A 55364-nucleotide genomic window follows, 5' to 3' on the forward strand; every position below is an offset into this window, starting at 1 on the left:
ACTTGAACGGGTTAATTGGAAATCAGAGACAAGCTGCCTGAGTATAATTACTCACTACAAAAGTGACATACTCCCGATCGCACCTTCCTAGCGTGGTTGCATGAAATTACCAATGTAACCGCCGGCAGTTGCATCTAATGTGGCGCGTCGATCTCCCATAATAAACCGTTTATTTGCCAGAAAGTCCGAGAGGATTTGGAAATCAGCGCCGATAATCTGACTGATTTCTTCATGACTATAACAACCGATGTCCTACATTTTCCTTCTATATTTTTACGGCAGATCGCAGCTTAGTCACCCTCACCGTTTTTGACAATTGGGAACAGTTGAACCGCTCTTTTTAGGCTCAGACAGCTTGACTTCCCATCCATTTGAATTCCACCAATTAACTCGCTGATTCGGCTGAATCCAGAAGTTTAGTTTCGCGATTTTGCCATCCTCAAATCTGAGTGTGGGAAAGGTAGGATAACTGGTATCATCGGTTTCGCGATAAGTGCGTCCCATGTAATTTATGCAGGTCGTTAATCCCTCAGCAATTCCCAATTCTTCCACTCCAGTTCCCTTCAATTTCGCATCATCGTAGCTGAAAGAACCGTTGAATGAATTGCCGGCTAACCTACCTTTGGTAACAGTGACGGTGAAATCGTAGGTGACGGGAACTGCGTAGGCTTGGGTTGCAGTTATAACTGTGCTCAGAAGAGTCGTGGCCATAGCCACCGATAGTTTTGAAATTGCTTGCACACTCGTATCCCGAAAAAAAACAAGACTATTAATTTCGCTTTCAATCATCGGGAAACTCCTTAACTACGCTTCTATCGTAAGTGATTTACCGGATATGATATCATAAGTAATGAGTTAAATGCGATCGCAGCAGACTGCCAAGGCAACAAAACTTACCACCTATAGTTAATAATGTATACTTTTTTGGTACTGCAAACCCCCACAGAAAACGCTCGTCTTTAATCGCCCAGAATTAACTGAGTAGATTTAACCACATTCATTCCCGCCGCAGCAAATCTTTGAAAAGCTGCATCTGCTTGTTCCGTAAAATCAACAACACCCCGAACAACCACAGGCGAAGTGCAATCTTCCAGCAAATAAACCTTCTTTGCCAAATTCGGATCTCGCCCTAAAATTTCAGTCAGCAAATCATCAATCGTCCAAGCCACGCAGTGACTTTTCGCTTGTCCCGCAATAATTACCGCATCAAAACCTAGCAACTTATCAATAAAAGAAGCATTTTTTTGAGCAATAGAACTGCCATCCGGCCCGTCTAATACTTCCGGCCGCAAAACCGAATAGTTTTCAGTTAAGGGATTGCCGCCTTTAATCTCAAAAAGTGCTTGGCTGTTGCGGGCGATGCTGTGAAAAAATATTGCTTCTTCCACCGCGGAAACCAGGGCGTGTCCGACGCCGCCCAGCATTGAGTGATAGGGCCAAATTGTCAGGGGATATTTGCCCTCGTCGCTGAGTTTCTGCACGTAGTGGAGTGCGTGTTTTTGCAGTGCCGAATAGTTACCGTTGGCGATGCTGTGGGCGACGGCGGGATTGACTTTCCAGATGCCTTGCTGCACGTCTTCTAAAGTAATTGATGTGGCGGCTGGGAGGGGGTGTTCGCCTGCTTCATTTATCCAAAAGATTGGATGAAAAATTTGCATGGCGGTGTGGGTGTCCATTGTCGGCGCAATGGTTGTAATTGCATTTAAATTGCTGTAGATAAATTCGCACAGCCGCAGGTTGTCATCGACAGCACCGCTACCGGAACGCCCGCCCACAAATAGTTCAAATTCGGGCAAGCAAAAGGTATTTTGGGCGTCGATTATCAGCAAACAAATGCGATTTTTGTCGTTGGCGGCGGGCTGGATGCTGTATTTTTTCGCCCATTCTTTAGCTTCAGCGGCGCGTTCTTGGTAGGGAACTCGCCAGAGTTGGCCTACTTTTTTGGTGTCGAAATAGTCGGGGGTTGGGAGTTGGGTTTTTGCTGTCATGGCTGATTTATTTTGGGGTGAGTTATCGGATTTGAGAGTTTAGATTTTAGATTTGAGATTGAAGAGTAGTATAATGCTGAGAGCTATTTGCGGGTGAGTCATGCCAATCAAACAAATTCAAGATTTTGCTAGGGTAAGTTTTAAACGAATATTATTGCTTTTTTCCCTCGCAACTTTATTTGGTATCTTAATTCTAGCAACTAGGTCTTTTTATGTTCAAGAATTTTTAAGAAATGTCTTAATACAGATCGAGCATTTAGGTGCTTGGGGCCCAGTAGCTTTTATTGTCACCTACAACCTAGCTACTGTACTATTTATACCGGGTTCGGTGCTGACTCTGGGAGGCGGGGTGATTTTTGGTCTGTGGTGGGGCTCGGTTTACGTGTTTGTCGCGGCAAGTTTAGGTGCTACGTTTGCTTTTCTGATCGGGCGATACTTGTCGCGCGATCGCATGATAAAATCTATGCAAGCTTATCCCAAGTTTAAAGCTCTCGATCGCGCAGTTTCTAAACAAGGATTTAAAATAGTCTTTTTGACCCGCCTCTGTCCTTTATTTCCTTTCAATTTATTGAATTACGCTCTGGGAATTACTCAGGTTTCTTTAAAAGATTACGTGTTAGGTTCCTCTGGCATGATACCGGGAACTGTTATGTACGTTTACTCAGGCTCTTTGGTGGGAAATATTGCTGCGATATGTACGGTAAATCAGCCTGCAAATCCGCAATCAGAAGCTGCAAGATGGTTGATTAATGTCATCAGTTTTACGGCGGCTGTAGCGGTCACTTTCTCGCTCTCTCGTATTGCTCGCAAGGCTTTAGATGAAATTATTTAATTAGGAGAAATTGCTAATGTCGCAATCAAAAGTCGATCGCGTAACAGTCCCCCCGATGGACGAACACAACCAAAAATTAGTCTCCTATTTGCATCCGCCAGATTGGGTAAATCCGCAGCCCGCTAGCAGTTATAATTTAGTAGTAATTGGCGCCGGGCCCGCCGGATTAATTGTGGCTGCGGGTGCCGCAGGTTTGGGCGCGAAAGTTGCTTTAATTGAAAAACATTTAATGGGCGGCGACTGTTTGAATGTCGGTTGCGTGCCGTCAAAAGCTTTAATTCGATCGTCGCGCACTGTCGGCGATATCTGGAATGCCAGTAAGTTTGGCGTTCATGTTTCTGACAGTGTAGAAGTAGATTTTGCTGCTGTGATGGAACGGATGCGCCGCATCAGGGCGGGAATCAGCGATGTTGATTCTGTTCAACGCTACCAGCACAAATTAGGAGTGGATGTTTTCTTAGGTTCAGGTCGTTTTACTAGCAATTCTACCATAGAAGTTGCAGGTCAAACTCTCCGCTTTAAAAAAGCAGTAATTGCTACAGGTGCCAGGGCGCTACAACCGCAAATTCCCGGTTTACAAGAAGCTGGATATCTGACAAATGAAACTGTGTTTAACCTGACAGAAAGACCTCAGCGTTTGGCAGTAATTGGCGCAGGGCCGATCGGCTGCGAATTGGCTCAAGCCTTTCGGCGACTGGGTTCGGAAGTTTTATTGCTGCACAAAAATGCTCAGATTTTAGACAAAGAAGATGCGGATGCTGCTAAAATCGTGCAGCAGGCTTTTGTACGCGAAGAAATTAAACTAATACTAGAATCCCACATAGAGCGCGTTGAGAAAACAAATGCAGGCAAAGTAATTTATTATAAATCTCAAGATAAGGAAGCATCGGTAACAGTAGATGAAATTATTGTGAGTACAGGGCGATCGCCCAACGTGGAAGGATTGAATTTGGAGGCGGTCGGCGTTGAATACGATACACAAACTGGCGTATTTGTCAACGACAACTTGCAAACTACTAATCCCCGCATTTATGCTGCCGGCGATATTTGCATGAAACATAAATTTACTCACGCTGCTGATTTTGCCGCGAGGATGGTGATTCAAAACACTCTATTTTTCGGGCGCAAAAAGCTCAGCGCTTTGACGATACCTTGGTGTACTTATACTGACCCGGAAATTGCGCGCGTCGGAATCGGCGAACACGAGGCTCAGGAAAAAGGAATTGATGTCGATACATTTTTAATTCCTTTCAGTCAAGTCGATCGGGCAATTATTGACGGTGAAGACGAGGGCTTTGTGAAAATTTACGTCAAGAAAGGCAGCGATAAAATATTAGGTGCAACTATTGTAGCGCGACACGCTGGAGATACGATCGGCGAAATTACTTTAGCAATGGTTAACAATATTGGTTTGGGAAAGATTGCTAGCACAATTCACCCGTATCCCACGCAAGCTGACGCGATTCGGAAAGCCGGGGATGCTTACAATCGCACTCGTTTGACTCCGCTTGTCAAGAATTTGTTTAATAAATGGCTGGCTTGGACGCGATAGATTGAACTGTATCGAATCAACCTTATTTCGTCTCACCCGCCCCTACAGAATGTGCTGTCATCACCAGATAAAATTGGTGTAAAACAATGAACCGTAGGGGTGTGTTCACCAACCATCTATAGTGAACATGAATAATCTCGTCTCGCCCGCCCCCACCCGATCGCAAATACAAATCTACCCTTAATTTATTGGATAAATCTTGATGTAAAATCGGGCTGGCGGGTCTATCAGATTGTTTGATTCGTGTTCGAGATTTCGGCGAACCCGTCCCTAGGCGGATTGCGGTTTTCGACATTCCCATTTACGTTTTTGTACATTGATTGACTAATCAATTAAATGCAATCTATCCTCATAACCCCGCATTATCTTCTGTAAGATGTGCCTTAACCTTTCAAAGTCAGCATCTTCTAAGGAGAAAGTAATTGCAACCTCATCATATTCTGGAATAGTTATTGTATCGGAACCGAAACGAACAGTAAATTGATTGCGACTAAGAGTAACCCAATCGACACCTACATCTTCTGCCCAATCTCCATCGTCCAGCTCTGCATAGATATTTTTTCTGTTAGGAAGAGGAACCATCTCTTCTTCACACTCTTCTTCTCGTGTCAGGAGGAAATAATGTTCGCCCCCTTCCGCTTCAGAAAAACCCACATACAAATTGGCTTCAATAGCATCAAAGCTAGGAGCGAAAAATTCATGTTTCATAAAACATTCTACCTTTCAGTATCCCTTGCTGAAACGTTAAAAAATCGTTGAACCAAAGAGTCCGTCAGGAGCGATCGCATTCATCAATTTGTAGGGCTTTCCGAAACCTAGCCTACCCCCCGATGCACAGAGGTTTCCGAAACGAAATCGGGAGTGTTGCCATTACTATTATCTGGTTCTCCTACATCCATACTTTTGGGGATAGCAGCAAGTTGGATACCCTCTTTGTAGAACCGTTCCCGAATCATGCGGATCGCGTCTGAATGGACTGTCCAAAAATCCTCTTTTTTCACCCACCCATCGGCCTTCACACTGATGTAATAATCTTCAATGCTCCACACTTGAGTGCTGGGGGCTGGAACTGCTAAAACTTTGGGATGCGATTTGAGAATTTCTACGAGCAATTGCTCCACTTTACCCAAGTCTTCGTCAAAGCCAATCCGCAAGGAGTGTGTAAATTTGCGAGTTTGAGCGTGACTCAGGTTTTCGATAGTGTCGCCCCAAACCGTGTTGTTGGGAACGTTAAACATCTGACCGTCAAGGCCTTTGATTTTCGTGTTAGCTAAGGTGATGGACTCTACCCATCCCCAAAGTTCGCCGAGTTTGATTTCGTCACCGACATCAAAGGGCTTGTAGGCCATAATCATCAAGCCGCTGGCAATGTTACCCAGGTTGCTTTGCAGGGCGAAGGCCAAAATGAAACTCAAACCCCCAACCAGGGCTAAAACTGGACCGAGGCTGACTTCCAGCGCTGTCAGAGCCACTAGAAACCCGACTACAACCCCGCCGCGCTTGACAAGCATCACGATAAATTGGCGCATGATTCTCGATGTGCCGCCGAATAGCTGCATCAGTCGGTAGAGGATCGCGCCGAGGATTTGAGAGACAATGATGGAGACAATCACAATCCCGACGAACTTCCCTGTATTGCCCACCCAGCGCAGGCCACCTTCTTCAGCTTTTGCCCAAGCCAGAAGCCGCACGCCCAAACCTTGGGTATCTTTGGTATCTACGTCGATACTCATAACTGCTTGAGTGTACTGGCGGTAGGGCTTGGGATCGCCACCTTTTTTCTCCAGTTCTTCTAAGATGGCGTTAAAGCGATCGTCGATCGCCGTTAGCTGCGACTGGAGTTCGGTAACAGTGACTACGAGTTGGTTCTTTGCTGCAGAATCCGCATCGGTACTCTTTTGCAAATTTTCGGTCGTTGTTTTGAGTTCCTGTTGTTTTTGTTGGAGGTTCTGTTGGTTGTTGACGACTCCCGGCTCCCCAGCAACTTTCTCTTCCCCGTGGTTTTTAATTTCGGTGTTTGCAACGGCGGCTGTGGCGTTGTCTCGCTCTTGGGACGATTGGTCTGTTGCAGTACCCCCAATATCTTTGAGCTGTTGTTTGAGGGCTTCGTGTGCTTTTTCGAGCTGCTGGGTGGCTTGCTCGTATTCCGGTGAATCGGGCTTTGCACCTTTTTGAGCTTCTTGGGCGGACTCGAACGCTTTGATGGCTGCTTCTAGTTTTTCGATCGTTTTGGTCGCCTCGGAAGAAGCTAGAGATCCCGCAACGGCCTTATCTCGATCGGCCTTTACTCGATCGAGAGTTTGTTTGGCTGTTTCTAGATCGCCCGTTTTTTTAGCTTTTTCCAGCGTCTTATTGGATGTCTCGTCTTGTTTTAATTCGGCTTTGGTTGTTTTCGATTGCTCGACTGCTGACTGGGCTTTTTTGAGGCTTTCTTTGGCTTCTTCTACCTTTTTCGTTCCTTCTAGATATTGCGGCGAACCAGGGGCAGCACCTTTTTGAGCTTGCTCCGCTGCTTCGAGGGCTTTTTTGGCTTTTTCTAGGGCATCAGTGCCTTCTTGTTGTTGGCTGATGGCTTGATTCTGGCGCTTGATGGTAACTTCAGCTTCGCTGATTTCGTGGGCTTTTTGTTGGAGTACAAGCATCCACGCTGCTGTCTCGTCTCGGAGTTCTTCGAGAGTGAGCGGCTTCAGGAGGAGTTTGAGTTCATCGACGGGAATATTAATATCTTTGGTAGTTGTTGCTGCTTTGGGGTCTGCTGGTTTCTCTGGTTGAACTTGTTCCACCTTTGGAGTGTTGGCATCTTTAGCGGGCTCTTGTTCTTGCTCCTGCGATCGCACTGGAGTCGTCCATACCACGGCAACACAAACGACTGCTGTCAGGATAATTGCTCGAATTTTATAACGTGACATTTGCTATATTCTCCCGATTTTGATATCTAACAAGTTCATTCCAGAACTAGGTTTTTAAATAGAATAATGGAGGAACAGTAGAGACAAGTAATCTATAAGTTGCTCCTCTATTGAACTTGGAAGTAACAGAAATTTTATAAATTCTGTTACTTCCATTAATATCAACTCTGGGCGATCGCCACTTATGCTCCAACTGGGGAGGCAGTAGCAGATACGACGTTCAGGTTAGCAACTAACCCATAGGTTGATATGTACTCTTCTAACTCTGCTAAATCAACACTGCCATTTTTATCGGAGTCAAGAGTATTAAAAAGATAATCAGTGATGTAACTTCTGACTTCTTCAGAGCTACGTTCGCCGGTTGTCATATCTTCGATGAGCCCTAACAACTCCATAATCTCAGTTCGTTCTAGCGACTTACTTCCATCCGTATCCAATTGCAGGAACAGCTTTTTGATATCTGCTGTTGCCACTCTCGAAGAACGCAGTGTTTCTCTCAGTATGTCATTGCCAAATGAATTCATGAACAATATCTGTTCGATGAGTGGTATGCAGAAGAACCCCAGCGCTGCCCAAAAAATTGCATATTTTACGGCTTCTGGATTTGCAGTTGCGCTAACTCCGATAAAAAGAGCCGCCCAAAGGAAAAAGTTGGGATTCACAAGCAGGATATAAGCATCCCGAGCTTCTGCCTTGCTTAGCTTGCCCTTTGTCACTATTGAGGTTAATGTAGCTACTGCGCGCATCGAGACAAATACCAAAGTTGCAATTGCCAATTGTTGCAGACAAGCTAGCGATCGCGCTGTATCCGTTGAGGAAAATATATCGCTGAGGAATGTTGCCGGAGTAAACTGAAACCCGGTTGCCAAAGCCATGAATGCGACAGCCAGCACTCCGATAAATTTCCAGTTTTTACTGTGGTGGTTTGATTCTACAGGAGATTTGTCCCGCCAAAACTGGGCGATCGCACCCGGTATTGCCAGACCTAGAATTAGAATGACACCGAAAAAGATCAGGCTGTCAACGTTAATGGGTAAATTGGCAACCTTCAATGTAGCCAGAAGCGCCAGTGGAGCAACGATTGATAGGGTTCTTGACAAGAGAGCCGACGGATAAAGATTGCCGCCCCAAAGCACGGATAAAACTGGGGAAGTCAGGGCTGGTGGAACCATCCAAAACAGCACCCACAAAACTTTGTACAAATCAGCTTCGCTCTGATACAAAAGTCCAGAAAATATTAAGAATAGCCCAACTACCCATCGCACTGCCATCCACCCGTAAACTAGATACTTCACAGTAGAGGTTACTTTGCGTTTACTCGCGGCAAAGTCGATGTCCAGGTAAGTATAAAACGTTGAGGCCGCAAGACACGCAACGACGATCGCTCGAAATAGCGCTGACGGAATCCCTCCTGCTGCGCCGCTGATTGCCCCTACCAAACTTCCCAGCAAAAAGGCGGCGGCATAGATCAAAATCGCCCACATAATTGAAAGATCGTTGATCTCTTTACGCAGGGAAGCAGCACCGCCCGATTCCTTGTCCCGAAACTTGACGAGATCCACACCGCTGAGAGCTTTACCGTTGGGGAGTTTCAGGTGTTTATAAGCTGTCGGCGGTAGACCGCTTAAATAAAGTGCTAGAGGCTCCAACACATATTGGTGGCACACTACTAGAACTGTTTCACCGCGTTCTAAGTGCGGTACAATTTTGTCTTCGTAGAAACGGGCAGCGCGAGAATAAACTTGGGCAATCTTTTCGCCAGCCGGGGGTGCTTCGTTATGTGAATGCAACATTTCCTCGAATCCTTCGTAGCCTAGGGCTAGACGCAGCAAATTTAGGTTGCGCCCCGCAAAAATGCCAAAGGATTTTTCGCTAATTCGATGGTCTATCTCAACGGGGGTATCGGGGAACTTTAGTGCCTGACTTTCAGCAAGGGCGATTTCACAGGTTTGCCTAGCGCGTCTCATGTGGGAGACATATACTGCGTCAAACTTTGTACCTTTTTTCTTCAGGTCAACACCTGCACGGCGCGCCTGCAACCTGCCAAATGATGTGAGGTCAACATCCAGAACTCCGGCAAAAATGTTGCGTTCGTTACTGGTACTTTCACCGTGCCGAATAAAGTAGACACGTCCTAGCTCTTCTGCATTGAATTCTTTTGGTGAATCGGCAGAAGTAGCTGTGGTTACATCGTGGGATTTACCTGTAACTTCGATCGATCCATTGTCGCTACTTTCTACCGGATCATCTAAGTTTCTAGTGTTCATGATTTACTTTCACTACGCCTTAAACATGATTTAGATTGTCTAACGTTGAACTTTCAGACTTTCAACTCAAACGAGTTAACGACCAAAAGCACTCTACCACGCAACCACGGTCATAGACCGTGCCGGTCATAATACTTTGCACGATCGAAGACCGTGCTTTTTGTCCAGCCAAATTTCTGGTAAAATCACCCGAAGTAAAAAAAATCCAAGTAGTCCACTTTCTCGCGGTTTACCAGAAAAAAGAGAGCTATGCTAAAGATTAAATGTACTCGGGTTGATATCAAAGTTTTTCATGATTACAATAGTGCGGGCTGTTTTGAATTCCTAGTCTGAAACCCGTGATTTTCGGTTGAGCGATCGTCGTGCGATCGTTAGCGCCACCCTCCTAATGTTGACCCTGCATCCCTTCTTCTACAGCGGGTTATCAAAAACTGTCGGATGTGTTGCGAGCGGCGATTTCCTGAAAGCCCATCCCCGCGTGCGACTGAATACTATATCTTTTCTCGTACTCACCACACTTAAATTTGATAGAAAGCTTGTAAAAGTTTGTCAAAAAAAAGTGTTTCTCCTCGAAGTATTACGCAGATTTTTTGGGGTTTACAACAGCAAAATCCGACTCGATCGCGACCAATCCTAGGACTCATAAACAAGATTTAGTTTCTCTTGTGACTTTAAAGTTTGAGAGATTTAACTCAGAGCGGTTAACGACAAAAAACACTTTGCTGCGAAAGCACTTTCTTTGACCGTGCTGATTATAGTCTGACTTTAACCCTCGGAGTGTAGCAATACTAACTAATTGATGCAGGACTTACGCACAACTGACAATATGAAGAACACCCAAATCTTCAAAGGATCTGAGACAAAATTTAAGATAAAAAAAGCCCAGCTCGCTCTTTCCCTCGCAAACCAAAAGATTCTTGAGATGGACAGCAGCTTAAGAGCGAGTTTAGGGGATCGATCGCCCATCTAACCAATAACTTTTGTGAAAAACCCGCCCGACACTTCGATAAATATCAATTTTGCACCTGCATGAGAGCCAAAAAGATTATGCTAGAATCCATCAATACGTAGTCGTAGGTTGGGCACAGGCCGAGAAGAGCAATCTTCTTGCAGTCTAGGGGAGGTTGTAGGTCAGCCACCATTTGGGTCTTCCCAGTTGAAAGCCATCCTGCAACGGCAGCCTAGAATCTGCAACCGCTTTTCCAGTGCGGCAGAGCGGTTGGGAGTGTCACGCTAGAATAAGCAGTACGAGTAGGGACACGGCAATGCCCTGTCCCTACGAGAACACAAACGCTCGTTGTGCGAGCGTGACCTCGAAACGGGCACATAGCAGCAGGTGATGGGAATAAATCATGTTTGAACGCTTCACAGAAAAAGCAATAAAAGTAATCATGTTGGCCCAGGAAGAAGCTCGCCGCCTGGGTCACAACTTCGTAGGGACAGAACAGATCCTCCTGGGTCTGATCGGTGAAGGAACCGGGGTGGCAGCTAAAGTCCTCAAATCAATGGGTGTAAATCTCAAAGACGCTCGGATTGAGGTCGAAAAAATCATCGGCCGCGGTTCCGGCTTCGTAGCAGTCGAAATTCCGTTCACTCCCCGCGCCAAGCGGGTTCTAGAACTATCCCTAGAAGAAGCTCGCCAACTCGGACACAATTATATAGGTACCGAACACCTGCTGCTGGGCCTGATCCGCGAAGGTGAAGGAGTAGCGGCCAGAGTCTTAGAAAACCTGGGAGTAGACTTGTCGAAAGTCCGCACCCAAGTCATTCGGATGCTGGGAGAAACCGCAGAAGTCGCAGCCACTGGCGGAGGTGCCCGCACCAAAACCCCAACCCTCGATGAATTCGGTGCCAACCTCACTCAAATGGCGGTCGATGGCAAACTAGACCCAGTAGTCGGACGCCAAAAAGAAATCGAACGGGTAATTCAAATCCTCGGTCGCCGCACCAAAAATAACCCGGTGCTCATCGGCGAACCCGGAGTTGGTAAAACGGCGATCGCCGAAGGTCTGGCCCAGCGCATCGCTAACAACGACATCCCAGATATCCTCGAAGAAAAGCGCGTCGTCACTCTCGACATCGGCCTGCTCGTCGCCGGTACCAAATACCGGGGCGAATTTGAAGAGCGCCTCAAAAAAATCATGGACGAAATCCGCACAGCGGGTAACGTGATTTTGGTGATTGACGAAGTGCACACTTTGATCGGTGCAGGTGCGGCTGAAGGCGCGATCGACGCAGCGAACATCCTCAAGCCAGCCTTGGCAAGAGGCGAGCTCCAGTGTATCGGCGCTACCACCCTTGACGAGTACCGCAAGCACATCGAGCGCGACGCAGCCTTAGAGCGGCGCTTCCAGCCCGTCATGGTCGGCGAACCTACCGTTGACGAGACGATCGAGATTCTCTTCGGCTTGCGGGAACGCTACGAACAGCACCACAAGCTGAAAATTTTGGACACGGCCCTGGAAGCTGCAGCCAAACTCTCACACCGTTACATCTCCGATCGCTTCCTCCCAGACAAAGCAATTGACTTGGTAGACGAAGCTGGTTCGAGAGTTCGCCTGATCAACTCCCAACTGCCCCCCGCAGCCAAAGAACTTGACAAAGAACTGCGCCAAGTCCTCAAAGATAAAGACGAAGCGGTGCGTTCTCAAGACTTTGACAAAGCCGGCGAATTGCGCGATCGGGAAATGACGATCAAAGCCGAAATTCGCGCTATTTCCCAAGCCAAAAAAACCGACTCGGCCCGCACCGGCGAAACCGACCCATCGCCAGTAGTCACCGAAGAAGACATTGCTCAAATCGTGGCAAGCTGGACGGGCGTCCCGGTCAACAAACTGACCGAATCCGAATCCGAAAAGCTGATGCACATGGAAGATACCTTGCACCAGCGCTTGATCGGTCAGGAAGAAGCAGTGAAAGCCGTTTCCCGCGCCATCCGCCGCGCTCGCGTCGGCTTGAAAAATCCCAATCGCCCGATCGCCAGTTTCATCTTCTCCGGGCCCACCGGCGTCGGCAAAACCGAACTCACCAAAGCCCTAGCCGGCTACTTCTTCGGTTCAGAAGACGCGATGATTCGGCTGGATATGTCGGAGTACATGGAACGGCACACCGTCTCCAAACTCATCGGTTCCCCTCCGGGCTACGTCGGCTACAACGAAGGCGGCCAACTCACAGAAGCAGTCCGCCGCCGTCCTTACACCGTCGTGCTGTTCGACGAAATCGAAAAAGCCCACCCCGATGTCTTCAATATGCTCCTGCAAATATTGGAAGACGGCCGCTTAACAGATGCCAAAGGTCGCACCGTGGACTTCAAAAACACGCTGCTGATTATGACCTCAAACATCGGTTCTAAGGTGATTGAAAAAGGCGGCGGCGGCCTCGGCTTCGAGTTCACTGAAAACCAAACCGATGCCAATTACAACCGCATTCGCTCCTTGGTTAACGAAGAACTCAAAAACTACTTCCGCCCCGAATTCCTCAACCGACTTGACGAAATTATCGTCTTCCGCCAGTTGAACCGGGAAGAAGTCAAGGAAATCGCCGTCATTATGCTCAAAGAAGTCTTCGGCCGCTTGACAGAACAGGGCATCACCCTGGAAGTGACCGAAAAATTCAAAGAACGGCTGGTAGAAGAAGGCTACAACCCCAGCTACGGAGCCAGACCCCTGCGCCGCGCCATCATGCGGTTGTTGGAAGACAGTTTGGCTGAGGAAATCCTTTCTGGCCGCATCAAAGACGGCGACACCGCTGTTGTGGATGTGGGCGAGGACGGAATTGTTAAGGTGCTGCAAGGTCAAAAGCGGGAATTGCTGCCCCAAGGCGCTGAGTAAGATTGAGTAAGTGCGATCGCAAGTAAAGTTGGGAAACAACCAATCTCGCAGTCGCAAACAACTCAAAATCCTCACATAAAAAAGGTAGAGAATTTAAATTCTCTGCCTTTTTTATGAGTTAATATCAAGAGGAGACTTATTGCATAAATCTTTGATTGATAGGGAAACCGCAGATGCAACGCAGATGCCTTTCAAGATAGTTTGCAAAGGCATGTACTTCAAGTCTAGTAATTAACAGCGACATACTTCAACGGTAAGCTGTACTGCATTTAAATTGTATATTTTGGGCGGGTTCGCGTGGCCAGCCCGCTCATGGTTTGATTATTTCTTGAGATGCAATTTAAATGCTGATGAGCTTAATCAGATAATTAGTGGCAACTATATAGCGAGGACTTTCATGACATCTGAAAAAAATAATTTGGGTACAAAAGTAGCAGAAAATCCGCCGGAAACCTGGTGGCAGAAAGCGTGGAAGTCGCAGCGAGAAAATCTTCAGATAGTGATTATTGCTTTGAGTTTAGCAATAGTGATTCGAGCGTTGGTCGCCGAACCGCGCTACATACCCTCAGATTCTATGGTACCAACTCTGCACGTGGGCGATCGCGTCGTAGTCGAAAAAATCTCTTACTACCTCGAACCTCCAAAAACTGGCGACATCGTAGTATTTGCCCCTCCCGAAAAGTTGCAAGAACAAGGCTTTACCCAAGACCAAGCATTCATCAAGCGGATAATTGGCTTACCGGGTCAAACCGTCGCTGTTAAAAAAGGTTTAGTTTATCTCAACGACAAACCCATCGTTGAAAAATATATTGCCGAACCTCCTAAATACCAGTGGGGGCCTTATCGCGTCCCAGAAAATGAATACTTTGTGATGGGAGACAACCGCAACAACAGCAACGACTCCAGCAGGTGGGGATTTTTACCTAAGCAAAATATCATCGGCCGCGCTGTAGTGCGGTTTTGGCCTCTAGAACGCATCGGGGAAGTTTGAAGTCAGTTGACTGTTGACTGTTGACAGTTGACTGTTGACAGTTGACAGTTGACTGTTGTCATCGCAAGCCCGATGCCCGATGCCCGATGCCTCTCCTGTACGGAAATTTCTACTTATTCTTGCGCCTTAAGGGGTAGGGACTTCCCCCGGCAACTGATAAAATAGTACAAAAAGCAGTGGGATTTCTCGCCTCGATCGAAATTAGTTAAATATTAAAAAATTAGGAAAGCTATGGGATTTTTTGATTCAGAAATTGTTCAGCAAGAAGCCAAGCTGTTGTTTGAAGACTATCAATCTCTCATCAAACTAGGCGGCAATTACGGCAAATTCGATCGCGAAGGCAAGAAAATGTTCATCGCTCAGATGGAATCAATGATGGAGCGCTACCGTATTTTTATGAAGCGCTTCGAGCTGTCTGAGGACTTCATGGCTCAGATGACTGTTGAGCAGTTAAAAACACAGCTCAATCAATTTGGCATCACGCCCCAGCAGATGTTTGAGCAAATGAACTCAACGCTGGAGCGGATGAAATCTGAGCTGGAAAAACAATCCTAGTGAGCAGAAGGAAGAAGGAAGAAGGAAGAAGGAAGAAGGAAGAAGGAAGAAAAAGAAAGTATTCCCAATGCCCAATGCCCAATGCCCAATGCCCAATGCCCAATGCCCAATGCCCAATGCCCAATGCCCAATGCCCAATGACTGAATAGTTAAGGCCGCTCAAAAGATGAAGCTGGTTTGAAACTTTCTGCGGGAACGCCTTCCAAAGCTTGGCTCATAAAATCACGCCAAACAGGGGCGACAATAGTACCACCTGTAGCACCGTAGCTCATCGGTCTGTAATTGTCGTTGCCCATCCAAACAGCTACCGACAACTGCGGCACGTAACCCACAAACCAGATATCCCGTTCTGAGGAAGTTGTACCAGTTTTCCCAGCAGCCGGTCGCCCAAGTTGAGCCGCCCTTGCCGTTCCGTTGTTAATTACCCCTTGCAGGGCGCTGTTGACAGATGCCGCCGCCCAGGAATTGAGAACTAATTTGGGTTTGGGCGTATTGTCGAGCAAGACGTTGCCGCTGCTGTCAGTGACTTGCACGATAAACGTGGTGTCAGAATGCCAGCCGTTGTTGGCGAAGGTAGCAAAGGCTCCGGCCATTTCTAAAGGAGTGAGGTCAACGGCACCCAACGGCAAAGAAATCACCGGTTCCATAGGACTTCTGATGCCTAGCACCCGGCAAATCTCAATCACTTTATTCAATCCGACTTCTTGTCCCAGCTTGACGGCGGGAACGTTAAGAGATGATTCCAAAGCTCTGCGGATGCTGACGGCACCGGAGAAGCCGCCGCCGTAGTTTTGAGGGTAGTAGTAGCCGTCGCCGTCGCGGTAGCCGACAGGGGAGTCGTAGACAACTGAATCCGGGGTGTATTTGCCGCTAGCAAAGGCAGCGTAGTAGACAAAAGGCTTAAAAGAAGATCCGGGCTGGCGGCGTGCTTGAATGGCGCGGTTGAACTGACTCTTTTCGTAATCGACGCCGCCCACCATTGCTTTGACGAAGTGGGTGCGGGGATCGACGGCGGCTAGGGCAATTTGACCTTCATCGCGATCGTAAAACAGCCCTTGGTAGTAAAGCCGATTGTGCCACGCTTTGACGGTCTCTTCGGCTATGCGCTGCATTTTGAGGTCGATCGTGGTTTGAACGCGCATTCCTCCCTTAACCACGGCATCTCGCCCGAAACGCCTAGTCAGTTCCTGGACTACGGCTTGTGTTACGTAAGGAACTTGAGAGCCGCCAAAAGAGGTAATTTTGCCTAGCTTAATTTTTTCCTGGCGGGCAGCAGTCTCTTGGGCCGGCGTAATCCATTTGAGTTCCTTCATGCGGCCTAAAACGATTATTTGCCGCTCTTTTGCCAACTTGTAATTGACGAAAGGACTGTATTCTTCGGGGGCAGAAATTAAGCCGGCCAGCATCGCTGCTTCTGAAAGAGTCAAATTACTTGCTGACTTGTTGAAATAGCTTCGAGAGGCTGTCTCTACGCCGTACAAGTTGTGACCTAAGTAGATTTGATTCAGGTATAGTTGCAGAATTTGGTCTTTGTTGAGAATTTGCTCCAAGCGGATAGACATTACCGCTTCAGCTACCTTGCGACTAAATTTTGACTGGGGAGAAAGAAACAGGTTCTTGACTAGCTGCATAGTCATAGTCGATCCGCCTTCAACGGTTCTACCTTTCTCTAGGTTGACTATGAGAGCTCGGGCTATCCCGCCGGGGTTGATGCCTTTGTGGGTAAAGAAGTTGCTATCTTCGATCGCCAGAACGGCTCGTTTCAGGTTCGGGGAGATTTGGTCAAGGGGTACGACATCCCGGTTGGCTTCGTCGTGGATGCTGGCTAGGGGCCTGCCGTTGATGTCGTAAATGTGGGTAGTTTCTGTAGGAGAGTAGGTTTGCAAGATCCGAACATCTGGCAAATTGCGGAAGCTGATCGCTAAGCCAACCAGTCCGCCAGCGACTACGGAACTGGCAAGCATTGTCATGCTGAGTATGGTTCCGGCGGTCACTTTACTGACTGACTGAACAAACTCGAATACGGGGGCTGAGTTTTCCGTGTTTTTGCGGACTGCGTTGGTTGACACGTGGATTTCACTTCCTCACTCGATTTGGGGTTTAAGACTTTTAATTTTAGATGCGAACCCTAGAGACAGTCAGTCGATTTTAGATTTTAGATTTTAGATTTTAGATTTATTCCACAGATGAATCTGGGAGTTTGAACAAGAGTCTAAAATTTGGGGATCTCCACGACTGTTGTCGGGGGCTGGTATCCGTTTTTGGGCGGGGTCAGCTAATGAAAGCCGGTCAGCTTTGGGATTATAGTAGCTTGATAGTTATGTTTTTATGCGTCAACCAGTGAGTGTAACTAATTCTGCTGCACTTTGGCAAAATATGATGGACGATCGCTCCCCGATGATAACTCCTAACCTTTCAGCGCTTTACCGCGGCGTCAGCGAGATTTTTCCAGATCGACCTGATTCTAGCAACCCTGACGAAAATTTAGCCCAACTGCTGGCAAAAGTCGATCGACCGTTGCGCGTCAAACTCGGAATTGACCCCACAGGGAGTGACATTCACTTGGGACACAGCATTTGCGTCCGCAAGCTGCGAGCATTTCAGGATGCCGGTCACACAGCCGTACTGCTCATCGGAGATTTTACCGCAAGAATTGGCGATCCGACTGGAAAATCCGAGATGCGCAGCCAGTTGACGGCCGAACAAGTGGCGGAAAATGCCAAGACTTATTTAGACCAAGTGCGTCCGATTTTAGATTTTGACACCCCCGGGCGTTTGGAAATTCGCTATAACTCCGAGTGGTTGTCGAAATTAGATTTGGCGAAGATTTTGGAACTGCTGGGGACGATGACGGTGCAGCAGATGCTCGCTAAAGAGGGATTTGATAACAGGATGCAGCAGGAGAATGCGATTTATCTGCATGAGTTTCTGTATCCACTAATGCAGGGTTACGATTCGGTGGCTTTGGAAGCGGATGTGGAGTTGGGGGGAACCGACCAAAAGTTTAATATTGCGGTGGGGAGAGATTTGCAGCGGCATTTTGGGATGAAGCCGCAGTTTGGTTTGCTGATGCCGATTTTGATCGGGACTGACGGCGCACAGAAGATGTCGAAGTCTTTGGGCAATTATGTGGGTTTGTCGGAAGACCCGCTGAGTATGTATTCTAAGTTGGAGAAAATTGCTGATAGTTCGATCGCCCAGTATTTTGAACTATTGACAGATTTGCCGCTTGATGAATTGCCAGAAAATCCGCGAGAAAAACAGAAACTTTTGGCTGTGGATGTGGTGCGCCAGTATCGCGGTTCGGAAGCGGCCGATCGCGCACAACAAGATGCAATTGCGCTGGTTAAAGGTGCTGCGGGACAAGCTGATGCTGTGGCGGAGTTTTCTTTGGCAAACGTCCAGTTTCCGGCTAAGTTGTTTTATATTCTGAGTGCTAGCGGGCTTTGTAAAAGCAGCGGTGATGCGCGGAAGTTGATGCAGGGCGGCGGGGTGAAGTTGGAGGGCGATCGGGTTTCTGATGTTAACCTTAGTTTTGAATTACCTGCTGATTTATGCGGTAAGGTTTTGCAGGTTGGGAAGAATAAGTTTGTGCGATTGGTGTCTTGAATCTCTTTTTTAACCGCAGATCAATACTGAAGATGAACGCTGATGAACGCTGATAATCGAATTATTGTTGCTTTGGATGTTTCGAGTCAAGAAGAGGCGATCGCACTTCTTGACAAACTCCCGCAAGTATCTTTCTGGAAAGTGGGTTTGGAACTGTTTGTGAGTTCCGGGCCGGGGATTTTGGAAATTTTAAAACAGCGGGAAAAGCGGATTTTTCTCGATTTGAAGTTTCACGATATCCCGAATACTGTGGCTGGTGCTTGTCGTGCTGCTGCTAAGTACAATGTGGATTTATTGACTATCCATTCTACTTGTGGTAAAGATGCTTTGAAAGCGGCACAGTTGGCTTTGACTGAAGGGGCGGCGGCTGTGGATAAACCGAGTCCTAAATTAATTGCAATTACTCTGTTGACGAGTTTGAATTCGCGACAGTTGGCTTTTGAGTTGAAAATACCTTTGGAGTTGCCCGAATTTGCTTTGCACATGGCATTGTTGGCTAAGGAAACGGGTTTAGCTGGTGCTGTTTGTTCTCCGCAAGAAGTGGAACAGTTAAGAATGAGTTGCGGGGATGATTTTTTGTTGGTTTGTCCCGGTGTGCGTCCGAAATGGGCCGATGGAGGCGATCAAAGGCGATCGATGACTCCGAAGGCTGCTTTGAAAGCTGGTGCGGATTATCTGGTGATTGGGCGGCCGATTACTGCTGCGTCCGATCCAGTGGCGGCTTTTGCCCGTATTTGTGAAGAGATTGAATAACAATATAAAGGTTTTTTAAACCGCAGGTAAATACAGATGAACACAGATAAAATTTCATCAGCGTTCATCTGTGTTTATCTGCTGATATCTGCGGTTGGAACTCCGACTATTGCGGTTAATTTGGTGACCAATCATCCTCACAGTATAAATGCCAGTCGGTATGGTTTGTTAGTGCGATCGCCCTGTCCCGCTGATTTAGAAACTTTGGTCGATCGCCTGTTGCAAGATTTGCCGAGTTATGCTAATCGCGTAATTGTGCGATCGCACTTTTCTCCTAACACTAACACACCGCCCGGTTACGCGCTGCCTCAAATAATTTTAGCGGGCCGCCCGGAGTTTGAACCGTTACCTTTAAATTTTGAAGATGCGCTTCCTGAAAATGCCAGTCAAGTTTTTATTACTACTTTGGAACGGCAGTATCGCGGGGGAGAACGAGTCGAAATTCAGCAATATCATTGGTTATTTTTCACTAAAATGGAGAATGGCTGGGAGTTGGCAAAAATCGTTTCTCGGTTTGGTACTGCGGCGGATGTTCGTCCTTTATTAGGTCAAGATAGTGAAAGCGAAATTGCTGAGGCTATTCGTTTGTGGTTGCGCGATTGTCAGGCAAAAAATAAGTTGTCTCGCAACTAAATTGTATTTTTTGGGCGGGCGAGACGCCCACCCCACATGAAATAATTTTTATTGTGGAACAGGCAAGATGCCTGTTACTGACAGAAAATAATTTTATTGTGGAACAGGCATCTTGCGGTTGGTTGTTGGGTGGGGTCTAATTAACAGTCTGGATTGGAGCGGCTTCATGTCTTTTGTTAGTTCTAACCCTTGGGTTGGAGTGCCGATGGTTGTAGGACTTATACCTGTGTCATTACTTGTACCTCTTTTTTTAATAACACCTTTTTTTATAATATCTAGTATAATGTCCGCTGTTAATAAATCACGAGGTGGAAATAGATAAGTTGGAAATTCCGAAGATGTTTGACCTTCTAAATTAGGAAATACTCAATTCTAAATCAAAGGATAACCCGTCAAAAGTACATTGTGACCTAAGAATTTATCTTCATGGTACTCAGTATTTCAGCGTTTCCTTGACTCCGAGTTTGCTTGGCTCAAAGATAGAGACCATTCGACAGAATTTATGGAATACTGTGTAATACTCTTCCCCACGATCAAGATCGTGCCAAAATCTTTGGTTGTGCATTGCTTCTCTTGCATAATAGCCAAATGTGTACAGTGCAATTTCCTTTTTCATTATACCAGACATAATCATAAAGTAAATCTCTTCCAAAAAGCAGATAAATACCTCTTTTTCCTGTTTTGTGACTGATATGCTGCTAGAGCTATCATCCAAAAGCTCACAGACTTTCTGGATAGACTCGTTCTCATCGAATCTTTTGCTCATCTCATGAAACTTCTCATATCTATGTATCCTATTGAGTTCTACGAACTCAAGAAGGCCTTTCACAAAACCTAGGAGTCCTATTAGTCCACCAATAGCTTCAATAAAGTTTTTCATGATTATATATCAAGTGGGAAGAGATGATAATTATTCCCTATTATACTGATGCTCGGCAAAAAAGTCATGGTGGAGTTCACCATTATTTATACTCATCGCAAAAATGACACGCTCCCCATCTTGCGGGCGGGCGAGACGCCCACCCCACATGAAATAATTTTTATTGTGGAACAGGCATCTTGCCTGTTCCTGACAGAGGTATCAGAAAATCCACGAATTTTCGGTTGAGGGATTTACCGTGGGGGGCGGGTTTACGAGATTATCTGTTTTAGGCAATTATTGTTCGTGAAACCCGCCCATACAAAGCACAAACAAAAAAATATTAGAGTTGCTATTTTAATTCATCCAATTTAGCCTTGATAGCTTGCATATCTTGCCACATATACCATTTCGGAGTTTCCGGTTCGCGGGAAGGGTTTCGCAGCAAGTACGACGGGTGAAAAATCGGCATACACAAACGATTTTCCCATTCAATCCATTGACCTCGGATTTTACTAATGGGCCGCTTGTCGCTTAGCAAACCTTTCAGGGCTGTTGCACCGGTTAATAAAATAATTTTCGGGTCTAAGATGCGAATTTGTTCGAGCAAGTAAGGTTTGCAAGCTTCGATTTCTTTTGCTGTCGGAGGGCGGTTGTTGGGAGGGCGACATTTGATGACGTTGGCAATGAATACGTCGGTTTCTGCACTCAATTCCACGGATTCTAAAATCTTATCTAACAGTTTGCCCGATCGCCCGACGAAGGGCAATCCGGTTTCGTCTTCGTTTTGTCCGGGCGCTTCTCCCACAATCAAAATTGAGGCTTGAGGATTGCCGCGCCCGATGACAGCGTGAGTGCGCGTATTGCCTAATTCGCAGCGGTGACAGCGGTTGCAGTGCTCGCCGATTTGTTCCATATTTTGATAAGTGCCGGGAGGAATGGGAATTTTGGCATTTGCTGGTATTGAGTCAGTTTGGAAAGTGGCACTTTGATTGTTGTCAAAAAGGCTCAGTTGCAAGTCACTGGACATAAATTTTACAATTAGGGAGATTTTTTTGAGTCTAGAGTTTATAGTTTAGATCGGGTTTGGTGATTTGAGATTGGCTAGAAGCTTGTATGCGATGCTGTCGATTCCCTACGGGATAGCTACGCACGCGCGTACAATCTCCAATTAATACTCGCAAGTCTCACATTATTTCGTTGAGCTCGTACAGGCAAAAATATGTTCTCTAACCCGTTTTTTGACGATCGCGCCGATGCTGGCGAAAAACTGGCCGAGGCAGTTGTCGGCGAGCTCGGCAAGTTGAATTTAACGGCACAGGAGGCTGTTAAACCGATTGTTTATGCCTTGCCGCGCGGAGGTTTGCCCGTTGCGGTACCGATTGCGCGCCGCTTGGGCTGTCCTTTGGATGTGGTTGTCGCCAAGAAAATTACTCGTCCAGATAATTTAGAATTGGCGATCGGGGCTGCAACTGCTGACGGCCACGTCCTCTGGCAAAAGCAAAAGCAGCACAATTTGCGCTTGCAAAAATTAGCACTGCCCGTGGCTCAAAATAATGCTCAATCTCTGCTGGCGGATTTATCTGCGGGACGCCCCAATGTCAGCGCGACAGGGGCTTTGGCGATTGTGGTGGACGATGGCATTGCTACGGGGATGACGATGGCTGTGGCGGCGCTGGCTTTGCAGTCGCAGCAACCTGCGGCTTTGTGGATTTGTGCGCCTGTCGCCCCGGTAGAATTGATGGGATTTTTGGCCGAAATGGGCGATAAGTCGATTATTTTGGAAACCCCAGACCCTTTTTACAGTGTCAGTCGCTTTTACGGGCAATTTCCGCAGGTTGAGACGGCCGAGGCTTTAAGGTGTTTGCAGCAACAAACTGAGTGGCGATCGTAGGTTAAGCTAGAAGGCTAAATCTAAAAGCTCGATCGCTAACACATGAGACCTTGGCAATATTGGTTGGACACTTTGATTCTGTCTACTCAGCACAATCCGCCTCGCTTTGTTGAGTTGGTGATGTTGACTTTGGCGATGATTTTGCTCGGGTTGTGGAGTGTAACATTGCAGTGGCAGTATTTAACGCTGTCTCTGAGTTATATAATTGGTTCGTCTTTTTCAATTCTGGTGCGGGAATCCATGGGCCCGCGGCCTCAATTTCAACTAACTCATCTAACAGCCTTGTTGTTATTAATAATCAGTTTTTATAGTTTTGCTGAACTGATTAGATAGTTAACGCAGTTTTGAGTTGTAGAGGCGGGTTTTACAATGTCATGGGGAAGGTTGTGAAGCAATTGCAGAGCTTATATAGCAATCCTCAGCGGGTTGTGAAGTAGATGTTTTTTTGAACGAACCGCGAAGACGCGTTCGGCGAAGCCGTTCCCGAAGGGTAGCAAGAGAAGAGAAGATCGAGAGTTCACCAATTATTAGCCATCATCCTATATTCTAATGGGATTGATGTAAAATTATGCGGTTGCCGGCAGGATCGAAGGCATAGATTTCTAGACCGTGAGCAGCTTTGATAATTTCTCCGGCGGGGGGATAACCTAAAGCCCAAATTCGGGCGATCGCAGTTTCGATATCGCTGACTTCCAAACACAAACTCATGCCTGTTTTTGCTCGATTGGCAAATTCCGATTTGTGGGAATCTTTGGGTTTGAATATGCCGAGTCTTAAGCCCTTGAGTTGAAATTCAGCATAAGTATTGGGAATATAAGGGTTTGGTTCTAGGTCGAGAAATTTTGTGTAAAATTTAACGAGAACTTCCTTGTCAAGGTCTGCTAAAGTCACTAGGGCGGCGCTGTATTGGAAACTCATATAAATTGGTAAGGGTAATTGGTAATGGAAAATCGCTTTATATTTACAAGAGATTAGCCTTCTCAAGTCTTTCTAGTACCCAATTTTCAACATCATCTTCTGCAAGAATTTTAGCACCAAGTTCTGAGTACGTCGAGGTAGCTTGCTGATAAGTTTGCTCAAGTTTTTGATAGTTGTCAACGTCTTTTTTGGGCTGTAGCGCCACAATTGCAATAGGAAAATCAGGCTGAAACTGTTTTACATCAGTAATCATCCAAGACAAAGAGTTTTGCAGGTGTTCGGGTATCTTCACCTCAAATGATATACCGTGTGCTGCCAAGTAAGGTCGCCCATTAGCAACAACCGCATCAAACTTGTGTTCCATATGACTACCCTGCACTGAATAACTTGTTTTTAGGAGTTCTTTGGCATCATTTTTCACATACTGTTTAAAAACCTTTCTGAATTTAGCAGTGGTTAATCTAGCAGCAGCTTCGCGGTCGCGCCTATGAGGTTTTTGAGAATTCAAATCCACCAAAAAATTACTAGCAATATCTTCTAGTAAACTATCGACATCCTCCAACGATCCGCGAGGTTCTGTCCACTGAATACCCGAGAGCCAATCACGGGCAATTTTATTTAAACGTTCCTGATAAGGAGCATCTCGATTATCCCCGGGAAAAATCAACCCACAGTCAGCCGCTTGGGACATTCGCTGAGCAAACTCTTTCAAGAAAGTAACATCTTCCATGCCAAAATGCCGCACCCGCTCCCAGTTTGTGAGAAACTGGACGCGCACCTCTTCTTCGTTGAAAGCAACAACGCCAATATTAATCCGTTCGTTAGCAATTGGATTGGGAACGTATTGAACGATACTATACTTACTTGCCATTGTTTCCGCCTTTTTGTCCGACGAGCCTGCCTATCAGAGCGCCAGTAAATCCTGTCTTCTTTTAACAAGATACTCTACCAGGGTAACACGCTCGTCAATTGTAAGTCCCCATTCGCTGGGTGGAGCAGCCACAGCTTGAATAATGGTTTCTTCGCTGACAGCATCAAGAAGCGGAAGTCCCTGGCGAATCTCCTCTAGCTTTAGTTTACAATTAGAAACAAGACGACCGTTGATCTCAGCACTAGCAGCTTCGAGCAAGTCGCGCTGCTTCCACTCTGGGCCGCCTGGAAAAAAATGGCCGTGATCTACAGAGTAAACCAAATTGGGGCGAGCATTTTTATAGATGAATTGATAATCATTAGCATAGACCCATCCGTACAACAAAATTAGCAAAACAAACCTTTCGCGGTTTTCTGGCTGGTTTGTGTAGTTGATTTCTTCTCTTTCGGAAGAACATTTAGGTATGTAAAGCGTAGCATGAGCCGTCCCAGGAGTCAAATAGGAAAATCTAGAATCTTCAGCAATTAGTTCCTCAGAAATTTCCACAATACAAGGTTCTCCCACAGGTGCTCCGATTGCCATACCGAGTCTTGCTACCACCTGATCGTTGACGATTTGACGCCCAGCTTGTTGCCCCTTAATGACATATTCGCGCTTATCAATACCGCGTGCTAAAACTGGACGAGCCGCAGAATCCCATCCTGAACGAAAGGTAATGATAATTATAGGATCTTCACCTCGATCGATTCCTGCTTCTAAACAGTCTTTCCACCTTTTTCTTGTCTGTTGCTTAGTTTCTGCACTATCGCTCACAATAATATTTCGCAGTCATCAATCTGCTGAAAGTTTATACATTATCACTTTATATACCAAGAATTAATGATTTGTCAACAAAATATTTTATCGTGCTGCGAAGAACGCAAAGGAAGAGGAAAAAAAGAGTTCCTGAATTCGGCAAGGATTGCTATACCTTCTTAAAATCGTCCAATTCGTCCGACTATTTGGATTTTACCTTGTCCAGATCCTCTAAGAATGACAGCTTCGCCGCTTTGCGGTACAATATCAGTAATCGCGGTAATATTTACTTGATGAGTTACCAGAATAATCGCGCCTTTAGTGTTGCGGTTGTCAACAATTAATTTGCGAATTTTCGCTGTTTGTTGGGCTTCTTTGCTGCTGTCGCTAAAGAACGAGTTCAGTGCTGGGAACGGTTCGACTTTGCCTAGATTTATTAGTTTTGCTGTTTCCAAACACCGACATCACTGACTCGATAAAACTCTCGCAACTTTGATGTTGCGGTTGCGAAATTCGGCTGCAATTTGCTTGGCTTGGGTTCTTCCTTGTGCTGATAAATTGCGCTGGGTGGAACAGTCGCCCAACTTAAAGTTAGCAGGATCTCCCGTACCTGGGGCGATCGCGTGTCGCATTGCTACCACCAACCCCGTCTCGCCCCGCTGCAACAATTGCCACCCTGCTTGAGTTTGCGCGTTGGTTGCTGCGTCAGAACTTGCAGTTGCAGTAATTAAGCCGATCGACAATACTAAAGCTAGCGACCCGAAAAAGCCTTTTCAGTTGAGGTAAATCCGCCCAGCCATTGTTGCAGAAGTTATAAATTATATTATCATATTATAATACAACAAATATTGCTCTATGGAACTCACCAATTTTATTGCTCTGTCTGTCATTGTTGCCCTCGTGCTGGGGATTGGGTTTGGAACAATGACTTGGGCTTACTTCGGCAATGGCAGCATTTCTGTACTCTTTAAAGAACCAATTTTAACTTACCCAGAATTTCCAGATACCGACAGCGGCAGTAAAGCTTCCGTTTATTTTCAACAAGGAATTGAGGCTTATCAGTCGGGAAAGTACCGCAAAGCAAAAGATAAATTTACCAGCGCTGTAGAACAAGTTTCAACTTTGGCAGAAGCTTACCACAATCGCGGCTTGGCTTTTGCGAATTTGCGATCGGATGATGAGGCTGTTGCAGATTTGCTCCGTGCCAGCGAATTATATCAACAGCAGGGGAATGGATTTGCGATCGACACGATCAAACAAAATCTTGCCGCCTTGAAGCAGCGCAAATTAGAACGAGAAAAACAAAAAGCACTAGCGACATAAATTATTATGTTCGAGCCGTATAAATCAACCAAAACCTAGAGTTTTGACCTGAAAAACCCGGTTTATTTAATGGTTGGGAGAAACCGGGTTTGTTTGCATAATTTTTATTAAAGTTGAAAATCAAGATTTAACATTCTCCCGAGTAACTAAATTTTTCTGGCATCTTCTATTTGGTCGATTTTAGAAATCATCATTTCTCGGCTAGATGCCACAACTCGATAATTAGTAATGGGATCGTAAGCTTCCCACTCTTGAGTAACTTCGCTGTCTTCCCATAAAAACCATTCGCGGTAAATTTCGCCGTCATCAATGTCGCCGCACAAGGGAAGCCAATCATCTCCTCCCAAATTATCAAAGTCTCCTCCTACTAAATCAATCCAAGCTGCAACAATACAAGATTCAATAGCATTATTGTTAACAGCAACGGTGTTAGATTCTATAGAAGTTTCTGGAAAACAAAGTGTGGATTTCATAAGCTGTACCTGAATGTTATGTTATTAATTTATAAAAAAATCCTCTACCGCAGTGACAGCAGAATGCCACTATCGCAACCTCCACAGTTCCCACAAGAGAAAAACCTTGACACCAAAAGTGCTCAAATGCTTCTGCTGTAAGACTTGAGAGCGCTTTGAATCCAGTCGCTAGAGAGGCTAAATTGAGCCAATTTGCTAACTGGCATAGAAGAAAGCCCGATCGACCAAATATTGCTGGCGAAGGATCTCGCGCCTTGAGGAGCGAAGACAGCGCGACTGCCAATTGTATACTGGGTAAGTGGGCGAGTTTCAGTACAGTTTTTGTGATAAAATTAGCAGCAGCCAGACTTTCGTACCTACAACCTGGTTTTGTCAAAACCTTTCCAACAGTGGTGCGATCGCCCGTTTTGATTTATTGTTAATTTTGCCAAGTCCCGATCGACTGTTAGGGGGAAAAAATTATGGAAGCAACCAACCAAGAAAGAATTATCGATCTGACAATCCACTATACCAACGGCAAACAGCAACACTTCCAGTTCAGTGCGCCAGAGGGAACAGTAGGAGAGCAAGCAACTTTAGGCACTCGCCTGCACAAAATGTTGACGGCAGACCCGATAATTCTCGAATTGGCAGATAAACTGGTAGTTATCCCAGTTCACAACATACAAAGTATTGAAATATCGCCGGTTCCTACCAAATTGCCAGAGGGCGTCCTTCACCCAATGCGAGAAATCAAGAAATAGCTAAGCTGTTCTGCATCCAAATTCAACAGAAAAGGCGGGCAAGATGCCCACCCCACGCCAGCTTTTAATAAACATAAATGTCCCAATTAAAGGCGCGACAACTTATTACAGCTAACAGACTAAAATTACCCAAAAACTTGTCGATCTCAGGGACGGTATATGTCGCGTGAGTGAGGGGAATAATTGCAGATTTCGCAGACTTTGACTTACCAGAAAAAATGCTAGAACTCCACTGTCACACTACTTATTCCGACGGCACTCTCACCCCTGCCGAACTCGTAGCCGCCGCCGCGTCTTCGGGGGTTCGCGCTTTGGCCGTCACCGATCACGATACGATGTCGGGTTGGGATGAAGCCTTCGCCGCCGCTGCTTTGTACGGTATAGAAATCGTGCCAGGACTCGAACTCAGCACCGTTCACAACGGCCGTTCGCTGCACATTTTAGGTTTTTATCCCGATGCAAATAAGTTGCGAGTTCCTTTGAACGATCGCCTGGAAGGAAGGTTTCGCCGATCGCAGGAAATGGTCGAAAAATTAGCAGCAATGGGATACGCGATCGAACTGCCAAAAACATCTCCAGGAATGGCACCGGGACGGCCTCACATTGCCTCTGCGCTGGTAAAAGCCGGTCACGCCAAATCATCGCGGGAAGCATTCGATCGCTGGCTGGGAGATGACGGCCCGGCTTATGTTCATTACGAGAAATTCTCGATCGCCGAAGGCATTGATTTACTGAAGAGTTGCGGCGCAGTACCAGTGTGGGCTCACCCTTATTTATTTCGGGGCGGCGCTGTTGAGGAAGTCTTAAAAGAATTAGTAGATGCTGGTTTAATGGGTGTTGAAGTATACCATCCCAGCCACAGTTCCAGCCAAATCCAAAAGTTGAAAGATTTGTGTCTTCATTACGGTTTGCTGGCAACTGGTGGCAGCGATTATCACGGCCCAGATCCGGAAAGGAAAGCAGCAGATAGCACCCAATTGAATATGCTGCATTTGCCCTTAGAATTGCTCGAACCGATTAAAGTTGCTGCGGCGAGTTTGAAATAGTTTCTTAGGACGCATTTTTCCGATGTATACAGTTGTCAAAAAAAAATCCTTGGCTTTTTGAGTGACGAGTTTGCCGGAAGTAAATCATCAGCAGAAGACCGAGGTCAAGCAGAATATAAATTAATATGAAGTTAAAGGCAATTGCAGGTGAGTTAATTTTACAATGTTAGTAAAGCAACTTGCCAAACGGAGCTTATCATGAGTACAGAAGACAGAGCGAAGGCGATCGGCAAAAATTTAGAAGGCAAAGCTCAGGAAATTTTCGGCAACATCACGGGCAACAAAAAAGACCAGGTTGAAGGCAAAGCCAAACAAGCGGAAGCCTCCGCCCGCCACGCAGCAGAAGATGCTAAAGATGCTGTGAAAAATCTGACAGATAAAGCCAAAAGGTCGATCGACAAATTGTAAGCTGTCGGTTATCTAAACTGTATTTGTGGGGCGGGCGAGACGCCCACCCCACAAGATTTTCATCAAAGTTGAATGTGAAATTTAGATCTAGATGCGTCTGCTGGGCCGATCAAATCCTGTGTCATCAATTGGGTTTGATATAATTGATTTTGGGAATGTGAATAAACTGGGTGAATCCTGCGAAATCTCTTCAAAAGCGCAATGGAGAAGTCCCTATGATGATTAATTTTACAACTGAAACTGTCATAGACTCAGATATATATCAATGTGTTAAAAAGTTTTCCTCTTTTTAGGTATCAGAAAATTAGAGGTACAATATTATGACACTCATAGTTACACAGAAACACATAAATTTAAAAAAGCGGTATCGCAAACAGGGTGTTGTAGAAGTAATTCGGTCGATCGCAATTACTTGTTGTGCGATCGCTCTAGCATCATGTAGAAATGCGCCTTCCGCGTTAGTCTCGGAACCGCAACCGGGAAAAAGTGGACGAACATTTGCTGATTGGTGTCTCGCGCGAGCAAATTTGATTCCTGAAGCTAAACATACTGTTGAGGTGCTGTTGCAGAAAGCAGGGACTACTGAGTGCGATGATCGCACTTAAAGATTTGAGTTGCGCTCGCAAAACACAACTGACAAATACACCTAAACTCTGCTTAAAAACCAGTATCTAGGCGGGGCGGGTTTAGGAGATATTTAGTTTTTAACATAGATGGTTGGTAAAACCTGCCCCTACGATCGCACAAATTATCTAATAACGAATCAACATATTTCACATACATTAATCCCCGTTCACCTGCGCTTAAAAATCGGGTTCCGCAGCCAAAAGCTCGATCGCCAAATCCATCTGTTCCTTCCCCCGCGCCAAAAATTTTTCGCACTCCTGCAAGCACTCCACAGCCACCGCAAACTGCTCAAAAACCTCCTCAAGAGGCAATTCTCCCGATTCCACCCGATCGATAATCGCTTCAAATCGATTTTGTAACAGTTGCAAATGCTCTTCTTCTGTCTGAAATCTTGCCCGCACAGCGTTTGCTAAATAGAGCATTCGCTGCTTATCTTCAAAGTAAATATCTGCTAAAATTGGTACAGATTGAACTGCCGCCGCAGTCGGAGTGTGGGCTCGTTTATCTGCTACTAAATCGGCGAGAGATTCGTCTCTTTCATGCTCGATGCCTGTAATAATTGGAATCGCACAATTCGCGATCGCCCTGACAACTCTTTCATCATTAAAACAAGCCAAATCTTCCGCAGAACCGCCGCCCCGCCCTAAAACGATCGCATCCGCCCTACCGTTCAATTCTACCCGGGCGAATAGGTGCGATCATTATGTGTCAATAAAAACCGCTACAAGCTGAAAAAAAACAGTAAAAATTAGGTCATAAAATTGGGTAGTTCTTATTGACAAACCGTTGAAATCCTTATTTAAGCGTTGGTTGCTGGCCGGGGAAGGGATTGGTATTATGGCAGAGGTCTATTATAGAAAATTTCCCAACTTTCCTAAAGCCCGCTCCTATGCCCTCTCTTCCTCTGTGGAACAGGAGTCCGGCCTGTGAATTCCTGCACAACAGTGGAACAGGGGGAACGTGTTTGAATCCCTGTGGTTCAATCCAACACTGCCTCACCAACAAATGTGCGGCCGAACATCCAGCCCGCCCCACATTCTCCAAAAAGCGCCAAACCATTCACTTCACCCAAGCCGGATGAGCCATCAAAGCCGAAAACGGCTGCACTCCTCGCAACTGATTCGACAGCGGCAAATGACCCCTAGGCGCGCTCAAATCCCAAATAAATTCTTGCGGATACCGCGTCCAATTATTTCCCTTCTTCCAGCCAATTAGCGGCCACAACTTATCCCAATTCTTGCCCGAACTCAGCCAAATTTCCCGCTGCACCGAAAAGCCAAATTTGCCTTCGGAATGAACTTTCCACAGCGTATTAATTGTTTGCAAATCCGCCACGGGCAAACTCTCAACTTGCGTAAAATACAGCCACTTTCTCACGGAAGCTGTATCACCCGCCAATTCACAAAGCTTGTCTAAAGTTAAGCGATCGGCTTCTTGAAATTCCTGTAACGCCAATAATTGTTGCAGGGGAGTGTAATCAATGTTAGAGTCCGATCGCAGCGGCACGAGCCCAGTCGGAAAATTCGCTTGCAAAAACTCCGCCGCTCTCGGAGAATTAGCACTGTAAAGAATTTGGTAAGCCTTACCCATTACCGCAGTCGGTGCCTCTGACTTGCGCTCTAATAAAAATTCCATCAATACATCCCAACCGGAATCTGCTATTTGTTGTTGCAGCAGTTGCAGTTGAGTTTTTTCCGAACCCGACCTCAACTGAGAGCGGAGTTCGGCTGTATCGGCTGCCGAGTCTAGAGGAGAAGTAGAAATCGAGTCAGTCATGAGAAACTATCAGCTATCAGCTATCAGCTATCAGCTATTAGCTGAAGCCCTGGTTTTCCCCCATTGTACAATGGTACTGACTCGGATTCACTTCTCTGTACTCGGATGCCTGCGCGCAAGGCCGGCTAGTTAAGCCGATCGCCCGCACACTCTTGGCCAATGGCAGCAATAGCAAATAAGTCTACCATCTAAAATTTACGATCGATGCCATGTCAAAGAGTTTGTCTTGAAGCTAGTCGTCCACGATCGAAACCCATGCAGAGAACGAAGGCGGAAAAAAGTTTATGTCATATTCCGAGTCTTCCCACTCTTTGACCCAAAGCGGCACGGCGCCGGGGCGAGGAGTTGCAGCAAACGTGCGTTCTTTGACTTCGATCGAGTGAAATAGCTGTTTTAAAGTATCTCCCCGATCCAAAGCTTCGCTGAGGATGTCGTCCAAGTCAGGATCGACCCGTTTGACCCGGTTCTTGTCGTCCTCAAGCCACAGAAGTTTCAAAGACTTCAGATCCCTCGGACTGAGGATGCTCTTGTAGTAAACGCGCTTGAGGGTCGCTACGGGCTCCAACGAGCGCTCGATCCGGCGGATTTGCTGAACTCGCAGGTAGTGCCATTCCGCTAAACGCTTGCTTTCCGAAGGCGGGAGGGTTCCCTTCCCGGCTGCGTGTTTGTAGTCGTATTTAATCAAACTGCAAGCCATATTGGCTAGCAGGTGAATCAACTGTTTTTCTTTGGGTGTCGCCTGACGCCGTTCCTGGGTTCTTGTCAATACGCGCTGTCTGCGGGTAGTTTCGAGAGTATTTTCCATTGGGTTTTTACGAGATGAAATACGATTTTGCCAGATCCGAATCCCGAACATCAGAAGGTAAGGAAGTTTATAGGCGGGGAAACTGCACCGACAGACTTGCCTTACCTGTTTATTTTCCCATCCACGGTTCTCAGAAACTGACCCCCACCGGGATTAGGTAGACTGATATTGGGATCGAGTTTTAACCGCCTCGATGCGAGGCGGTTGCGACAACAAACGCCACCACAACCACAACCACAACCGCACAACAGCGAACCACACAATAGCGCCAATTATTTCCTGCCTTTACCCGTTTTTACCTCTTCTTGCTCCCCATCCTCATTCGTTCCAGTGTAGTTAAAGTCGGGACGACTCTCCCAAGCCGTAAAACTGCTGGCTGATGAAGGTTGTGGGGCGATCGCAGAAGCGCTGGCGCTGCCTGCCTGGAAAAAGCCGAAGCCAGCCGAGGCAATTACCCCTAATACTAAGATGCTGTTTTTCATGTTCGATGACCCTGATTTGCGTAGATTGACACTTTTTGGCTAACCCGATCTGTCAGAAATGGGTTGATGCAATAACCCACTTGTCTTCTGATAAATCTGCCTGCCATAATCTATTCAGACAGGCACACCCGCTTGCGATCGGAAACGCCGGAAGTGACGTGTTACTAACGTCCACGATCATCTACCAACCCGAATCTTTTGGGTAGTGGAGCGAAAGCCATCAGGGCGCCGATCCATCAGGGAGTTATGCCATCAGGGTGCTAATCCATCGGGTAGTTAAGCCATCAGGGCGCATCTTCTACAATTAGCCACAGACTTAACTTTTATAGTTGAGCGAGTGGTTAGCCGGGTTCTGACAACGCCTTTAAGAATTAAACTTTTTGTGGATTCATCCCGAAAAGTTTGTCCTTAGGAATCCCCGAACGCGAAAGCCCGGGGAAAGTCAGCAGCATGGAATTCCATGCAATCTAAGTCAACTAAAAAAAACGCAGATTAACGATATCTCCCACTCAAGCAGTCCTCAGCAAAACGCTGGGGTTTTTTATTGGCAGCCTTGCTCAGCATTTTCCTCCGGCATCCGGCACGCGGATCTGAAGGCAGAAGGTTGACGGCGCTGCGGTTATGAGTTTCCCTGGCAACATCATACCACCGAGTGAATTTTAAAGTATTATTGTAAAAAAATGTGAAAAAAAGAGCATTTTAGCGTTTTCAATCCGATCGAGTGAAAATTCATCTAATTATGTGAACGAGTGTAAACAATCAAGTGCCGGGGTACGATCCAGCAGGTCGCAGGATTTGGGGCGAACGCTTGCAAAGATACGGTAAAGATTGAGAAGGAGAAAGGTGAGCTAGTAGATAATAGAAAAAGAGGAACAAAAATTTTAAACAATATTAAGCTGGCAATAATTGCAATTTTGTAACCTTTCGATCACACAGCATAGGGGCGTAGCATCTTGATGAATTCCCAGATGACAGCAGAAGTCAACTCCACCTACCAATATCAAGTCGGAGGATATTTGCCTGCCGGTGCGCCCACCTATGTCAGGCGATCGGCCGACAGCGAACTCTACGAAGGACTCAAAGCCGGAGACTTCTGCTACGTATTGAGTTCGCCACAAATGGGCAAGTCCAGCCTGCTAGTGCAAACGGCCAAAATGTTGCAAGCAGAAGGTACAGTTTTTGCCGCCGTCAACTTGAGAAGCATCAGCAGCCCAAATATCTCTCCCCAAAAGTGGTATGGCGCAATCATGTACCGCATGGCAAGCAGTTTGCACCTCACAAACAGGTTTGATGCCATCAAGTGGTGGAACGATCGCGAACTGCTATCGCCGGTGCAGCGATTAGAGATATTTATCGAAAAAGTTTTGCTCAAGTCACTTGAGCAAAATCTGGTAATTTTCATAGATGACATTGACAGCATCAGTAGCCTAAATTTCAGTGCCAGTGATTTTTTTGCTTTGATCCGGGCTTGTTACTCCAAGCGGGCAGAGCAACCGGAATACGATCGCCTGACTTTTGCTGTTATGGGAGTAGCAGCCCCCTCAGCATTGATCCGAGATCCAAGCTGCAACCCTTTTAATATTGGACGGCAGATTAATTTAAGTCGATTCCAACTGCACGAAAGTTTGCCGCTAGCAAAAGGATTGGCTCTCAAAGCTTTTCGCCCCCAAAAAGTGCTCCAAGAAATATTAGCTTGGACGGGCGGGCAACCGTTTCTAACTCAAAAAGTTTGCCAGTTGGTACTTGAATACGGGCCTTTTATTGGCAGAAATTCAGAAGCTCATCAGGTTGAAAAACTGGTCAAACACAGAATTATTAAAAATTGGGAAGAAGAAGACGAACCCCAACATTTGACACCAATTCGCGATCGCATTTTCCACAGCCACTGCGACCTCACACGGCTGTTAACGCTGTACCAGCAAGTTTTGCAACCGCCCAAGCCAACAAAACCGGGGGAATCGCAGGGAGTACCAGCAGATTACTCGCCCGAAAAAATCGAATTGCAACTGTCAGGACTGGTTGTTAAATCTCACGGTAAATTAATAGTTGCTAACCTAATTTATCAGTCAGTTTTTAATCGATTCTGGGTAGAAAAAGAGCTGGGAAAATTGGCTCCGTACCGCTCAGCGCTAGCAGCCTGGCTGGCTTCAGACCGCGAAGATGAATCGCTGTTATTGACAGGGGAAAGTTTGCAATCAGCTTTGGATTGGGCTGCAAACAAACAATTAAGCCAAGAACACTATTGGTTCTTGAATCCCGATCGAACTTTTGAAGAAAAACCGACAGTCGTTGTCGCACAAGTTGCAGACAGCAGCGCAGACACCGATGCAGACAGCAGCATCCTCACCCCGCCCTCAGAGAGTGTTCCAACTGGCAGCAACGAACAGAGATTGTACGATCACATCGTCTCCTGCGTGGAAACAGAATCCCCCGCACAGGTGATCGAACGGTTCCGAAAGCTATTCATCGACGGCATGGGCTATCCCGATCGAGAGATTGAAGCAACTTTGTACAGTATAGTCTCCGTCAAGCGAGCAAATTACGACTTTAAATATATCCTCCACCGCTGCTGCTACATCCCGATTAACCGCTGGCAATTGCATTCCCAAAACCAATTCGCGATCGCAAAGTTGGTAGCTTTATTTAAGCAGACTTCTCCCCGATTTGGGATGGAATTTTACATAGTCAAGCGCTTGCAAGAACAAATAGCCTTTTTTACTAAAAGTGAAGAATTCCAGACCATAGAGCGCTTAGTAAAAGCCTTAGATAGAGAGGCGGAACAGCAGAAACAAGATACAGATTATCCTTTGGGCGAATTGATCTGTCGGTATCCTTATTTGTACGGCCATTCTTTACTGAGCAAGGACAGCATTGAGGAAGACCAACAAACCATCAAAAAACTGGCATTTCAAAGACAGCGACAATTTGAAACACATTTGTCTCAATATTTAAATTATTTGGTTGAGCCGAGAAATACAGAAATAGGAATTGTGCAGCGGGCGGCTAATCCCACACTTTTGAACGATGCAGAACTGCACTTAGCGGTCAGGGAATTTGCCGGAAAAGTAACGGGCGATCGCAGCTACAAAGAAGCGGCTCAATTTTTCCTGAGAGATGCCAGACAAACTCCATCTTACGGCTCGTTTAAAGTGGATTTATATGAATATTTAATATCGTCGGTCGAACCAGAATACGGCGGGCGTCAATTTAATGACCGTTTGTACAAGCAAATCAAAAATACATTGCGAGAAAATGACTCGGTGAAATTCAATAATCCATTGTTAGTTCGGACTTGCCACCAGTTGTTCAACTTCTTAGTAGTGGAAAATTCTCAACATCCCAACCACTACGTTTTTTACGACTTGGTGTACAACCTCGGCGCCAGCCGGACAATGGGTTTACTGCTGAAAATTGTACTGCTTTCAGGAAAAGTTAAACCAGAGTTGGAAAAGCGATTTTCTATTTTGTTCAATCACTATGAAGGTAAAGCTTCTAATGAAATTATGTGGTTTGTCAAATCCTTGGAAAATTTTAATGTGGCTTTGGTTGTGAATTTTGGCAAGACGGATTTGTCTTTGGTTAAACAGCATCTTATTTTGAATTAAAAAATAACAAAATCGCTCGGACAGGGTTATATAATAGTATTAATTTAAAAAAATTTAGGATAAAAAAATGAAAGCCTTTGAAGTCACAGGAACGATCGACGAAAAAGGTCAATTAATTCTCGATCGACCTTTAACACTAGACACTCCGGGCCCCGTGCGAATCATCGTCCTCTTTCAGGAACCTACAGATGAAGGTGAAGACGACCCCGACGATACTCCAGTTGAAGAAGTAAAAGCCAGTCTCAGAAGAGCGTTGCAGGAAACTAAAATCGGACAACGAATACCTCTTTCTCAAATGTGGGAGGGCATAGATCAATTTTAGATTTTATATCGTTTCCGGTTGCATCGGAATTAATATTACCCACAGTCAGGACACGGCAGTGCCGTTTCCCTACAATTAATAGGCGTGATAGTTACATCTGTCGATCGGGCGATGGCGCCAAAGCCCCGCAAGCTACGATTATTTTGGGGTAGGGAAACGGCATTGCCGTGTCCTCCGTTGCTATTATCAGGAGTGCAACCGGAATTGATATTAGACGATCGCATGATTTATCAAGTCGAATCGCCGTAGATCGTACTTTTGTGAACCTTTTACTCAAAATCCGTGAAGCGAAGCTATCCCGAAGGGAATCGCACAGATATCAGCCTCAACGAAATCCGCAGCATGATAGCCGAGTTTGATGAAAACGAATAGCGGTGTATTATAAACTCTATGATTAGCTATCTCAAAGGCACAGTCGCCGATATCGCCAAAGGCAGCAACCGCGTCATATTGACTCTAGAAGTCAATCAAATCGGCTATGAAATCCAAATTTTGCCCCGCGTGACCGGTCAATTGCCAGCATCCGGCGAAGTCGCCCAAATTTTTACCCACCAGCAAGTTAAGGAAGACCAAATCGTATTGTACGGTTTTGGCAGCGCGGCCGAACGCGATTTGTTTCGGCAGTTGACGAGTGTTAGCGGTGTTGGTGCTCAACTGGCGATCGCACTTCTCGACACTTTAGGATTGCAAGATTTAGTCCAGGCGATCGTCGGCGGTAACACCCGCATCCTCGCCAAAACCCCGGGCGTGGGTACAAAAACCGCAGAACGTCTCGCCCTCGAACTCAAAAGCAAACTCTCGGAATGGCGACAGCAAGCTGGTTTGACAACTTCAGTCGCCGCCGGAGTCCCCCCAGCTATTCAAGAAGAAGTCGAGATGATCCTGCTGGCGATGGGATACACTGGGGCTGAAGTCTTGCAAGCGCTGCAAACCCTCAGTCAAGACAGCACTTTGTCCGCCAAAGGTAATGCCGATGATTGGATACGTGAGGCGATCGCCTATTTGAGCCGATAGCAACTCTGGACACGGCAATGCCGTTTCCCTACTTGAAACAAGCTTCTGTTTATGTATACGAGACTTTGAGTCGATCGCAAGTCGCAATTCACTTTTCCCCGCAAGGGGATTGAAACTCTTTAATTGAAGTGAAGGAAGGGGGCGTGGCTGATTATTGCGCGGGGCGCTTAAAGCTCACCACAAAACTTCTCCCTCCGCTCTTGTCTTTGCCTCTTGGCAGCACGCAGTGTTGCCAACTCCAGCGGCTTGGACCAGCGATTAAATAGGCGTCTCCTGCATTTTGTTCTAGTTCAAAGACGGGGCTATTGGCATCTTTGCGAAAGCCAATGACACGGTTGTTGGAGAGGCTGATGGCGAGGATTCTCTCTCCGTGTCGGTGGTTGTCGATGTGCCATTTGAACTGGGCCGAGAGGCTGCCGAACCAATCCGTGACGCGGTATTGATTGGGCATCTCATTGAAGAACCCACGGTCTTGTAGGGTCTTCCCCCAAGCGAGCATCCAGGGGCTTGGTGGCGGGGTCTCTTTGCCGGGGGCTCCGCGACGGATGGGCGCGTCGGCCTCTGGGGGTGTGGTTGGCTCGGGGGTGTTGTGTCCGAAGTCTCCGTAGTAGCGAAAGAGTACATCGCCTGGGTTCTTGGTGTACTCGTCATTTGCGACAATGAGGTCTACCTCTTTTTGAGACAGTAACTTGGGGAAGGTCTTTAGACCGGGTGGCTTTGCCATTTTGTTCCGGGGTTTTTCTTATTGTGGCTTTGCTGTATCGAGCGCCCAAGCGGCCACCCACCACAGCGGCCAGAATTTTATTACGTTTGGTGGGTGCCATAAAAAGCATTTATGCAGGGCACTGGGCCTTTATCCACCAACCATTATAGAAATAGCTTTCGAGATTATTAGAGGGGTCATCGCAAATCTCGGGGTTGTTTGCGGGGACCAGACAGAGAGAGTGCGCGACGTTGCTGGCGCTAAAGGATGTGATACTGTTGGCGCTCGCTGGTTTCAATGTCGCAATTCACTTTTGCCCGCAAGGGGATTAAAACTCGCCATGCGAACTCTTGCAGAAAAAATTTCATCTCGCACCCTGCACCCTTATTCATTGGCTGTGATATCATTGGAGATTGTGACATCGTACAAAAAAACATAAAATCAATTCATGCCACTTACACAACAGCGCAAACTAGAAATCATGGGCGATTACCAAACCCATGAAACCGATACCGGCTCAGCAGATGTCCAAGTCGCCATGCTGACCGATCGCATCACCAAACTCAGCGCCCACCTGAAAATCAACCAAAAAGACTTCGCCTCCCGGCGCGGTTTGATGATGATGATCAGCCGCCGCAAGCGCCTGCTGGCCTACATCCAAAAGCAAAATGTCGATCGCTACAAAGCATTGATTGCCCGTCTAGGCATTCGCGGCTAAACACCAAAGCCAAAATTTGCGACAATATTCTTTAATCTTGGACAAACACCAAGACTTATTGAAAAATGTTCGAGATTTCAGGTCAGAGATAAAATATGTCCTCCGAACCACCCCGCCAGCGCTTGCCCTTTGAACCGGCAACAAATCGTAAAAAAACGCCTAAAAAGCCCCCAGAACCCCAAGCAAACGCAGCCTTAGAGTCTGATTCTGCCGAGAAGCAGCCCAAAGCTAACAAAACCGGAAAACAGGCGCAATCCATCCCAGAAGCAGTCAGCAAACGCATGATATCCCGCATAGCGGTATTCTGCGGCATACCAACCCTCCTGGGAATTTCCACATTTTTTGTAAGCTATTTGGTAGTCAGCAACGGCTTGTTCGATCTGCCCAACACAGCAGTATTACTCGTAAGCATGGGCTGTTTTGGTCTAGGGGTTCTGGGATTGAGTTACGGAGTCCTCTCGGCTTCCTGGGATGAAGAAGTTTCAGGAAGCACTCTGGGGTGGGAAGAATTTAATACCAATTTTGGCAGGATGCGAGAAGCGTGGCGCGCCGCCAAACCAAAAAATTAGTCATTAGTCATTAGTCATTAGTTATTAGTTATTAGTCATTAGCTAACAACTAAGGTGTTAACCATCTAGAGTTTGTTTTTGGGGAGGGAACAAGAACCCGCCCCACAACAATGCTAACAATACTGATATAAATAGATTCTCGATCGCCATTGCATCTATTTTTCTCAGTGCATCCGTGTCATAATCCGTAGTTTAGCCCAACAGAAAAGGCAAAAAAAATATGATTATTGTAATGAAAGCCGGCACTCCAGAAGCCGAGATCGATCGACTAGACGAAGACCTCCGCAGTACCTGGGGTTTGATCCCAGAAAAAATCGTCGGCCGTTACAAAGTTGTCATGGGTTTGGTAGGCGAAACCGCCGAGCTCGAACCGATGCAACTGCGCGAAATGAGCACCTGGATTGAGGAAGTGCTGCGCGTGGAAAAACCCTACAAACGCGCTTCTCTGGAGTACCGCCAAGGAGAAGCCAGCGAAGTAGCGGTTGCTACTCCTTTAGGAACTGTGACGATCGGCCTAAATCACCCGATCGCGATCGTAGCAGGCCCTTGCTCGGTCGAAAACGAAGAAATGATTGTCGAAACGGCAATGCGCGTCAAAGCTGCTGGAGCTCATTTTCTGCGCGGTGGCGCGTACAAACCGAGAACTTCCCCCTACGCTTTCCAAGGCCACGGCGAGAGTGCTTTGGGATTGCTAGCTGCGGCGCGGCAAGCTAGCGGTTTGGGAATTATTACCGAAGTTATGGATGCGGCCGACTTAAGTGCGATCGTGGAAGTAGCCGATGTGATCCAAGTCGGGGCGAGAAATATGCAGAATTTCTCACTGTTGAAGAAAGTCGGAGCTCAAGACAAACCTGTTTTGCTGAAGCGCGGCATCTCGGCCACCATTGAAGAATGGTTGATGGCTGCCGAGTATATCATGGCTTCTGGCAATCCGAACGTGATTTTGTGCGAGCGCGGAATTCGCGGGTATGACAGGCAGTATACGCGCAATACGCTAGATTTGTCGGCGGTGCCAGTATTGCGGACTCTGACTCACTTACCGGTGATGGTTGACCCCAGTCACGGCACCGGTTGGGCGCAGTTTGTACCCTCGATGGCCTTTGCTTCGATCGCCTCTGGTACAGATTCGCTGATGATTGAAGTGCACCCGAATCCCAAAAAAGCTTTGTCTGACGGGCCGCAATCTTTAACACCGGATCAGTTCGACAAGTTGATGGAAGAATTGGCGGTGATTGGTAAAGTCATGGGACGTTGGCCGCAGCCGGTGCCAGTTTTGGCATAGAAACAGGCGAAACGCCTCACCTAAAATGCGATCGCGGTTAAATCCCCGACTTCTTAAAGAAGTCGGGGATTTTGTTATGCGGTTTTTGGAATAGAGGCCCAGGGGCGATCGTACTTCTAGGAAAGTTGGGAAATTTTGTATAATTGATATTTGAGTTAATTAGCGAGAGGGCTGGGAGTCATGGTAGGCATCGGAACCAAACTCACTTTAGCAGAATTTCTAGCTTTGCCCGACGGAGATATATATTGTGAGTTTGTAGATGGTGAAGCAGTTCCTAAAGTGTCTCCAAAATTTTTTCATTCCAGTTTACAGGGAGCTTTGTGTGACCTGATTCGTGTATGGTGTAAAGGACGCGGGCGAGTGCTTCCAGAATGGGCAATTTTGTTAAAACGTCAGGATAAAGATTGGGCACCTGTTCCCGATTTAACGTACATTTCTTATGAACGTCTGCCGAAAAGTTGGCGGCGAAATGAAGCTTGTCCCGCAATTCCTGAACTGGTGATTGAGATTATATCGCCGGATCGAAGTATGAAGGAATTTGAAGAGAAGGCGAAAGATTATTTGGCGGCGGGAGTTCCGCGAGTTTGGGCGATCGATCCAGAGGCTATTTTAATTAGAAGTTTTTTCGCCGATGGTTCGAGTCAAGTTTATACGGATAATACACCGATTGTGGATGAGTTGCTGCCTGGTTTGGAGTTGACGACTCGGCAGATTTTTGAAGAAGCGGAATTGATTGATTGAGGGCGATCGCTCTTTTGGGGAATGTGGGGCTGCTGGATAGCCTGCCCCACAATTGTTAGTTAGAAACATGAGTTACCATCGCACTTAAGTTTCAGGAAAATTATCGGTTAGCTCTGATTCTTATGGTTTTTCTTGAGCCAACTGAGTAGAAAAACTATTTTGAGTAATGGGATGGGTTCGGCGAAGCAGAGGGTTTAGGGACACTTATAACCTTCGCTATCCCGAAGATACCGCCGCTAGTGATGAGAGCAACCGTGATCGGCACAAGCACTTTCTCTACCCACCACTTCCTGTCTGAGTTGGAAGAATGAAGTATTGCACCTCGGCTCTTGAGATCACGCTTCGCGTCTTTGCTCAGTCCGGTGCAACCTTGGAATAGAGCCTCTTGTACATTCGCTTGACTCAAATCAGTATCGGTTAAATCTGCTCCTCGCAGATTTGCTCCTGGCAGATTTGCTCGTCGCAGATTTGCTCCACTCAAATCAGCACCAGTTAGATCCGCACGGGTGAACACAGTATCCTCGAGTTGAGCGCCAGAGAATTTAGTCTGCTTTAAGTTGGCTCCGCAAAATTGAGCCCGCTCCAAGTTTGCCCCCGAGAATTTTGCATGGCTTAAATCACTACCGTTAAATTTCGTGCCTGTTAGATTCCTGTGGCAGTATTCTCTGTTGCGTAAATCCTGATGGCTCAGGTCCTGATGGCTTAAGTCGTTCTGAGGCAAATTTGGTGACATCATATGGATTATCTGGTAGAAGTTTGCGCGGTAGACGCAACCTGGGTTGAGACGATGCTCTGAGCCATTACAAACTGGATTGTCGAGGTGATATTCCTTGACAAATGAGCCAAAAATCAGCCATAATGAGATTAGATAATTTTTGGGCTAGTCGCACTCACCCTCCCCAACAAAGGTTAAAACGTCTACAGCACGTCTGTTTAGTTGGAAGTAAGTGATTGTTGTCTAGTATCCTAACAATCTTGTAGCTCATATGGCGACTAATGTAGCAGTTTTAGCTTATTTTGGCAACTGGGTGAAATTTAATACTTATTTGATCCAAGCTGAGCTGGAGGAGTGCTAAATATGGCAATTTCACTCAGAGCATCAGAACCTGGCTTAGAATTGGTAGATCTAGCCAGACGCAAAAAAGGATGGACAAAGACCGATGACACTTTGTGCCGAGTGGCTAGGACTTCATCAGCAACCTTGAAACGGTTTTGGCGAGGTCTACCAATCAAGCAAGAAACCTTTGTGGCAATTTCTCTGGCTTTAGACGTAGAGAACTGGGAAGAGCTGGTTGCAGAAAGTGAAATTCACGAAGAGGAACCGACATCCCAGACTCTGCCCTCAGAAGTAGCAGGTGAGTCAAATCTAATCCTCGGACAAACCCTGCGAATGCGCTACAAAATCCTAGAACGCTTGCCTGATGGGGAATTGAGCGAGACATATCTGGCTGAAGATGGGGATCTCGGCAATAGTCGGTGCGTGGTTAAAAAATTGATCAGTCGGTCTAAGGAAGAAACCAGAGAGTTATTCCAAGCAAGTTTAGAGACTTTGTACCAATTAAGCAACCACGACCAGATTCCAAGACTGTTGGCATTCTTTGAGGAAGGAGAAGACTTCTATCTAGTCAAGGAATATATCGCTGGTGACGATTTGAGTCAAGAACTGATAGAAGGTGAGCAGTGGAAGGAGTCAGAAGTGACAAAGCTGCTGCAAGACATCCTGGAAGTTCTCAGCTTTGTTCACCAGCGTCAAGTTATCCACCGTAATATTCATCCTAAGAATTTAATCCGGCGAGAATCCGACAGAAAGATAGTGATGATTGATTTTGAGGAGTTTAAGACAATCAGGGCTGGGCATAACACAAGAACGTTTTCATATCCTAACGCTGAAGGGTATGTACCCCCTGAACAAGCTTCTGGTTTGCCCCGACTGTGCAGCGACATCTATACCGTGGGCATGATTGGCATCCAAGCTCTGACAGGGGTACATCCTGGGAAACTTAAAATTCAAGCGGATACTGGGGAAATCATCTGGGCGGATCTGGTAAAAGTGAACGAAAAGTTGACAGAGGTTTTAAATAAGATGGTTTGCTATCACTTTCGAGATCGTTACCAATCCGCAAAGGAAGCATTGCAAGCCTTAAAAGGTTTAGACAGCGCTCCTAAGTAGCAACAATTTATATTTTGTGGCACAATTATCATCAATTAAATTACCAAATCAAAGCCTTACCTAAACCGTATGACTCTAAATCCAGGGGATGTGATTGGCGGTCAATACAAAATTCTAGACGAATTGGGGCATGGAGGATTTAGCAAGACGTATCTAGCTGAAGATAAAAACAATCCATCCCTGCAAGTGGTCGTCAAAGAAATTATATCGTCATCTAGCGCTCTAGCCATATTGCAAGAAGCAAAACACAGATTTAATACAGAAACTCAAGTTTTGAAACGATTAGGAACGCACTCTCAGATACCGGAACTGTTTAATAGTTGTTCAAAACAAGGGAAATTCTACATAATTCAAGAGTTTATTGAAGGCAACACCCTCAGCCAAGAACTGACAATAGGCAAGAGGCTAAAAGAAGATGAGGTGATTAGGCTGTTGCAGGACATCCTGGGAATTCTTAAATTTGTTCATCAGGAGCAAGTGATTCACCGGGATATTAAACCTTCTAATATAATGCACCGTCGGCGAGACGGAAAGCTGGTTTTAATTGACTTTGGAGCAGTCAAAGAAATCAGTACCTTGGGAGAATCTGCGGGGTTAGTGAACCCAACAGTTTCAATTGGGACGATCGGTTATATGCCTCCCGAACAAGCCAACCGACAACCAAAATTTAGCAGCGATATCTATGCTGTAGGAATGGTTGGCATCCAAGCACTCACGGGGTTAAATCCTTCAAGTCAAATACAAAAAGCTCTAGATGGTGAAATCATCTGGCATCCTTGGGCACAGGTTTCTCCTGAGTTAGCAAACATTTTAGACAAAATGGTGCGCTATCACTTCAACGATCGGTATCAGTCGGCATCTGAGGCATTGCAGGCATTGCGAGCCTTGACACCGCTCAATCCTCCACCCCCACGGCGCCAATTTGTATTTTCCCCGCTCACCCAGTTGATGTCGCAGGTACGCAGTTTGAGTTCCAAGAAAATCTTGTGGTTAGGATTAGCCGTAGCAACATTAGTTGCTGCGCTCGTTTTTAACTTTTCACGATTACCCACCCCACAACCACCTATCAAATCACCACAAAAGATCGCTCCGGGTGAAAATCATTTAAGTGAGGGAAAAACAATTCTAATTCCCGGCTCGATACTATCAGAAAAGCAAAATGGGGTTAAAGCATTCACTGACGGTAAGTATAGTGAAGCAATTAGATTATTTGAGCAGGCAAGGAAAAAAGAACCCAGAGATCCAGAAACTTTAATTTATCTCAATAACGCTCGGATCGCAGCTCAAAAGTTGGCTGCTTACACGATCGCGGTTGTTGCTCCTCTCAATAGCAGTACAAACGATGTAAACCAATGGGGAGAGGAACTTCTGCGAGGGGTTGCCCAAGTTCAAGATGAGGTCAATCAGGGACAAAAAATTAATGGTAAGAGTCTGAAAGTAGTGCTCGCAGATGATGCTGACAAAGAAGACCAAGGTACTGAGATAGCGAATGTTTTGACCGCTAAATCTGACATATTAGCTGTCGTCGGTCACTTCTCCAGTTCAGTAACTCTCAAGACTGCTCCTGTTTATGAAACGAAAAAATTAGTATTAGTTTCTCCTACAAGTACATCTGAAGATATCTCAAAATCAGGGGATTTTATATTTCGCACCGTCTCTAGCGATCGGGTAACTGCCCAAAGCTTGTCTGGTTACTTGCTCAATAAAGCTCGTCAGCAGAGAGTGGCAGTTTTTTACAATCCTGGAGATCCTTATAGCCAATCTCTCCGGGCTCAATTCCAGACTAACTTCACATCTGGTGGTGGAAACATAGTTGAGGAATTTGATTTATCTAACCTTCTGTTCAATCCAGATAAAACTGTAGATAAAGCCAAAAAACTAGGTTCTACAGGGCTAGTTTTATTTCCGAATACCTCAACTCATAACCAAGCTATAAAAGTGATCAAAGCAAATCGCGATGGCTATTGTATGGTAGGAGGAGATACCCTCTACAATTATCAGACATTGAAGGAGGCTGGCGAAGAAGCTGTCAACCGCCTGGTTATAGCTACTTTTTGGCATATATTGAACAGTCCAAATCAACAATTTCCAAAAGATAGTGAGATGTTATGGCGAGCTCTAGTAAGTCCCAATACGGCCTCAGCTTATGATGCAACTCGTGCGGTAATAGAAGCCTTAAAAACTCTGTCGCAACCAACCCGCATTAGCGTCCAGAAGGCTTTGGCAGACCCTAATTTTAAGACTATTGGAGCTACAGGTTACATAAGTTTTGACAATAATGGCGATCGCAAGGAGTCAACTATTCAATTGGTAGCAGTAGTCCCGTCTAGCAATAACTCTGCTTATGAATTTGTGCCTATAGACGATCCGAGAGTGCGGTTTAATTGCCCGTAACTAAGTACGATCGCTCACAAGCCTAAAATCACACGTAGGGCTACTGCCAGCTCATCCATATAATTTTCATCTAAATGACCAATTAGCCTAATAACCCTAGATTTGTCGATCACTCGAATCTGTTCGCAAAGTATTACTGAATCTTGATTTAAACCCCCAACTCCAGATGGAACAAATACATGAGAAGGTAAAAGAGCGCGACGAATCTTTGTAGTAAACGGTGCAATAATAGTATGAGGACTTACTGCATTAGCACGGTCAATCTGTAAGATGACAACAGGTCTTATACCAGCTTGCTCCGTACCAACTACCGGATTCAAATCGCATAACACAACATCTCCTCTTGTATATGTTGGATTTAGTGATGAAGCTGCTACCATTGAATCTCTCCACGGGCTAACTTTTCTTCGTAGGCTTCTAAATTCTTTAAATAGTCAGAAAAGTCTGATTCAGTAAGCTGTGGCAATTCACTGTTGTATTTGAGGAGCAAAAAGTCTATAAAATCATTCACCTCTTCAACAAGTGACTCCGGCAGTTGGCTAATTTTAGCAATAGTTAGATCGTAAACTGTCATGTTTTTACCCTATGTATCTTATTCACTTAACTATAATGCTCTCGCTCCAATTACCGTTTAGCTGCGAAACTCAAGCAATCCAAAATATCCTGTTGGGTGAGATAGGGAAAATCATCTAGAATTTCTTGATAAGTCATCCCAGAATCGCACGCCCTACTCAAAGACATTCATTGAGTTGTTTCATATCCCCTTGCGGCTGCACTTGCTTGTGCAAACTAATTTTGTCGCCCACTTCATACCCCGAATTAAAACCCGCCTCACTGCTGACTTGAGAATCTGTTCTCGTTCTAATTTTAACCCCTCGGCCCTCTAGATAATCGGCGATCGCCTGTTGATTTTTCTCAAACATCGATCGCACTACAATCCCTGGAGTCGCCGCCGCATCCCCCGAACCCGCAATTCCCGACTCTTCCATCTCCTGTTTTTGTTCCAACAATCTTTGTCTCAACCTTGTCGCGCATCCAACCCGAAAAGCATTCAGATACGCCAACCCCCGGCCGTTTCCTTTGCGGTACTTCGCCCTTTTTTCAATTGCAGAACTCAAATACTCGTACAGATGTTTGCAAACAATCAGGTTGGTAGAAGTTCCCACCAAAAACATACTGCCATTATAAGTATTTCGCATGGCATTGCAACCGTTAGCGTCGGCAATTCCCGACAGCAGCATCATTTTCCAAGTAACAAATTTTGATGTTGTTTCAACTGAGTTTTCGTCAATCTCTTCTTGGTGATTTGGCCCTAAATCCGCGAGGCTGAGATTGTACTGTGCCAGTAACAGGGAAGCTTTTTCTGCCGCAGCAGTCGATTCGTTTTCATTGGATGAGGTGGCGAGGGCTAAAAGCTTTTTGATTCTTTCGACAATACTTGTGTCTGCCATTTTTCAATCGGTTTTAGGGTGAGACTACGCGGTGGCAAGGATTGGGTGAATTCCCATTTTAGTATAGCGTGCAATGTGGGAGGTTTTTTGAGGAGGATTTTTTTGAACCGCAGAGGGCGCAGAGGGCGCAGAGAGAGAAAGAAAGAAAGAAGTTTGCAACTGATGGGCGGATTGGTATACTATTCGAGGACTTCCAGGACTGATTTGGGCAACAATTTATCTTTAAACCAGACTACTTTTGCCGGAACGTCATTTACATTCACTCCGGCTTTTTCTAAATTCAGCCGTTCGGAAATAGCTAAAATCAAGTGATCGCATTCAGACTTCTGTACTTGTGCAAATTTCTTTTGCAAATACTCCGGCCGCCAATAGCCAACTATTTCTAATAAAAACACTCGCCCGTCGGGATGCACTAACCGAAAGTCGGGAATCATCACGCTACCTGGAATCGGAATTAAATCAACTTCTCGCTCCAGTTGCCACTCGGTTTTTGTGGAATTCCATCTTTCAGCAAATGCGGCTTCTAACATACTATCATAAGGCTTGCCAGGGGGATAGTGGCTGACTAAACCGCAGTCGGAATTTAGGGTGAATTTACCTGTTTTCAAAACGCCGCTAAAAGGGTCTTTTGTGTGCAGTGTCGAGTGCATACTCCATTTTGTGACGTGCAGCAGTGCGGGCAGCATTTTCGCCAGGGCTAAGCCGTAGCGGGTGCTGGGTTTGAACAAGCTTGTAGGGCCGTCTATTGTCAGTGTAAAACCGTGGTCTGCATCGCCTTCGATGTAAGTCATTAATTGAAATAGTTTCAGATAGCGAAATAAGAGTTTGTATTCTCCCGGATCGTTGCGGTGGGCGGTTAATTGGACTTGACTTGCTCGGTAAAATATGCCTTGAACTTGAGAAAGATTGTATTTGTGAAGCAAGTTTTCGGGTGTTGGTGCATTAAACTCAGTGAGGATTTTGTTTTCGTTTAAATCGGCGTATAAACCTGTAGTGATTTCGTGAGGCAAAACTTCTCTGTTTAAGTCTTGGCTGAGTTCAGTTGCTACTTTTTCCAGGGTTAATTGGGTGGATTGAGGGCTGGGAGTCGATCGCGCAGACAATGCAAAAACCCGCTGTCTCAACTCTGAGGGTTCTAGGGGACTGATGACTTCCAAGGTGCAGAAACCGCCTTTCAGCAGGTGCGCTAATCCCCGTTTCAGCCGGTAATCGGGGCTGTCGCCTTCTAATTCTAGCAAGCGTCCGTCGAGCTCGCCTTGGGTTTTGCCGATCGACTCTTGAAAGCAGTTTATCGTTTCGGTAGCTGCTTCTAAGTTTTTAGCATCTATCTTGAGGCGTAGCGGGATGATTGATTCTCCGTTTTGGCGGTGACTTAATAAATCAGTTGGTAACATAAGCAGTGAAAAGTTTTACTCAATTCTTCGTTCAACAATCACCATAACTCCCCTAAGTTTTCCCTCTTCTGTCAAGCTTTGGGTAGTCCTAATTCGCCGATCGGAACTGACAAGATTGATTGTTTCAACAGCCCTCAGAATGCCAGTTACTTTGTCCCATATTTGAAAAATTATCAAATTATCTCCAACTTCTGTCGCTAATGTCTTGTAGTTGCAAAAGGGAGAGTCTGAACTTTCAATTTCTATTTGTCCTTGATTGGTCGTATTACCCACAAAATTTTGGGTGTCTGTCTTGCCATTGGCATAAGTTTGAACGTTAGTTTGCCTCCACTGGTTGTCAACTATTTTTTGGGTTAACACTGCTGTAAACTTCTGAATCTCGTTGCAGTCGGCGTCTAGTATTGTCCAGTTTCCTTCCCAAACTCCAGTATGCTTGGGGAAGACTTTAAAGTTAGTTATTTCTCTGATATTGATCATTTTTAGGTAATATTAATTAGTTGTTCATGAGATTATACACTAAGTTGGCAAGATTTCCTCTTCATTTTCTTCATCATTATTTTCTCCCCATTTTTTAGGCGACTCAGCCGCGCGCTGGGTTGTCTGGCGATTAACTCCGTAAATGGGTGTCGGCTTGATAGTTTCTAGTTCCTGATATTCTGGCTTTGGCGGTTCTATTATTGTTTGCGGTTTGGGTTTCTGGGCTGGCATTCCTCCCCGGCGGCGTTGAGAAGTTCTTTCTTCGCTGGTGTCTTCGGTGACGACTTCATACAGAATTGCTAACTTATTTACATCGCTGCTTTTGCGGAGAACTCGACCCAATCGCTGAATGTATTCGCGTTCGCTGCCCGTACCTGACAATATGATAGCAATTCTGGCGTCGGGAACGTCCACTCCTTCGTTGAGGACGTGGGAGGCGACGAGGGTTTTGTATTCGCCGCTGCGAAAGCGATCGAGGATTTCGTGGCGTTCTTTGACAGGGGTTTGGTGGGTTATTGTGGGGATGAGAAATTCTTGGGAAATTCGGTAAACTGTGGCGTTGTCTCCGGTGAAAATTAGGGTGCGCTGGGGAGAGTGTTCTGCTAGTATTTTGGCTAAGATTCGCAGTTTGCCTTCGGTACAAAGGGCGATTTCTTTGGCTTGGCGGTGGGCTAGCATGGCGCGCCGTCCCAGGGGTGATCGCGCGCTTGCCATGATAAACTGTTTCCAACCTTCGAGGCTGGATATTCTGATGTTAGACTGTTTTAAGAAGTCGTTGCGAATGTTGATTAATTCGGCGTAGCGGTCCGTTTCTTCTGTTGACAGTTTTACCATGATTTGAACTATTTTATGGTCGGCTAAAGCATCGCCTGCCAAATCTTCGGGTCTTTTGCTAAATACTGTCGGGCCGATCAGGAAATGCAAATCGCTGTGGCGGCCATCTGTGCGATCGGGTGTAGCTGTCAGCCCGAGTCGAAAAGGCGCGATCGCATATTCGGAAATTACTCGATAAAAGTCTGTTGGCAAATGGTGGCATTCGTCAAAAACCAGCAAGCCGTATTTATTGCCCAAGGTTTCTGCATGAATACTTGCACTGTCGTAGGTTGCCACTAAAATTGGCGTTTTGTCCCGCGAACCTCCACCCAACAATCCGATTTCGATGTCGGGAAAAGCTGCTTTTAAATTAGCATACCACTGGTGCATTAAATCGAGAGTTGGTACTACAATTAATGTACTGCGACCAGTGACTTGCATGGCTAATTGTGCCAGATAAGTTTTGCCCGAAGCAGTGGGGAGGACGACTACTCCTTGGCTTCCTGCTTCCTGCCAAGCTGCGAGGGCCTGTTCTTGATGTGGGTAAGGCTGCATTTCCACGTTGGGTACGAGTCCTAGTAGTTCGTATGCCCTAGCTTCGTCGGTAAAGTGAATGCACTCGGCTTGGAGGCATTCTACCAGCGGGCGGTAGTGAATCGCCCGAATGCGGAATTTTTCCACGCGATCGTCCCAAGTGGCAAAGTCCGCCCAGTCTCTGCCTTTGGGCGGCGGGTGCAGCAATAGAGTTCCGCGATCGAATGTTAAGGTAGGTGTGCGTGGCATTTTTTTTAGAGACCTGAGTCGCTGCTGTTAAATTATAAATGACCGATCGAATATATTGACACCAAACTCTCTAGAAGTTAGTTCTTTTTTAAGCAAATCTCTAGAACCACCATTTACTTTATACCGTTTCGGGTTGTTTGTTGAGATTTTTACCATTTTTTTTTAGCAGATAAGTTTCCCTAAATGTCAAAAGTTCATTTGCACCTACCTAGTTAGTTGAAAGTCTGGCGAAGATGTTGGAATATCTAAAGATAGTATGGTTGCTGAGGTGGGAACTAAATACGGGTGCTTTGCTAAAAAATAATTTCTCTTACCAACCCAAAAAACTGCCCCTCATTGATTATAATTTGGAGTCATTTAAAGAAAAAGTAAGTCACAAAAAAAATAAAAAAAAGGGGTATAAAAGGTAAATGTAGAGTAACCATTTTAAGTGGCTTCACTTAGGAGTATTTTGACCTAGGGTATATCAATGCCGACCACGCATATCAAATAAAGTAGGAACAAGCTAAAAAGACGATCGACTTTATGGAAAACGATCAATTTGGGAAATTGCGATCGCACTGGCGGAAAATCCCACAAAAATTCTCCTAGACTAGGCGGATTGCCAAATCTAAAATCTACAATGGTATTGTCCCGCTGGGGATGGTTTTTAGGTTAGATTCGATCTACGTATGCCTGAGATTAGAGGTTATAGATGGAAATAGGCGTCCCCAAGGAAATCAAGGATTTAGAATTTCGAGTCGGGCTCAGTCCCACAAGTGTCCGGGCTTGTTCGGACAAAGGCCACACAGTTTTTGTAGAAACGAATGCTGGTGCTGGGGCCGGTTTTGCGGACGAGGACTACGTTGAAGCAGGGGCTAAGATTGTTTTAAAGGCTTCAGATGTCTGGAATCGCGAACTAATTGTTAAAGTTAAAGAACCGCTGCCTGCTGAGTATCCGCTGATGCAAAAAGAGCAGTTGCTGTTTACATATTTGCACTTGGCTGCCGATCGCACATTAACCGAGCATTTAATCAGCAGCGGAGTTCAGGCCATCGCCTACGAAACCGTCGAACTCCCGGACAAAAAATTGCCGCTGCTGACGCCGATGAGCATTATTGCAGGGCGTTTGGCCGTGCAGTTCGGAGCTCGATTTCTGGAACGACAGCAAGGTGGTCGGGGCGTACTTTTGGGCGGTGTACCAGGGGTAAGACCGGGTAAAGTTGTGATTTTGGGCGGCGGAATCGTCGGCACGGAAGCAGCGCGAATTGCTGTAGGAATGGGCGCGAGAGTGCAGATTTTGGATGTAAATGTCGATCGTTTAGCCTACTTGGAAACTCTGTTCGGTTCCAGAGTAGAATACCTCTACAGCAGTCCTTTGCAAATTGAAGCAGTTGTTCCCGATGCTGATTTGTTAATCGGTGCGGTTTTGGTCTTAGGTAAAAGAGCTCCGGTGCTGGTTTCTCGCGAATTTGTTGCGAAAATGCACCCCGGTTCTGTGATTGTTGACGTAGCCGTTGACCAAGGCGGCTGCGTGGAAACTTTGCGGGTAACTTCACACACAAATCCTACTTATGTTGAGGAAGGAGTTGTGCATTACGGCGTGCCGAATATGCCCGGTGCCGTGCCTTGGACTGCGACTCAAGCTTTGAATAACAGCACTTTGCCTTATGTTTTGCAGTTGGCAAATAACGGGATTAAAGCTTTGGAAATGAATCCGAGTTTGGCGAAGGGATTGAACGTGCAGAATCACCGCTTGGTGCATCCGGCCGTGCGCGAGGTTTTCCCCGATTTGACCGATTAGATTCCCACTTTTTTTAAGTAAGCTGTCCCGCATCTAAATTGTATTTCGGTGCGGGTAGGAGCAACAGTCTCGCTTCCCCTAAATCCCCGTTAAGAACGGGGACTTTGAGTGAGGAGAGTTGAATGGCTTGCTCGATGCGATCGAGGTCATCAGATAAAATATTAGGCAGCATAATTCAGTCGTTGCGCTAGTTGCTGATGCAGCCCTCGATCGAGAAAAAGGAGTAAAGGGCGATCGACCTTTTTATGCCAAAAAGAGCGATCGACTTTCTCCCTAATTCACAAGATAATCACTCAGAGTTTTTAGTAAGCGTTGATGTCGCTCTGAGGAAATCGCTCCAATAGAACCGATAATTTGATTGCGAGGCAATACAGCAAGGAAACCTAACCGAATTAACGATTGAGACCGTAAACCACTGGCAGCAAAGTCTGGGTCTGAAGGGGAAATAATATCGTCAAAATCTGGAACCTGTTGATGTAGTTGGGTGCTAACACCACAAACTAAAAAATCTCCATAAGGAGGTAGTTCCCTCAGAAGGATGACTGGACGATTCTTAATTGTCCCGTCAGCTTGAGGAATTGGGGTGAGAACAACATCAGCTTCCTGCATAGTCAGGATTTGGTGTTTTAATTGCATCGAGCGGGTAATCGTCGTTCTGATTGTAGGCATTGTTTAGTTGATGCCTTGACAACCGCAAGCAGGCTTCGCGTTCTGCTAATTGTTCCGGGAGGACTGTGACAATGAGTTTTATATTTGGTTCAAGCTTATAGGGTTCATCTAGCTGAATAGATTGCCCATCAAAATGTGCTGACAAAGAAATAAGCTTCATGGCTTGGATATCTTGAAGGCGAGTGCTTTTAACTAAGTTTATCATATTTTGACGCTCTAGGGACACAGGCTTTGACCCGTGTCTCTACCATTAATTTGCTGCATTCCTCAGAAAAACGATCGCCCCTCCTCGAACCAAAAAGCGAGATTCCTCGATCGAGAAAAGCGATCGACCTTTCTATGAAAAAAAGAGCGATCACCCTTTCTATGCCAAAAAGAGCGATCGACCTTTCTATGAAAAAAAGAGCGATAGCCCTGTCCATCGACAAGAGCGATAGCCAAAAATAGCGAAAAAGCGATTGCACTTTTTGACTTATTCCAAAAGGGCGATCGCCGATCGCACTCAAATTGACGCTAATAGTTGTATAATAGACAAGCTAGGCAAGCGCAAAAAGTGAAAACCTATGTCACAGGCAATCCTCAAACAAATTGTTAATCAGCTTGAAATGCTGGAAATTTTAGAGTTACAGGAACTAGAGCGCGTAATCTGGAAATATCTGGCTGACAAACAGCAAGCTACTCAACAATATATAGTTCAAAAATCTGCTAATAAAAAACAATTATTTCGAGAATGGGATGACATTTCTGATGAAGAAGCTGCGCTACTAAAAGCTGAGTTTGCCACCGAGGATTTAGCTTTTGCAGAAGTCGCCTTAAGTGATTATCTGCCTCGACTTCAGCAACAGGATAAAATCTGATGCTAGGAGATATTTATTTGGCAGATTTGAATCCTTCTAGAGGGTCAGAACAAGCAGGAATTAGACCAGTCATTATTGTACAGCGAGATACATTAGACCGCTTTACTACAACAGTAGTCGTAATTCCGGTAACAAGTAATCTGCGACGATGCTCAAATACCAGGGACAATTATTTTACCGACTGGTGAAGGTGGTTTAACACAAGATTCTGTCGTGCTTTGCTATCAAATAGTAGCGGTAGATAGAGAGCGATTAATCAAAAAATTGGGCACTCTTTCAGCAGATTATGTATCAAGATTACAGGTAGCATTGCAGTATACATTGCAAATGGATGAATTTGAGAATGTAGAAGAATAGAATGAGTTGAAGCGCGATCGCACTCACACCCCTAAAAAGCGATCGCCCCTGTCCATCCACAAGACCGATCGCCCTTTCCATATCCCCAAAAGAGCGAGATCACTTTTTGACTTATTCCAAAAGGGCGATCGCACTAAACAATCGCTAGTCGATTGTGGGCTTGCAATCGACAAAGGATAAAGCCTCTTCATCGAGATAATCGGCGATCGCCATTTCAATTACTGCCCAAACGGGATAATTCATGGTTTTAGCCCGCATGGACAGTGCTTTACGAATGGTTTTGGGTAATCCTTCTAGAAAGATTTGTGCTAATTCCGGTGACA

The 55364-nt window shown here is 45.9% G+C and carries 62 protein-coding genes (1 of these 62 running past the window's edge); 30 read left to right on the plus strand and 32 right to left on the minus strand.

The genetic code is table 11. The features are described from left to right. Positions 1–87 precede the first annotated feature (87 nt). The 3 genes from QUA78_RS32895 to QUA78_RS16385 all read right to left on the minus strand — a co-directional run bounded on the left by QUA78_RS32895 (position 88) and on the right by QUA78_RS16385 (position 1988). Positions 88–249 carry a glutathione S-transferase C-terminal domain-containing protein gene (locus tag QUA78_RS32895; RefSeq protein WP_445302451.1) on the minus strand — a complete coding sequence of 54 codons (162 nt, stop codon included), beginning with the start codon at positions 247–249 and terminating at the stop codon, positions 88–90. 51 nt (positions 250–300) lie between these two features. Continuing rightward, positions 301–741 (minus strand): hypothetical protein, encoded by a 441-nt coding sequence (locus QUA78_RS16380; RefSeq protein ID WP_333398905.1) that lies wholly within the window; start codon positions 739–741, stop codon positions 301–303. Positions 742–959: 218 nt separating this feature from the next. Next, on the minus strand, positions 960–1988 hold the full coding sequence (locus QUA78_RS16385; RefSeq protein WP_333305614.1) for an isochorismatase: 1029 nt from the start codon (positions 1986–1988) through the stop codon (positions 960–962). Between the two features lie 100 nt (positions 1989–2088). Here QUA78_RS16385 and QUA78_RS16390 point away from each other — a divergent pair, with 100 nt between their 5' ends. Beyond that, positions 2089–2820 carry a TVP38/TMEM64 family protein gene (locus QUA78_RS16390; RefSeq protein ID WP_333305612.1) on the plus strand — a complete coding sequence of 244 codons (732 nt, stop codon included), beginning with the start codon at positions 2089–2091 and terminating at the stop codon, positions 2818–2820. Between the two features lie 16 nt (positions 2821–2836). Then, the gene (locus tag QUA78_RS16395) at positions 2837–4372 is read left to right on the plus strand and encodes a mercuric reductase (RefSeq protein WP_333305610.1); all 1536 of its coding nucleotides are present in this window, start codon (positions 2837–2839) and stop codon (positions 4370–4372) included. 324 nt (positions 4373–4696) lie between these two features. Here QUA78_RS16395 and QUA78_RS16400 read toward each other — a convergent pair whose 3' ends face one another. The 3 genes from QUA78_RS16400 to QUA78_RS16410 all read right to left on the minus strand — a co-directional run bounded on the left by QUA78_RS16400 (position 4697) and on the right by QUA78_RS16410 (position 9548). Continuing rightward, positions 4697–5080 (minus strand): hypothetical protein, encoded by a 384-nt coding sequence (locus QUA78_RS16400; RefSeq protein WP_333305608.1) that lies wholly within the window; start codon positions 5078–5080, stop codon positions 4697–4699. Positions 5081–5187: 107 nt separating this feature from the next. Then, positions 5188–7281, minus strand: a complete 2094-nt coding sequence (locus QUA78_RS16405; protein ID WP_333305606.1) for a mechanosensitive ion channel domain-containing protein — start codon at positions 7279–7281, stop codon at positions 5188–5190. A gap of 182 nt (positions 7282–7463) precedes the next feature. Then, positions 7464–9548: a histidine phosphatase family protein gene (locus QUA78_RS16410; protein WP_333305604.1), complete on the minus strand. Its 2085-nt coding sequence runs from the start codon at positions 9546–9548 to the stop codon at positions 7464–7466. Positions 9549–10900: 1352 nt separating this feature from the next. Here QUA78_RS16410 and QUA78_RS16415 point away from each other — a divergent pair. The 3 genes from QUA78_RS16415 (at position 10901) to QUA78_RS16425 (ending at position 14924) form a co-directional block, all read left to right on the plus strand. Next, positions 10901–13378 (plus strand): ATP-dependent Clp protease ATP-binding subunit, encoded by a 2478-nt coding sequence (locus QUA78_RS16415; RefSeq protein WP_333398906.1) that lies wholly within the window; start codon positions 10901–10903, stop codon positions 13376–13378. A gap of 397 nt (positions 13379–13775) precedes the next feature. Continuing rightward, positions 13776–14369 carry a signal peptidase I gene (gene lepB / locus QUA78_RS16420; RefSeq protein WP_333398907.1) on the plus strand — a complete coding sequence of 198 codons (594 nt, stop codon included), beginning with the start codon at positions 13776–13778 and terminating at the stop codon, positions 14367–14369. 231 nt (positions 14370–14600) lie between these two features. Further along, positions 14601–14924 (plus strand): DUF1825 family protein, encoded by a 324-nt coding sequence (locus QUA78_RS16425; protein ID WP_006632589.1) that lies wholly within the window; start codon positions 14601–14603, stop codon positions 14922–14924. A 149-nt stretch (positions 14925–15073) separates the two neighbouring features. On the opposite strand, the gene QUA78_RS16430 is transcribed toward QUA78_RS16425, so the two are convergent. Then, positions 15074–16993: a penicillin-binding protein 1A gene (locus QUA78_RS16430; protein WP_333398908.1), complete on the minus strand. Its 1920-nt coding sequence runs from the start codon at positions 16991–16993 to the stop codon at positions 15074–15076. A gap of 307 nt (positions 16994–17300) precedes the next feature. Here QUA78_RS16430 and tyrS point away from each other — a divergent pair, with 307 nt between their 5' ends. The 3 genes from tyrS to QUA78_RS16445 are packed head-to-tail and all read left to right on the plus strand — an operon-like array spanning position 17301 to position 19919. Further along, complete coding sequence (gene tyrS / locus QUA78_RS16435) at positions 17301–18533, plus strand: tyrosine--tRNA ligase (protein ID WP_333302248.1); 1233 nt, start codon at positions 17301–17303, stop codon at positions 18531–18533. Between the two features lie 42 nt (positions 18534–18575). Continuing rightward, positions 18576–19286, plus strand: coding sequence for an orotidine-5'-phosphate decarboxylase (gene pyrF, locus QUA78_RS16440; RefSeq protein ID WP_333302245.1), 711 nt, complete (start codon positions 18576–18578; stop codon positions 19284–19286). A gap of 36 nt (positions 19287–19322) precedes the next feature. Then, on the plus strand, positions 19323–19919 hold the full coding sequence (locus tag QUA78_RS16445; RefSeq protein ID WP_333302244.1) for a hypothetical protein: 597 nt from the start codon (positions 19323–19325) through the stop codon (positions 19917–19919). 433 nt (positions 19920–20352) lie between these two features. Here QUA78_RS16445 and QUA78_RS16450 read toward each other — a convergent pair whose 3' ends face one another. Further along, positions 20353–20799, minus strand: coding sequence for a hypothetical protein (locus QUA78_RS16450; protein ID WP_333302243.1), 447 nt, complete (start codon positions 20797–20799; stop codon positions 20353–20355). 331 nt (positions 20800–21130) lie between these two features. Continuing rightward, on the minus strand, positions 21131–21808 hold the full coding sequence (locus tag QUA78_RS16455) for a uracil-DNA glycosylase (RefSeq protein ID WP_333302242.1): 678 nt from the start codon (positions 21806–21808) through the stop codon (positions 21131–21133). A gap of 192 nt (positions 21809–22000) precedes the next feature. Here QUA78_RS16455 and QUA78_RS16460 point away from each other — a divergent pair, with 192 nt between their 5' ends. Then, the gene (locus tag QUA78_RS16460) at positions 22001–22672 is read left to right on the plus strand and encodes a phosphoribosyltransferase family protein (protein ID WP_333302241.1); all 672 of its coding nucleotides are present in this window, start codon (positions 22001–22003) and stop codon (positions 22670–22672) included. A gap of 546 nt (positions 22673–23218) precedes the next feature. On the opposite strand, the gene QUA78_RS16465 is transcribed toward QUA78_RS16460, so the two are convergent. From QUA78_RS16465 to QUA78_RS16485, 5 genes are all read right to left on the minus strand, one after another. Then, the gene (locus tag QUA78_RS16465; RefSeq protein WP_333302240.1) at positions 23219–23590 is read right to left on the minus strand and encodes a VOC family protein; all 372 of its coding nucleotides are present in this window, start codon (positions 23588–23590) and stop codon (positions 23219–23221) included. Positions 23591–23633: 43 nt separating this feature from the next. After that, positions 23634–24461, minus strand: a complete 828-nt coding sequence (locus tag QUA78_RS16470) for a DUF3037 domain-containing protein (protein WP_333302239.1) — start codon at positions 24459–24461, stop codon at positions 23634–23636. A gap of 33 nt (positions 24462–24494) precedes the next feature. Beyond that, positions 24495–25274: a HipA family kinase gene (locus tag QUA78_RS16475; RefSeq protein WP_333302238.1), complete on the minus strand. Its 780-nt coding sequence runs from the start codon at positions 25272–25274 to the stop codon at positions 24495–24497. Between the two features lie 161 nt (positions 25275–25435). Beyond that, positions 25436–25711 (minus strand): hypothetical protein, encoded by a 276-nt coding sequence (locus QUA78_RS16480; RefSeq protein WP_333302237.1) that lies wholly within the window; start codon positions 25709–25711, stop codon positions 25436–25438. 9 nt (positions 25712–25720) lie between these two features. Further along, positions 25721–25999 (minus strand): hypothetical protein, encoded by a 279-nt coding sequence (locus QUA78_RS16485; protein WP_333302236.1) that lies wholly within the window; start codon positions 25997–25999, stop codon positions 25721–25723. A 112-nt stretch (positions 26000–26111) separates the two neighbouring features. Between QUA78_RS16485 and QUA78_RS16490 the strand changes: the two genes are divergently transcribed. Continuing rightward, positions 26112–26579, plus strand: coding sequence for a hypothetical protein (locus QUA78_RS16490; RefSeq protein ID WP_333302235.1), 468 nt, complete (start codon positions 26112–26114; stop codon positions 26577–26579). A gap of 146 nt (positions 26580–26725) precedes the next feature. Here QUA78_RS16490 and QUA78_RS16495 read toward each other — a convergent pair whose 3' ends face one another. Further along, positions 26726–27052 carry a hypothetical protein gene (locus tag QUA78_RS16495; RefSeq protein WP_333302234.1) on the minus strand — a complete coding sequence of 109 codons (327 nt, stop codon included), beginning with the start codon at positions 27050–27052 and terminating at the stop codon, positions 26726–26728. 155 nt (positions 27053–27207) lie between these two features. Between QUA78_RS16495 and QUA78_RS16500 the strand changes: the two genes are divergently transcribed. The 5 genes from QUA78_RS16500 (at position 27208) to QUA78_RS16520 (ending at position 29854) form a co-directional block, all read left to right on the plus strand. Next, the gene (locus tag QUA78_RS16500; protein WP_333302233.1) at positions 27208–27474 is read left to right on the plus strand and encodes a hypothetical protein; all 267 of its coding nucleotides are present in this window, start codon (positions 27208–27210) and stop codon (positions 27472–27474) included. A 39-nt stretch (positions 27475–27513) separates the two neighbouring features. Continuing rightward, on the plus strand, positions 27514–27795 hold the full coding sequence (locus QUA78_RS16505) for a hypothetical protein (RefSeq protein ID WP_333302232.1): 282 nt from the start codon (positions 27514–27516) through the stop codon (positions 27793–27795). A 218-nt stretch (positions 27796–28013) separates the two neighbouring features. Continuing rightward, positions 28014–28841: a PHP domain-containing protein gene (locus QUA78_RS16510; protein WP_333155610.1), complete on the plus strand. Its 828-nt coding sequence runs from the start codon at positions 28014–28016 to the stop codon at positions 28839–28841. A gap of 198 nt (positions 28842–29039) precedes the next feature. Continuing rightward, on the plus strand, positions 29040–29249 hold the full coding sequence (locus QUA78_RS16515) for a CsbD family protein (protein ID WP_333199510.1): 210 nt from the start codon (positions 29040–29042) through the stop codon (positions 29247–29249). A 320-nt stretch (positions 29250–29569) separates the two neighbouring features. Continuing rightward, positions 29570–29854 (plus strand): hypothetical protein, encoded by a 285-nt coding sequence (locus QUA78_RS16520; RefSeq protein ID WP_333302231.1) that lies wholly within the window; start codon positions 29570–29572, stop codon positions 29852–29854. Between the two features lie 198 nt (positions 29855–30052). On the opposite strand, the gene xseB is transcribed toward QUA78_RS16520, so the two are convergent. From xseB to QUA78_RS16540, 4 genes are all read right to left on the minus strand, one after another. Beyond that, positions 30053–30550, minus strand: coding sequence for an exodeoxyribonuclease VII small subunit (gene xseB / locus QUA78_RS16525; protein WP_333302230.1), 498 nt, complete (start codon positions 30548–30550; stop codon positions 30053–30055). A 385-nt stretch (positions 30551–30935) separates the two neighbouring features. After that, complete coding sequence (locus tag QUA78_RS16530; RefSeq protein ID WP_333302229.1) at positions 30936–31652, minus strand: GUN4 N-terminal ARM-like repeat domain-containing protein; 717 nt, start codon at positions 31650–31652, stop codon at positions 30936–30938. A 232-nt stretch (positions 31653–31884) separates the two neighbouring features. After that, positions 31885–32457, minus strand: coding sequence for a hypothetical protein (locus QUA78_RS16535; RefSeq protein WP_333302228.1), 573 nt, complete (start codon positions 32455–32457; stop codon positions 31885–31887). A 272-nt stretch (positions 32458–32729) separates the two neighbouring features. Next, entirely contained in the window at positions 32730–32939 is a 210-nt protein-coding gene (locus QUA78_RS16540) for a hypothetical protein (RefSeq protein WP_333302227.1), read from the minus strand. Between the two features lie 968 nt (positions 32940–33907). On the opposite strand from QUA78_RS16540, the gene QUA78_RS16545 reads away from it, so the two are divergent. The 4 genes from QUA78_RS16545 (at position 33908) to ruvA (ending at position 37880) form a co-directional block, all read left to right on the plus strand. Continuing rightward, the gene (locus tag QUA78_RS16545) at positions 33908–36544 is read left to right on the plus strand and encodes an AAA-like domain-containing protein (RefSeq protein WP_333302226.1); all 2637 of its coding nucleotides are present in this window, start codon (positions 33908–33910) and stop codon (positions 36542–36544) included. A gap of 67 nt (positions 36545–36611) precedes the next feature. Further along, on the plus strand, positions 36612–36866 hold the full coding sequence (locus QUA78_RS16550; protein WP_333302225.1) for a type II toxin-antitoxin system RelN family antitoxin: 255 nt from the start codon (positions 36612–36614) through the stop codon (positions 36864–36866). Positions 36867–36950: 84 nt separating this feature from the next. Continuing rightward, positions 36951–37115 carry a hypothetical protein gene (locus tag QUA78_RS16555; RefSeq protein ID WP_333302224.1) on the plus strand — a complete coding sequence of 55 codons (165 nt, stop codon included), beginning with the start codon at positions 36951–36953 and terminating at the stop codon, positions 37113–37115. Between the two features lie 141 nt (positions 37116–37256). Next, entirely contained in the window at positions 37257–37880 is a 624-nt protein-coding gene (gene ruvA / locus QUA78_RS16560) for a Holliday junction branch migration protein RuvA (protein WP_333048677.1), read from the plus strand. A gap of 151 nt (positions 37881–38031) precedes the next feature. On the opposite strand, the gene QUA78_RS16565 is transcribed toward ruvA, so the two are convergent. Beyond that, the gene (locus QUA78_RS16565; protein WP_333302223.1) at positions 38032–38604 is read right to left on the minus strand and encodes an alpha-ketoglutarate-dependent dioxygenase AlkB; all 573 of its coding nucleotides are present in this window, start codon (positions 38602–38604) and stop codon (positions 38032–38034) included. A gap of 427 nt (positions 38605–39031) precedes the next feature. On the opposite strand from QUA78_RS16565, the gene rpsO reads away from it, so the two are divergent. The 4 genes from rpsO (at position 39032) to QUA78_RS16585 (ending at position 41893) form a co-directional block, all read left to right on the plus strand. Further along, positions 39032–39301 carry a 30S ribosomal protein S15 gene (rpsO, locus tag QUA78_RS16570; RefSeq protein WP_332984486.1) on the plus strand — a complete coding sequence of 90 codons (270 nt, stop codon included), beginning with the start codon at positions 39032–39034 and terminating at the stop codon, positions 39299–39301. A 95-nt stretch (positions 39302–39396) separates the two neighbouring features. Further along, a complete protein-coding gene (locus tag QUA78_RS16575) occupies positions 39397–39870 on the plus strand; it encodes a PAM68 family protein (protein ID WP_333302222.1) in 474 nt (157 codons plus the stop codon). Between the two features lie 220 nt (positions 39871–40090). After that, complete coding sequence (aroF, locus tag QUA78_RS16580) at positions 40091–41152, plus strand: 3-deoxy-7-phosphoheptulonate synthase (RefSeq protein WP_333302221.1); 1062 nt, start codon at positions 40091–40093, stop codon at positions 41150–41152. Positions 41153–41332: 180 nt separating this feature from the next. Continuing rightward, positions 41333–41893: a Uma2 family endonuclease gene (locus QUA78_RS16585; RefSeq protein WP_333302220.1), complete on the plus strand. Its 561-nt coding sequence runs from the start codon at positions 41333–41335 to the stop codon at positions 41891–41893. A gap of 154 nt (positions 41894–42047) precedes the next feature. Here QUA78_RS16585 and QUA78_RS16590 read toward each other — a convergent pair whose 3' ends face one another. After that, the gene (locus tag QUA78_RS16590) at positions 42048–42629 is read right to left on the minus strand and encodes a pentapeptide repeat-containing protein (RefSeq protein WP_333302219.1); all 582 of its coding nucleotides are present in this window, start codon (positions 42627–42629) and stop codon (positions 42048–42050) included. Positions 42630–42971: 342 nt separating this feature from the next. On the opposite strand from QUA78_RS16590, the gene QUA78_RS16595 reads away from it, so the two are divergent. Continuing rightward, positions 42972–44063 carry a serine/threonine-protein kinase gene (locus tag QUA78_RS16595; RefSeq protein WP_333302218.1) on the plus strand — a complete coding sequence of 364 codons (1092 nt, stop codon included), beginning with the start codon at positions 42972–42974 and terminating at the stop codon, positions 44061–44063. A gap of 69 nt (positions 44064–44132) precedes the next feature. Continuing rightward, entirely contained in the window at positions 44133–46457 is a 2325-nt protein-coding gene (locus QUA78_RS16600) for a bifunctional serine/threonine-protein kinase/ABC transporter substrate-binding protein (protein WP_333302217.1), read from the plus strand. A 14-nt stretch (positions 46458–46471) separates the two neighbouring features. Here QUA78_RS16600 and QUA78_RS16605 read toward each other — a convergent pair whose 3' ends face one another. The 7 genes from QUA78_RS16605 to QUA78_RS16635 all read right to left on the minus strand — a co-directional run bounded on the left by QUA78_RS16605 (position 46472) and on the right by QUA78_RS16635 (position 51375). Continuing rightward, on the minus strand, positions 46472–46837 hold the full coding sequence (locus QUA78_RS16605) for a type II toxin-antitoxin system PemK/MazF family toxin (protein ID WP_333302216.1): 366 nt from the start codon (positions 46835–46837) through the stop codon (positions 46472–46474). After that, complete coding sequence (locus tag QUA78_RS16610) at positions 46831–47031, minus strand: DUF2281 domain-containing protein (protein WP_333106034.1); 201 nt, start codon at positions 47029–47031, stop codon at positions 46831–46833. The genes QUA78_RS16605 and QUA78_RS16610 overlap by 7 nt, the downstream gene beginning before the upstream one ends. Before the next feature lie 50 nt (positions 47032–47081). After that, a complete protein-coding gene (locus QUA78_RS16615; protein WP_333398909.1) occupies positions 47082–47198 on the minus strand; it encodes a DUF433 domain-containing protein in 117 nt (38 codons plus the stop codon). Further along, a complete protein-coding gene (locus tag QUA78_RS16620; RefSeq protein ID WP_333302215.1) occupies positions 47189–47908 on the minus strand; it encodes a DUF2786 domain-containing protein in 720 nt (239 codons plus the stop codon). Before QUA78_RS16620 ends, QUA78_RS16615 begins: the two co-directional genes overlap by 10 nt. A gap of 179 nt (positions 47909–48087) precedes the next feature. Next, on the minus strand, positions 48088–49302 hold the full coding sequence (locus QUA78_RS16625) for a DUF790 family protein (protein ID WP_333302214.1): 1215 nt from the start codon (positions 49300–49302) through the stop codon (positions 48088–48090). Between the two features lie 15 nt (positions 49303–49317). Continuing rightward, positions 49318–49779, minus strand: a complete 462-nt coding sequence (locus tag QUA78_RS16630) for a DUF3598 family protein (RefSeq protein ID WP_333302213.1) — start codon at positions 49777–49779, stop codon at positions 49318–49320. Between the two features lie 39 nt (positions 49780–49818). Beyond that, positions 49819–51375, minus strand: coding sequence for a DEAD/DEAH box helicase family protein (locus QUA78_RS16635; RefSeq protein ID WP_333302212.1), 1557 nt, complete (start codon positions 51373–51375; stop codon positions 49819–49821). A gap of 694 nt (positions 51376–52069) precedes the next feature. Here QUA78_RS16635 and ald point away from each other — a divergent pair. Continuing rightward, a complete protein-coding gene (gene ald / locus QUA78_RS16640) occupies positions 52070–53158 on the plus strand; it encodes an alanine dehydrogenase (protein ID WP_333398910.1) in 1089 nt (362 codons plus the stop codon). Between the two features lie 13 nt (positions 53159–53171). On the opposite strand, the gene QUA78_RS16645 is transcribed toward ald, so the two are convergent. The 3 genes from QUA78_RS16645 to QUA78_RS16655 form a co-directional block, all read right to left on the minus strand. Continuing rightward, on the minus strand, positions 53172–53330 hold the full coding sequence (locus QUA78_RS16645) for a hypothetical protein (protein ID WP_333307649.1): 159 nt from the start codon (positions 53328–53330) through the stop codon (positions 53172–53174). 101 nt (positions 53331–53431) lie between these two features. Continuing rightward, positions 53432–53767 (minus strand): type II toxin-antitoxin system PemK/MazF family toxin, encoded by a 336-nt coding sequence (locus QUA78_RS16650; protein ID WP_333398911.1) that lies wholly within the window; start codon positions 53765–53767, stop codon positions 53432–53434. After that, on the minus strand, positions 53754–54032 hold the full coding sequence (locus tag QUA78_RS16655) for a hypothetical protein (RefSeq protein ID WP_333398912.1): 279 nt from the start codon (positions 54030–54032) through the stop codon (positions 53754–53756). Before QUA78_RS16655 ends, QUA78_RS16650 begins: the two co-directional genes overlap by 14 nt. A gap of 26 nt (positions 54033–54058) precedes the next feature. Here QUA78_RS16655 and QUA78_RS16660 point away from each other — a divergent pair, with 26 nt between their 5' ends. The 4 genes from QUA78_RS16660 to QUA78_RS32905 all read left to right on the plus strand — a co-directional run bounded on the left by QUA78_RS16660 (position 54059) and on the right by QUA78_RS32905 (position 55041). Then, positions 54059–54274, plus strand: a complete 216-nt coding sequence (locus QUA78_RS16660; RefSeq protein ID WP_333398913.1) for a hypothetical protein — start codon at positions 54059–54061, stop codon at positions 54272–54274. Between the two features lie 116 nt (positions 54275–54390). Further along, positions 54391–54684: a hypothetical protein gene (locus tag QUA78_RS16665; protein ID WP_333398914.1), complete on the plus strand. Its 294-nt coding sequence runs from the start codon at positions 54391–54393 to the stop codon at positions 54682–54684. After that, positions 54684–54872: a type II toxin-antitoxin system PemK/MazF family toxin gene (locus QUA78_RS32900; RefSeq protein ID WP_333212237.1), complete on the plus strand. Its 189-nt coding sequence runs from the start codon at positions 54684–54686 to the stop codon at positions 54870–54872. Before QUA78_RS16665 ends, QUA78_RS32900 begins: the two co-directional genes overlap by 1 nt. Continuing rightward, complete coding sequence (locus tag QUA78_RS32905) at positions 54853–55041, plus strand: type II toxin-antitoxin system PemK/MazF family toxin (RefSeq protein ID WP_445302452.1); 189 nt, start codon at positions 54853–54855, stop codon at positions 55039–55041. Before QUA78_RS32900 ends, QUA78_RS32905 begins: the two co-directional genes overlap by 20 nt. A gap of 144 nt (positions 55042–55185) precedes the next feature. Here QUA78_RS32905 and QUA78_RS16670 read toward each other — a convergent pair whose 3' ends face one another. Then, positions 55186–55364: the 3' portion of a hypothetical protein gene (locus QUA78_RS16670; protein ID WP_333307140.1), read on the minus strand. The gene runs 31 nt beyond the window's last position; 179 of the gene's 210 nt are visible here — the last part of the coding sequence; its start codon lies off the right edge, out of view; the stop codon is at positions 55186–55188.

The organism is Microcoleus sp. K4-B3 (assembly GCF_036704615.1).
GTDB lineage: Bacteria > Cyanobacteriota > Cyanobacteriia > Cyanobacteriales > Microcoleaceae > Microcoleus.

Bases quoted from the DNA above. Each gene is read 5' to 3' on its own strand.
- QUA78_RS16385 (WP_333305614.1), bottom strand. From the start codon at position 1,988: ATGACAGCAAAAACCCAACTCCCAACCCCCGACTATTTCGACACCAAA.
- QUA78_RS16390 (WP_333305612.1), top strand. From the start codon at position 2,089: ATGCCAATCAAACAAATTCAAGATTTTGCTAGGGTAAGTTTTAAACGA.
- QUA78_RS16395 (WP_333305610.1), top strand. From the start codon at position 2,837: ATGTCGCAATCAAAAGTCGATCGCGTAACAGTCCCCCCGATGGACGAA.
- QUA78_RS16400 (WP_333305608.1), bottom strand. From the start codon at position 5,080: ATGAAACATGAATTTTTCGCTCCTAGCTTTGATGCTATTGAAGCCAAT.
- QUA78_RS16405 (WP_333305606.1), bottom strand. From the start codon at position 7,281: ATGTCACGTTATAAAATTCGAGCAATTATCCTGACAGCAGTCGTTTGT.
- QUA78_RS16410 (WP_333305604.1), bottom strand. From the start codon at position 9,548: ATGAACACTAGAAACTTAGATGATCCGGTAGAAAGTAGCGACAATGGA.
- QUA78_RS16415 (WP_333398906.1), top strand. From the start codon at position 10,901: ATGTTTGAACGCTTCACAGAAAAAGCAATAAAAGTAATCATGTTGGCC.
- lepB (WP_333398907.1), top strand. From the start codon at position 13,776: ATGACATCTGAAAAAAATAATTTGGGTACAAAAGTAGCAGAAAATCCG.
- QUA78_RS16425 (WP_006632589.1), top strand. From the start codon at position 14,601: ATGGGATTTTTTGATTCAGAAATTGTTCAGCAAGAAGCCAAGCTGTTG.
- tyrS (WP_333302248.1), top strand. From the start codon at position 17,301: ATGATGGACGATCGCTCCCCGATGATAACTCCTAACCTTTCAGCGCTT.
- pyrF (WP_333302245.1), top strand. From the start codon at position 18,576: ATGAACGCTGATAATCGAATTATTGTTGCTTTGGATGTTTCGAGTCAA.
- QUA78_RS16445 (WP_333302244.1), top strand. From the start codon at position 19,323: ATGAACACAGATAAAATTTCATCAGCGTTCATCTGTGTTTATCTGCTG.
- QUA78_RS16450 (WP_333302243.1), bottom strand. From the start codon at position 20,799: ATGAAAAACTTTATTGAAGCTATTGGTGGACTAATAGGACTCCTAGGT.
- QUA78_RS16455 (WP_333302242.1), bottom strand. From the start codon at position 21,808: ATGTCCAGTGACTTGCAACTGAGCCTTTTTGACAACAATCAAAGTGCC.
- QUA78_RS16460 (WP_333302241.1), top strand. From the start codon at position 22,001: ATGTTCTCTAACCCGTTTTTTGACGATCGCGCCGATGCTGGCGAAAAA.
- QUA78_RS16465 (WP_333302240.1), bottom strand. From the start codon at position 23,590: ATGAGTTTCCAATACAGCGCCGCCCTAGTGACTTTAGCAGACCTTGAC.
- QUA78_RS16470 (WP_333302239.1), bottom strand. From the start codon at position 24,461: ATGGCAAGTAAGTATAGTATCGTTCAATACGTTCCCAATCCAATTGCT.
- QUA78_RS16490 (WP_333302235.1), top strand. From the start codon at position 26,112: ATGGAACTCACCAATTTTATTGCTCTGTCTGTCATTGTTGCCCTCGTG.
- QUA78_RS16495 (WP_333302234.1), bottom strand. From the start codon at position 27,052: ATGAAATCCACACTTTGTTTTCCAGAAACTTCTATAGAATCTAACACC.
- QUA78_RS16505 (WP_333302232.1), top strand. From the start codon at position 27,514: ATGGAAGCAACCAACCAAGAAAGAATTATCGATCTGACAATCCACTAT.
- QUA78_RS16510 (WP_333155610.1), top strand. From the start codon at position 28,014: ATGCTAGAACTCCACTGTCACACTACTTATTCCGACGGCACTCTCACC.
- QUA78_RS16515 (WP_333199510.1), top strand. From the start codon at position 29,040: ATGAGTACAGAAGACAGAGCGAAGGCGATCGGCAAAAATTTAGAAGGC.
- QUA78_RS16520 (WP_333302231.1), top strand. From the start codon at position 29,570: ATGACACTCATAGTTACACAGAAACACATAAATTTAAAAAAGCGGTAT.
- QUA78_RS16530 (WP_333302229.1), bottom strand. From the start codon at position 31,652: ATGACTGACTCGATTTCTACTTCTCCTCTAGACTCGGCAGCCGATACA.
- QUA78_RS16535 (WP_333302228.1), bottom strand. From the start codon at position 32,457: ATGGAAAATACTCTCGAAACTACCCGCAGACAGCGCGTATTGACAAGA.
- QUA78_RS16540 (WP_333302227.1), bottom strand. From the start codon at position 32,939: ATGAAAAACAGCATCTTAGTATTAGGGGTAATTGCCTCGGCTGGCTTC.
- QUA78_RS16545 (WP_333302226.1), top strand. From the start codon at position 33,908: ATGACAGCAGAAGTCAACTCCACCTACCAATATCAAGTCGGAGGATAT.
- QUA78_RS16550 (WP_333302225.1), top strand. From the start codon at position 36,612: ATGAAAGCCTTTGAAGTCACAGGAACGATCGACGAAAAAGGTCAATTA.
- ruvA (WP_333048677.1), top strand. From the start codon at position 37,257: ATGATTAGCTATCTCAAAGGCACAGTCGCCGATATCGCCAAAGGCAGC.
- QUA78_RS16565 (WP_333302223.1), bottom strand. From the start codon at position 38,604: ATGGCAAAGCCACCCGGTCTAAAGACCTTCCCCAAGTTACTGTCTCAA.
- rpsO (WP_332984486.1), top strand. From the start codon at position 39,032: ATGCCACTTACACAACAGCGCAAACTAGAAATCATGGGCGATTACCAA.
- QUA78_RS16575 (WP_333302222.1), top strand. From the start codon at position 39,397: ATGTCCTCCGAACCACCCCGCCAGCGCTTGCCCTTTGAACCGGCAACA.
- aroF (WP_333302221.1), top strand. From the start codon at position 40,091: ATGATTATTGTAATGAAAGCCGGCACTCCAGAAGCCGAGATCGATCGA.
- QUA78_RS16585 (WP_333302220.1), top strand. From the start codon at position 41,333: ATGGTAGGCATCGGAACCAAACTCACTTTAGCAGAATTTCTAGCTTTG.
- QUA78_RS16590 (WP_333302219.1), bottom strand. From the start codon at position 42,629: ATGATGTCACCAAATTTGCCTCAGAACGACTTAAGCCATCAGGACCTG.
- QUA78_RS16595 (WP_333302218.1), top strand. From the start codon at position 42,972: ATGGCAATTTCACTCAGAGCATCAGAACCTGGCTTAGAATTGGTAGAT.
- QUA78_RS16600 (WP_333302217.1), top strand. From the start codon at position 44,133: ATGACTCTAAATCCAGGGGATGTGATTGGCGGTCAATACAAAATTCTA.
- QUA78_RS16605 (WP_333302216.1), bottom strand. From the start codon at position 46,837: ATGGTAGCAGCTTCATCACTAAATCCAACATATACAAGAGGAGATGTT.
- QUA78_RS16610 (WP_333106034.1), bottom strand. From the start codon at position 47,031: ATGACAGTTTACGATCTAACTATTGCTAAAATTAGCCAACTGCCGGAG.
- QUA78_RS16615 (WP_333398909.1), bottom strand. From the start codon at position 47,198: ATGTCTTTGAGTAGGGCGTGCGATTCTGGGATGACTTATCAAGAAATT.
- QUA78_RS16620 (WP_333302215.1), bottom strand. From the start codon at position 47,908: ATGGCAGACACAAGTATTGTCGAAAGAATCAAAAAGCTTTTAGCCCTC.
- QUA78_RS16625 (WP_333302214.1), bottom strand. From the start codon at position 49,302: ATGTTACCAACTGATTTATTAAGTCACCGCCAAAACGGAGAATCAATC.
- QUA78_RS16630 (WP_333302213.1), bottom strand. From the start codon at position 49,779: ATGATCAATATCAGAGAAATAACTAACTTTAAAGTCTTCCCCAAGCAT.
- QUA78_RS16635 (WP_333302212.1), bottom strand. From the start codon at position 51,375: ATGCCACGCACACCTACCTTAACATTCGATCGCGGAACTCTATTGCTG.
- ald (WP_333398910.1), top strand. From the start codon at position 52,070: ATGGAAATAGGCGTCCCCAAGGAAATCAAGGATTTAGAATTTCGAGTC.
- QUA78_RS16645 (WP_333307649.1), bottom strand. From the start codon at position 53,330: ATGCTGCCTAATATTTTATCTGATGACCTCGATCGCATCGAGCAAGCC.
- QUA78_RS16650 (WP_333398911.1), bottom strand. From the start codon at position 53,767: ATGCAGGAAGCTGATGTTGTTCTCACCCCAATTCCTCAAGCTGACGGG.
- QUA78_RS16655 (WP_333398912.1), bottom strand. From the start codon at position 54,032: ATGATAAACTTAGTTAAAAGCACTCGCCTTCAAGATATCCAAGCCATG.
- QUA78_RS16665 (WP_333398914.1), top strand. From the start codon at position 54,391: ATGTCACAGGCAATCCTCAAACAAATTGTTAATCAGCTTGAAATGCTG.
- QUA78_RS32900 (WP_333212237.1), top strand. From the start codon at position 54,684: ATGCTAGGAGATATTTATTTGGCAGATTTGAATCCTTCTAGAGGGTCA.